52 protein-coding genes (2 of these 52 cut by a window edge) are annotated in these 57671 nt (G+C 45.9%); 19 read left to right on the top strand and 33 right to left on the bottom strand.

Annotated elements, in window-relative coordinates; genetic code table 11:
- From panC to G6R11_RS11660, 8 genes are all read right to left on the bottom strand, one after another.
- Positions 1 to 596: the 5' portion of a pantoate--beta-alanine ligase gene (gene panC / locus G6R11_RS11695; RefSeq protein ID WP_240352459.1), read on the bottom strand. 250 nt of this gene lie to the left of the window's left edge; only the first 596 of its 846 coding nucleotides appear in the window; it begins with the start codon at positions 594 to 596; its stop codon lies beyond the left edge, outside the window.
- Between the two features lie 2 nt (positions 597 to 598).
- On the bottom strand, positions 599 to 1393 hold the full coding sequence (gene panB / locus G6R11_RS11690; protein ID WP_163133246.1) for a 3-methyl-2-oxobutanoate hydroxymethyltransferase: 795 nt from the start codon (positions 1391 to 1393) through the stop codon (positions 599 to 601).
- 55 nt (positions 1394 to 1448) lie between these two features.
- On the bottom strand, positions 1449 to 1949 hold the full coding sequence (gene folK / locus G6R11_RS11685; protein WP_163133245.1) for a 2-amino-4-hydroxy-6-hydroxymethyldihydropteridine diphosphokinase: 501 nt from the start codon (positions 1947 to 1949) through the stop codon (positions 1449 to 1451).
- Between the two features lie 2 nt (positions 1950 to 1951).
- The gene (gene pcnB, locus G6R11_RS11680; RefSeq protein WP_240352458.1) at positions 1952 to 3247 is read right to left on the bottom strand and encodes a polynucleotide adenylyltransferase PcnB; all 1296 of its coding nucleotides are present in this window, start codon (positions 3245 to 3247) and stop codon (positions 1952 to 1954) included.
- Between the two features lie 163 nt (positions 3248 to 3410).
- Complete coding sequence (gene gluQRS, locus G6R11_RS11675; protein WP_163133243.1) at positions 3411 to 4286, bottom strand: tRNA glutamyl-Q(34) synthetase GluQRS; 876 nt, start codon at positions 4284 to 4286, stop codon at positions 3411 to 3413.
- A 69-nt stretch (positions 4287 to 4355) separates the two neighbouring features.
- A complete protein-coding gene (dksA, locus tag G6R11_RS11670; RefSeq protein ID WP_016403587.1) occupies positions 4356 to 4799 on the bottom strand; it encodes an RNA polymerase-binding protein DksA in 444 nt (147 codons plus the stop codon).
- A 329-nt stretch (positions 4800 to 5128) separates the two neighbouring features.
- The gene (gene sfsA / locus G6R11_RS11665; protein WP_163133242.1) at positions 5129 to 5830 is read right to left on the bottom strand and encodes a DNA/RNA nuclease SfsA; all 702 of its coding nucleotides are present in this window, start codon (positions 5828 to 5830) and stop codon (positions 5129 to 5131) included.
- Between the two features lie 140 nt (positions 5831 to 5970).
- Complete coding sequence (locus G6R11_RS11660) at positions 5971 to 6747, bottom strand: ABC transporter substrate-binding protein (RefSeq protein ID WP_163133241.1); 777 nt, start codon at positions 6745 to 6747, stop codon at positions 5971 to 5973.
- 450 nt (positions 6748 to 7197) lie between these two features.
- Here G6R11_RS11660 and hrpB point away from each other — a divergent pair, with 450 nt between their 5' ends.
- The 6 genes from hrpB (at position 7198) to G6R11_RS11630 (ending at position 15790) form a co-directional block, all read left to right on the top strand.
- Positions 7198 to 9681, top strand: coding sequence for an ATP-dependent helicase HrpB (gene hrpB, locus G6R11_RS11655; RefSeq protein WP_163133240.1), 2484 nt, complete (start codon positions 7198 to 7200; stop codon positions 9679 to 9681).
- A 226-nt stretch (positions 9682 to 9907) separates the two neighbouring features.
- Complete coding sequence (locus G6R11_RS11650; protein WP_163133239.1) at positions 9908 to 10414, top strand: porin family protein; 507 nt, start codon at positions 9908 to 9910, stop codon at positions 10412 to 10414.
- A gap of 15 nt (positions 10415 to 10429) precedes the next feature.
- The gene (locus G6R11_RS11645; protein ID WP_240352452.1) at positions 10430 to 11707 is read left to right on the top strand and encodes a patatin-like phospholipase family protein; all 1278 of its coding nucleotides are present in this window, start codon (positions 10430 to 10432) and stop codon (positions 11705 to 11707) included.
- A 204-nt stretch (positions 11708 to 11911) separates the two neighbouring features.
- Entirely contained in the window at positions 11912 to 14311 is a 2400-nt protein-coding gene (mrcB, locus tag G6R11_RS11640; protein WP_240352451.1) for a penicillin-binding protein 1B, read from the top strand.
- A 9-nt stretch (positions 14312 to 14320) separates the two neighbouring features.
- Positions 14321 to 14974: a dUTP diphosphatase gene (locus G6R11_RS11635; RefSeq protein ID WP_163133238.1), complete on the top strand. Its 654-nt coding sequence runs from the start codon at positions 14321 to 14323 to the stop codon at positions 14972 to 14974.
- Between the two features lie 621 nt (positions 14975 to 15595).
- Positions 15596 to 15790 carry a hypothetical protein gene (locus tag G6R11_RS11630; RefSeq protein WP_163133237.1) on the top strand — a complete coding sequence of 65 codons (195 nt, stop codon included), beginning with the start codon at positions 15596 to 15598 and terminating at the stop codon, positions 15788 to 15790.
- Here G6R11_RS11630 and G6R11_RS11625 read toward each other — a convergent pair.
- Positions 15787 to 15975, bottom strand: coding sequence for a hypothetical protein (locus G6R11_RS11625; protein WP_163133236.1), 189 nt, complete (start codon positions 15973 to 15975; stop codon positions 15787 to 15789). The two genes, G6R11_RS11630 and G6R11_RS11625, sit on opposite strands and share 4 nt — an antisense overlap.
- Before the next feature lie 209 nt (positions 15976 to 16184).
- Between G6R11_RS11625 and G6R11_RS11620 the strand changes: the two genes are divergently transcribed.
- Together G6R11_RS11620 and G6R11_RS11615 are read left to right on the top strand one after the other, a co-directional pair.
- Positions 16185 to 16556, top strand: a complete 372-nt coding sequence (locus G6R11_RS11620) for a YbaN family protein (RefSeq protein WP_163133235.1) — start codon at positions 16185 to 16187, stop codon at positions 16554 to 16556.
- Positions 16557 to 16611: 55 nt separating this feature from the next.
- Positions 16612 to 16890 (top strand): hypothetical protein, encoded by a 279-nt coding sequence (locus tag G6R11_RS11615; RefSeq protein ID WP_163133234.1) that lies wholly within the window; start codon positions 16612 to 16614, stop codon positions 16888 to 16890.
- 32 nt (positions 16891 to 16922) lie between these two features.
- Here the strand turns inward: G6R11_RS11615 and hemL are convergent, their stop codons facing one another.
- On the bottom strand, positions 16923 to 18206 hold the full coding sequence (hemL, locus tag G6R11_RS11610) for a glutamate-1-semialdehyde 2,1-aminomutase (protein ID WP_163133233.1): 1284 nt from the start codon (positions 18204 to 18206) through the stop codon (positions 16923 to 16925).
- A gap of 287 nt (positions 18207 to 18493) precedes the next feature.
- Here hemL and G6R11_RS11605 point away from each other — a divergent pair, with 287 nt between their 5' ends.
- The 4 genes from G6R11_RS11605 (at position 18494) to G6R11_RS11590 (ending at position 24047) form a co-directional block, all read left to right on the top strand.
- Positions 18494 to 19156, top strand: a complete 663-nt coding sequence (locus G6R11_RS11605; RefSeq protein WP_163133232.1) for a DUF6776 family protein — start codon at positions 18494 to 18496, stop codon at positions 19154 to 19156.
- A 109-nt stretch (positions 19157 to 19265) separates the two neighbouring features.
- Positions 19266 to 19625, top strand: coding sequence for an iron-sulfur cluster insertion protein ErpA (gene erpA / locus G6R11_RS11600; RefSeq protein WP_137673979.1), 360 nt, complete (start codon positions 19266 to 19268; stop codon positions 19623 to 19625).
- A 187-nt stretch (positions 19626 to 19812) separates the two neighbouring features.
- On the top strand, positions 19813 to 20919 hold the full coding sequence (locus G6R11_RS11595; protein ID WP_163133231.1) for an efflux RND transporter periplasmic adaptor subunit: 1107 nt from the start codon (positions 19813 to 19815) through the stop codon (positions 20917 to 20919).
- Entirely contained in the window at positions 20919 to 24047 is a 3129-nt protein-coding gene (locus G6R11_RS11590; RefSeq protein ID WP_163133230.1) for an efflux RND transporter permease subunit, read from the top strand. The genes G6R11_RS11595 and G6R11_RS11590 overlap by 1 nt, the downstream gene beginning before the upstream one ends.
- A gap of 55 nt (positions 24048 to 24102) precedes the next feature.
- Here the strand turns inward: G6R11_RS11590 and G6R11_RS11585 are convergent, their stop codons facing one another.
- The 11 genes from G6R11_RS11585 to G6R11_RS11535 all read right to left on the bottom strand — a co-directional run bounded on the left by G6R11_RS11585 (position 24103) and on the right by G6R11_RS11535 (position 36401).
- Positions 24103 to 25209 (bottom strand): anhydro-N-acetylmuramic acid kinase, encoded by a 1107-nt coding sequence (locus G6R11_RS11585; protein WP_163133229.1) that lies wholly within the window; start codon positions 25207 to 25209, stop codon positions 24103 to 24105.
- A gap of 8 nt (positions 25210 to 25217) precedes the next feature.
- Complete coding sequence (locus G6R11_RS11580; protein ID WP_163133228.1) at positions 25218 to 26846, bottom strand: peptidoglycan DD-metalloendopeptidase family protein; 1629 nt, start codon at positions 26844 to 26846, stop codon at positions 25218 to 25220.
- 341 nt (positions 26847 to 27187) lie between these two features.
- Complete coding sequence (locus G6R11_RS11575) at positions 27188 to 28093, bottom strand: cobalamin-binding protein (RefSeq protein ID WP_163133227.1); 906 nt, start codon at positions 28091 to 28093, stop codon at positions 27188 to 27190.
- On the bottom strand, positions 28071 to 29018 hold the full coding sequence (locus tag G6R11_RS11570) for a cobalamin biosynthesis protein (RefSeq protein ID WP_163133226.1): 948 nt from the start codon (positions 29016 to 29018) through the stop codon (positions 28071 to 28073). Before G6R11_RS11570 ends, G6R11_RS11575 begins: the two co-directional genes overlap by 23 nt.
- A complete protein-coding gene (gene mtnN, locus G6R11_RS11565; RefSeq protein WP_163133225.1) occupies positions 29018 to 29716 on the bottom strand; it encodes a 5'-methylthioadenosine/S-adenosylhomocysteine nucleosidase in 699 nt (232 codons plus the stop codon). Before mtnN ends, G6R11_RS11570 begins: the two co-directional genes overlap by 1 nt.
- 63 nt (positions 29717 to 29779) lie before the next feature.
- Complete coding sequence (locus tag G6R11_RS11560) at positions 29780 to 30208, bottom strand: GNAT family N-acetyltransferase (protein ID WP_163133224.1); 429 nt, start codon at positions 30206 to 30208, stop codon at positions 29780 to 29782.
- A 181-nt stretch (positions 30209 to 30389) separates the two neighbouring features.
- The gene (locus G6R11_RS11555; RefSeq protein ID WP_163133223.1) at positions 30390 to 31136 is read right to left on the bottom strand and encodes a hypothetical protein; all 747 of its coding nucleotides are present in this window, start codon (positions 31134 to 31136) and stop codon (positions 30390 to 30392) included.
- Positions 31137 to 31537: 401 nt separating this feature from the next.
- A complete protein-coding gene (gene aldA / locus G6R11_RS11550) occupies positions 31538 to 32983 on the bottom strand; it encodes an aldehyde dehydrogenase (protein WP_163133222.1) in 1446 nt (481 codons plus the stop codon).
- Positions 32984 to 33044: 61 nt separating this feature from the next.
- On the bottom strand, positions 33045 to 34373 hold the full coding sequence (locus G6R11_RS11545; protein WP_163133221.1) for an RICIN domain-containing protein: 1329 nt from the start codon (positions 34371 to 34373) through the stop codon (positions 33045 to 33047).
- Positions 34374 to 34611: 238 nt separating this feature from the next.
- Complete coding sequence (gene tyrS / locus G6R11_RS11540; protein ID WP_163133220.1) at positions 34612 to 35898, bottom strand: tyrosine--tRNA ligase; 1287 nt, start codon at positions 35896 to 35898, stop codon at positions 34612 to 34614.
- A gap of 125 nt (positions 35899 to 36023) precedes the next feature.
- Entirely contained in the window at positions 36024 to 36401 is a 378-nt protein-coding gene (locus tag G6R11_RS11535; protein ID WP_163133219.1) for a DUF2750 domain-containing protein, read from the bottom strand.
- 277 nt (positions 36402 to 36678) lie between these two features.
- Between G6R11_RS11535 and G6R11_RS11530 the strand changes: the two genes are divergently transcribed.
- A complete protein-coding gene (locus tag G6R11_RS11530; RefSeq protein ID WP_163133218.1) occupies positions 36679 to 37593 on the top strand; it encodes a TIGR01212 family radical SAM protein in 915 nt (304 codons plus the stop codon).
- Between the two features lie 101 nt (positions 37594 to 37694).
- Positions 37695 to 39512, top strand: coding sequence for a diguanylate cyclase domain-containing protein (locus G6R11_RS11525; RefSeq protein WP_163133217.1), 1818 nt, complete (start codon positions 37695 to 37697; stop codon positions 39510 to 39512).
- On the opposite strand, the gene folE2 is transcribed toward G6R11_RS11525, so the two are convergent.
- Positions 39509 to 40435: a GTP cyclohydrolase FolE2 gene (folE2, locus tag G6R11_RS11520; RefSeq protein WP_163133216.1), complete on the bottom strand. Its 927-nt coding sequence runs from the start codon at positions 40433 to 40435 to the stop codon at positions 39509 to 39511. The two genes, G6R11_RS11525 and folE2, sit on opposite strands and share 4 nt — an antisense overlap.
- Before the next feature lie 170 nt (positions 40436 to 40605).
- Here folE2 and arcB point away from each other — a divergent pair, with 170 nt between their 5' ends.
- Positions 40606 to 42948 (top strand): aerobic respiration two-component sensor histidine kinase ArcB, encoded by a 2343-nt coding sequence (gene arcB / locus G6R11_RS11515; protein WP_163133215.1) that lies wholly within the window; start codon positions 40606 to 40608, stop codon positions 42946 to 42948.
- 4 nt (positions 42949 to 42952) lie between these two features.
- On the opposite strand, the gene G6R11_RS11510 is transcribed toward arcB, so the two are convergent.
- Complete coding sequence (locus tag G6R11_RS11510) at positions 42953 to 43861, bottom strand: lysine exporter LysO family protein (protein WP_205472771.1); 909 nt, start codon at positions 43859 to 43861, stop codon at positions 42953 to 42955.
- Between the two features lie 149 nt (positions 43862 to 44010).
- Complete coding sequence (locus G6R11_RS11505; RefSeq protein ID WP_240352450.1) at positions 44011 to 44751, bottom strand: sterol desaturase family protein; 741 nt, start codon at positions 44749 to 44751, stop codon at positions 44011 to 44013.
- 157 nt (positions 44752 to 44908) lie between these two features.
- Here G6R11_RS11505 and G6R11_RS11500 point away from each other — a divergent pair, with 157 nt between their 5' ends.
- Both G6R11_RS11500 and G6R11_RS11495 read left to right on the top strand, forming a co-directional pair.
- Positions 44909 to 45331, top strand: a complete 423-nt coding sequence (locus G6R11_RS11500; RefSeq protein WP_163133213.1) for a GAF domain-containing protein — start codon at positions 44909 to 44911, stop codon at positions 45329 to 45331.
- A gap of 152 nt (positions 45332 to 45483) precedes the next feature.
- Entirely contained in the window at positions 45484 to 46677 is a 1194-nt protein-coding gene (locus G6R11_RS11495; RefSeq protein ID WP_163133212.1) for an HD-GYP domain-containing protein, read from the top strand.
- A 54-nt stretch (positions 46678 to 46731) separates the two neighbouring features.
- Here the strand turns inward: G6R11_RS11495 and G6R11_RS11490 are convergent, their stop codons facing one another.
- The 3 genes from G6R11_RS11490 to G6R11_RS11480 are packed head-to-tail and all read right to left on the bottom strand — an operon-like array spanning position 46732 to position 48250.
- Positions 46732 to 47178, bottom strand: a complete 447-nt coding sequence (locus G6R11_RS11490; protein WP_163133211.1) for a copper chaperone PCu(A)C — start codon at positions 47176 to 47178, stop codon at positions 46732 to 46734.
- A gap of 14 nt (positions 47179 to 47192) precedes the next feature.
- A complete protein-coding gene (locus G6R11_RS11485) occupies positions 47193 to 47798 on the bottom strand; it encodes an SCO family protein (protein ID WP_163133210.1) in 606 nt (201 codons plus the stop codon).
- Entirely contained in the window at positions 47795 to 48250 is a 456-nt protein-coding gene (locus G6R11_RS11480; protein ID WP_163133209.1) for a hypothetical protein, read from the bottom strand. The genes G6R11_RS11485 and G6R11_RS11480 overlap by 4 nt, the downstream gene beginning before the upstream one ends.
- Before the next feature lie 152 nt (positions 48251 to 48402).
- Here G6R11_RS11480 and G6R11_RS11475 point away from each other — a divergent pair, with 152 nt between their 5' ends.
- Positions 48403 to 49353 (top strand): DUF6279 family lipoprotein, encoded by a 951-nt coding sequence (locus G6R11_RS11475; RefSeq protein WP_163133208.1) that lies wholly within the window; start codon positions 48403 to 48405, stop codon positions 49351 to 49353.
- On the opposite strand, the gene G6R11_RS11470 is transcribed toward G6R11_RS11475, so the two are convergent.
- Complete coding sequence (locus G6R11_RS11470) at positions 49286 to 49948, bottom strand: acetate uptake transporter (RefSeq protein WP_329776214.1); 663 nt, start codon at positions 49946 to 49948, stop codon at positions 49286 to 49288. The two genes, G6R11_RS11475 and G6R11_RS11470, sit on opposite strands and share 68 nt — an antisense overlap.
- A gap of 297 nt (positions 49949 to 50245) precedes the next feature.
- On the opposite strand from G6R11_RS11470, the gene G6R11_RS11465 reads away from it, so the two are divergent.
- Entirely contained in the window at positions 50246 to 50587 is a 342-nt protein-coding gene (locus tag G6R11_RS11465; protein WP_163133206.1) for a 5-carboxymethyl-2-hydroxymuconate Delta-isomerase, read from the top strand.
- A gap of 4 nt (positions 50588 to 50591) precedes the next feature.
- On the opposite strand, the gene G6R11_RS11460 is transcribed toward G6R11_RS11465, so the two are convergent.
- The 5 genes from G6R11_RS11460 to G6R11_RS11440 all read right to left on the bottom strand — a co-directional run.
- Positions 50592 to 51578 carry an alpha/beta hydrolase-fold protein gene (locus tag G6R11_RS11460; RefSeq protein WP_163133205.1) on the bottom strand — a complete coding sequence of 329 codons (987 nt, stop codon included), beginning with the start codon at positions 51576 to 51578 and terminating at the stop codon, positions 50592 to 50594.
- Between the two features lie 54 nt (positions 51579 to 51632).
- A complete protein-coding gene (locus G6R11_RS11455) occupies positions 51633 to 52313 on the bottom strand; it encodes a MaoC family dehydratase (protein ID WP_163133204.1) in 681 nt (226 codons plus the stop codon).
- A gap of 169 nt (positions 52314 to 52482) precedes the next feature.
- A complete protein-coding gene (locus tag G6R11_RS11450) occupies positions 52483 to 53697 on the bottom strand; it encodes a phosphoenolpyruvate carboxylase (RefSeq protein WP_163133203.1) in 1215 nt (404 codons plus the stop codon).
- Complete coding sequence (locus G6R11_RS11445) at positions 53694 to 54353, bottom strand: hypothetical protein (RefSeq protein ID WP_152784175.1); 660 nt, start codon at positions 54351 to 54353, stop codon at positions 53694 to 53696. Before G6R11_RS11445 ends, G6R11_RS11450 begins: the two co-directional genes overlap by 4 nt.
- Positions 54350 to 57671: the 3' portion of an ATP-binding protein gene (locus G6R11_RS11440; RefSeq protein WP_163133202.1), read on the bottom strand. Its footprint extends 398 nt past the window's final position; only the last 3322 of its 3720 coding nucleotides appear in the window; its start codon lies beyond the right edge, outside the window — the gene reads right to left on this strand; it ends in the stop codon at positions 54350 to 54352. Before G6R11_RS11440 ends, G6R11_RS11445 begins: the two co-directional genes overlap by 4 nt.

The raw sequence follows: 57671 nt of genomic DNA, 5'->3' as shown, positions 1-57671 counted from the left end.
TGTAACTGCTCGGCACTTAAGCGATTGTTACGTGAGCTCATGGCTAAGCCGCTGGCTTCTCTTACCGTGGGTAGGCCAATAATTTCAATGGGGAGTAACAGATCGGTGGTCATCTTGCGGATTAAAGCCAGCTGCTGATAGTCCTTTTCGCCAAATACCGCCAAATGTGGCTGCACCAGGTTAAACAGCTTACAAACTACTGTTGAAACGCCATCAAAATGACCGGGGCGTAATTCGCCTTCCAGTATGTCTGAAAGGACAGGCACTGTTACTTTAGTCTCCGTTTCTAAACCATTTGGGTAGAGTGCTTCAGCGCTAGGAGTAAACACAAAATCAGCGCCAGCTTGGTTTAGTGCGGCGACATCTTGTTCTAGAGTGCGCGGGTAATTGGCTAAGTCATCGCTGTTGTTAAACTGCAAGGGGTTAACAAATATTGAAACCACCACAACATCACAGTGACTTTGTGCTTCTTTCACTAGGGCAATATGACCGGCATGCAGATTCCCCATGGTGGGAACAAAACCAATCTTTCGACCTTGTAGACGCACGTCATCTAATGCCGAGCGTAATTCACTCGGCTGCTCAACAAGCTTAATCATTAACTAAAGCTCTGTGCGTCACCAGGAAATTCACCCGAAGACACTTGCTCCAAATAAAGGCTAATGGCACCACGAATATCGCCAGTCTCAGCCAAAAAGTTTTTAGAAAACTTAGGAATATGGCCCTTGCTAATGCCAAAGGCATCATGCATCACGAGGATTTGCCCGTCGGTAACATTGCCTGCGCCAATGCCAATTACTGGAATAGTTAAGGCTTCTGTAATTAGTTTAGCCAGGTCAGTAGGAATGCATTCTAATACCAACAACTGAACGCCGGCTGCTTCTAGCTGTTTAGCGTGCTGCAACATCTCTTGCGCTTGTTGTTCGCTGCGCCCCTGTACTTTATAACCGCCAAACAAATGCACTGATTGAGGCGTTAAACCAAGGTGACCACATACTGGAACGCCGCGTTCAACCAAACCCTTAATGGTAGGGCTCAACCATTCACCGCCTTCAACTTTTACCATTTGTGCGCCGGCTTGCATTAGCTTGGCGGCATTTTGGTAAGTTTGCTCAGGAGTGGCGTAAGACATAAAGGGCATGTCGGCTACGATCATGGTTTTTTCGGTGCCACGAGCAACACAGCGAGTATGGTAGGCAATATCATCAATGCTAACCGCTAAGGTATCTTTGTGGCCTTGCAGTACCATGCCTAAGGAATCACCAATTAGCAGCAGGTGCATGCCTAATTCGTCAAATAACGCAGCAAAGCTGGCGTCATAGGCGGTGATACAGGAGAATTTCTCGTTGTTTTGTTTAAACTTTTGTAAGTGAGAAACTGTAAATCTGCTCATAGTTCGTTACCGTTTGCCTCAAACAGCGAGGCAAATTTGTTAGTGAATATTAGCTTTAAGCCCACTCTAGGGGGCGTTTAAAAACTTGTAAGCCGTTGCTGTCGATAGATTCTGCTAAGTATTGCACCAAACTTCCGTCTGGTAAGCATAAATCATTGGCAATTTCAGCGAGCGGTAATAATACAAACTCTCGCTGTTTCATTCCATAGTGCGGCACGGTTAGTCGTGGGCTATCGATGACTTGTTTGCCATAGAGCAATATATCTAAGTCTATGGTTCTGGGCCCCCAACGTTCATCTTTGCGCTCACGCCCTTGCTCTTGTTCAATTTTCTGACAAAGGTCAAGCAAGGCGAGAGGGCCTAAGTCTGTCTCCAGCTGGATTACCGCATTTAAGTAATCGGGTTGATCCTGCGGCCCCATTGGGCGACTGCGATACAGTGAAGAGTTAGAGATAAGCGTGAGTTCAGTCGAAGCAGCTAGGGCACGCCTAGCTGCAATGGCTTGATGGAGCGGATTGACTAAATTACTGCCTAAGGCCAGGTAGCAAGTGGTCATTATTAACTGTCAGTCTTTTTCGGCTTACGAGTGCGACGACGGCTTTTGCTGCGGCCCGAGTTTTTATTTAACTCGCGCACCATAGTATTGCGGCCTTGCTCGTTGCTACGTTGCCACTGTTGCCACCACTGAGCAAGCTCACCAAGGTGTTTATCTTGGGTGGCTTTAGCACGTAACTCTAAAAAGTCGAAAGCGGCTCTAAAACGTGGGTGACCAAAGGTTTGGAAAGCTCGTTTGCCAAAGCGACGGTCAAGGCGAGACTGAAGCTGCCAAATTTCACGAACGCCGGTAGTGAAACGTTTAGGGATGGCAACGCTTTTACACTGCTGGTCGAGTAACCAGTTCATTGCCATCGCTGATGCGTCATGCTCGCCCAGAGAAAGCTCTATTAGCAATTCGTCTTTCTTTATTTCTAACAGTGGCCACAATAGCGCAGCAAATACAAAAGCAGGCGTTACTTTTTGGTCGCCACGTACCCGTTTGTCTGTGCTAGCCAGTGCCATTAGCATAAAGCGTAGTTCTGGAGAGTCTTCATCCCATTGCTGCAATAAAGGCTTTAACAGCGGAAATAGCGGGTAAAGTAGCTGAGTATCGGCCAGCATCTTAAAAGTAGATTTACCGTCACCGCCCAAGAACAGTTTTAAGCATTCTTCGAATAAGCGCGCGGCAGGAATGTCTTTAAGCAAGTGGCCATAGTGAGCAATAGGATCACGGCTTTCCGGCGCAATGCTAAAGTCCAATTTAACCGCAAAGCGCACAGCGCGAAGCATTCGAACTGGGTCTTCACGATAACGTGTTTCTGGGTCACCAATGAGTTGTAAGCGGCGCTCGGCGATATCGTTAATGCCACCGGCAAAATCAACCACTGAAAAATCAGCAATGTTGTAATAAAGAGCATTTACTGTGAAGTCGCGACGCTCGGCATCTTCATCTATGCTGCCGTAAACATTGTCGCGCAGTAACATGCCTTCTTCACTGCGTTTAGATTCAGTGTTGGCGTTTTCGCTGTCATGATGACCACGGAAGGTGGCAACCTCAATAATCTCGCGGCCAAATAAAATATGGGCTAAGCGAAAACGACGGCCTACTAAACGACAGTTGCGGAATAAACCTTTTATCTGCTCAGGGGTAGCATTGGTTGCAATGTCAAAGTCTTTAGGTTGCTTGCCAAGTAGTAAGTCACGCACACCTCCGCCCACTAAGTAAGCGTTGTAGCCCGACTTATGCAAACGATATAAGACCTTAAGGGCATTTTCGCTAATGTCTTGGCGAGAAATATTGTGCTCAGCACGTGGGATCACCTGTTGCTCCAAGCCTACTGGCTCAGCGCTATTTGGCTTAATGATCCGCTTATATACTTTGGCGAGTTTGCGTAAAATGGGTGCCCCCTTGAGCGCGCATTATCTACATGGTGAAAAATAAGGCGCTAATATAGCTTTTTTACAAAGAAATACAACTAATTCACTGGCTGTCTAGTGAGATTTTTGGTACCGAAGAAAGCCGCCAATTGGCTAGAGCCTTGTTTAGTATTTGCTCACAGCTTAGTTCAAGCCAGTCGGCTTCGCTCGTTTGCCCCAAATATCTTAAGGCTTGCAGCAGCAATTGCTGATTTTGCTTGCCCGAAATCGAAGGTGCATGGTTTTGCTTACTGAGTTTATTGCCACTTTCGTCAAGCACTAAGGGTAGGTGCAAATATTTTGGAGCGGGTTTGGCTAAGAGCTCGAATATCGCCAGTTGCCGGCCAGTGGTTAGAATTAAATCAGCACCTCTCACTACTTCGGTAATACCCTGTTCGGCGTCGTCTAAACTCACCGCTAGATTGTAGGCATATAAGCCATCGCGGCGTTTTATGATGAAGTCTTCTTCGGCTAAAGCGGCTGGAATGTGCACCGTGCCGTAAGCTAGATCTTCAAATTGCTCAATTGCTCTCTTGCTTTGTAATCGCACTGCGTGGTCCAAGCCACTGAGCTGCAGATTGCGACAGGTTGCTAAGTAGTAGCCGCCAGAGGCTTTAACTTGCTTACGGGTGCATTGGCAAAAATAGGCACTGTGTTGCTGTAACCAGCTATCGATTTGTGCTTGGTAAGCCTCAAGGCGTTGGCTTTGATATAAAACCTCACCATCCCAATGCAGGCCAAATTGTTCCAGCTGTTGCAGTATAAGTTTACTCGCACCTGCTTGTTCTCTTGGGGGATCGATGTCTTCAATACGAACTAGCCATTGGCCGTGGTGATGACGAGCTTGCAGGTAGCTGCCTACAGCGGCAACTAACGAGCCTAAGTGCAATGGGCCTGAAGGGGAGGGGGCAAAACGGCCTACGTAGGGCTTAGCGCTCATAGTAAAATTCTTACAATATAAAGCTAGGCAGATAGAGGGTTAGCTCATCTGCCTTGGCTTTAACAAAAACTAGCCGACGAGTTGCTTCTCTTTAATCTCAGCTAAGGTTTTGCAGTCGATACACAGATCCGCTGTTGGTCTGGCTTCTAAGCGGCGAATGCCGATTTCCACACCACAGGCATCGCAAAAACCGAAGTCATCTTCAATTTTAAGCAAGGTCTTCTCGATTTTTTTGATCAGCTTGCGTTCGCGGTCGCGAGTACGAAGTTCAAGGCTGAATTCTTCCTCTTGCGCTGCGCGGTCAACTGGATCAGGGAAGTTAGCCGCTTCGTCTTTCATGTGCGTTACTGTGCGATCAACTTCTTCGCGAAGTTGGTTACGCCACGCTTCAAGAATGGTGCGGAAGTGGTCTAACTGAGCATCGTTCATGTACTCTTCGCCAGGCTGAGCTTGATATGGTTCAACCCCTGCGATAGAGAGCACACCTAGTGTTTTCTTTTTGCCGTCTGGCATACTTCTCTCCCAAATTCCGTACGACTTTTTTCGTTAAACAGTCGAGGATGTAAATTAGGCGGGTATCTATAGCAGAAAGGCTAACGTACCGCAAATGAATTGCCATGAATTTGCCAATTCTGCCTAAGCTCGGTAAAAGAATGTAGACTGTTTGCCGCTTTTTTGACCACCCTCTAAAGTAGTAAATGTTTTACTGATGTTGTCATAAAAATGTCACTGACATCCCTATCATCTAGTTGCCTTTTGCAAAATGTTCCAGTTTACGGTGATTCAAATCTAGCCCGATTTCATGTAAATAAAGCTGTACAAGTAGAGGCAGAGTGGCGCGATTAGTAAACAGGAACGGCGTGATCTAAGCTGCAATGTTCAGGGCTTAGTTTAGCCTTGTACGCAAGCACTTCCACACCCTGTTGTTTGGCTAAGGCGAGTAACTCTGCATAAGCGGGATCAATGTGGGCAGCGGCTTGAACATTGTTGATTCCGCTATGCAACACCGCAAACAACAATACTGCGCGGTGGCCTTGCTGTTTCATCTCGATAAGTTCGCGTAAGTGTTTTTGCCCGCGGGTACTTACGGCATCGGGAAAGTAGCCCTTACCTTCTTGTAGCAAGGTGCAAGATTTTACTTCGATGTAGCACTTTTCACGTTTAGGGTCTTCCAACAAAAAGTCGATACGGCTATTTTCGCTGCCATATTTTACTTCGCGGCGTAGCTGAGCGTAGCCAGATAATTCGCCAATTAGTGATTGCTGAAGGGCCTGCTCAACCCATTGATTGGCCTTAGCAGTATTCACGCAGATGGTATCGCCCTGTTTGGTTTGGCTTAGCTCCCAGCTAAGTGAGTACTTACGTTTAGGGTTGCTTGATTGGCTGTACCATACGGTATTACCTGGTTCAGCACAGCCTGTCATTGCGCCGGTGTTCGCGCAGTAAATGGTGGTTTCGCTGCCATCTTCTAAAATTACATCGGCGAGAAAGCGTTTATAGCGTTTAACCAGTGTGGCGGGTTTTAGCGGTGATTCAAATGACATACAGTTTTTCTGAATGATTACATCGTGCTCTAATGCTATCACTGATTGATTGCTCTTGTTTAGCCACGCAACAAGCGCTTAGTTTGCCTGAGCTAATAGGCTTGCGGTCAATAGGCGGTGAGCGCTCTTTAGATTCGGGTTTATTGTAGGTATCTATTAATGTACTTATTTTGTATTTCTTTTACTGTGCCATCTTCTTGTAAGGAGTCTAAGGCATGTTGCAAGCGTTGGATTGTTTCATCTGAGGTTTGCAAGTTAAAACCTATGTAGCCAGCTTTGGTTTCAATTGGGTTGAAAGATGGCTCTATCTCCTGCATCGAGGCCCCTAGCTCTTTCATTTGCATCGCTAGGGTTAACTCGCTACCGATTAGTAGGTCGATTCTACCAGCCAACAATTTTTTTAGGTTTTGCTGTGGGTTGGTAACTGCTGCAATGTTCTTACCCTCTTCGAAACCTTGCTTAAGTAAAAACTTATGGTTAGCTACGTTTCTAACCACTCCTACGGTGTATTGTTTCGCGTCTTCCAGCGAACTTATGTTTATCTCCGAGCGACTTCTCAGTTTATAGAAATACATAGGTTGCGCAGGGACGATTGGGCCAACCCATTTGAATAAAGACTCTCTGTCTTCTGTCCGGTACAACATATAAATTAGTGTGTCTTTTTGGGTTAAGGTTATCTGATAAGCTCTTGCCCAAGGGTAGGTATCCAATTCAAGCTCTATGTTGGCTTTTTTGAAAGTGGCCTTAACAATATCTGTTGCTATGCCACTTATGCGGCCATCTTCAAGAAACATATAGGGGGGCCATGAATTTATCGTATTGCCATGCATTGGCTCTTGGGCATTACTGGTGAAGGGCGCTAAAAGTCCAATAATGAGAATGTTCCAAAGCACACAAACTTTTGAAAACACAATCATTTTAACTTCCCTTTGCTAGGCTCTGTTGACCATTCGCGGTTAAATTTTGTTCGAGATAAAATCGTTTCAGGCGCGGCAAGGAGTGCGCAGCCTAGTTATTCTAAGCAAATACCCCTTAACAAGGCGTAAAACGCTTTTAGCCGAACCCTTCGTTCAGCGTTTATGGCTCATTGCTACTGCGTTATCGGCTTCTCAAGCAAGCTAGCTACACATCAAAGCCTCTGTCTTGTATCAATAAGCCACAAACAGCTGAAAAAATCAGCTCTAAAGATTAACAGGCTCTAGCTAGAGCAAGTGTTAGTGCACTAGCTTTAGGCTTTGAGTTTAACCCCATTTCTTATATTAGTCTTCAGAGCGGTCGTAAAACAGTTCATCAAACACTTGCTTGGGTAGTCGCAAGTGTTTGGGTAAACTAGGCGGGTTAAATGGCCCTGCGTTTTAGGAACAGCTTTGAGTGAGTTACCAGTAACCCAAATATTCCCAGATTTATTGGTCGGTTTAGCTACGCGGCAGCAGTTTATTGTGTGCGCGCCTCCGGGGGCGGGAAAATCAACCGCTTTGCCTTTAATGTTGCTGCAACAAGCGGGCTTAGACGGCAAGATTATTTTGCTGGAACCAAGGCGTTTGGCGGCGCGAAACATTGCCGAGTTTTTGGCAAGCCAATTAGGCGAAGCGGTGGGAGAGCGGGTTGGTTATCAAATGCGTGGTGATAATCGCCAATCGGCTAAAACTCAACTGCTGGTGGTAACCGAAGGCATACTCACCCGTTTGATTCAAAGCGATCCCGAACTAAGCGGGGTTGCCATGGTGATATTTGATGAATTTCACGAGCGCAGCATTCATGCCGACTTAGGGTTAGCGCTTAGCCTAGAAGTGCAGCAAGCTTTTAATCCAGAATTAAAGCTAATGATTATGTCGGCCACGCTAGAAAGTGATGCTTTAAGCAAGCTATTGCCCGATGCGCAATTACTAGAAAGCCAAGGTCGCAGCTTTCCTATTACCTATAGCTATCATTCTATTAAGCGAGATTGGCAATGGAGTGAACAACTTGCCCAGTTGGTGACAAAGGCCTTGACCGAGCAAACCGGCAGCGTATTGGTATTTTTGCCGGGTAATGCAGAGATTCGTCAAGTAGAACAACAACTAAGGCCAAACTTATCCGCCGAGCAAGAGTTACACAGCTTGTATGGCAAGCTGGGCTTAGCCGAGCAGCAAGCTGCGATTCGCCCGGCTCTGCCTGGCAAGCGTAAAGTGGTACTTGCGACTAATATCGCCGAGACCAGTTTAACCATTGATGGTATTAGCTGCGTGATTGATAGCGGCCTAGAGCGGCAAGCCAGTTACCATGCCAGCAGCGGCACCACACGTTTGCAAACGAAGATGATTTGCAAAGCATCGGCAATACAACGTGCTGGTCGAGCCGGGCGTTTACAGGCTGGTCATTGTTATCGCGCTTACAGCGAAGAGCAGTTAAATCATCGCCCCTTTGCCGCGAGTCCAGAAATTACCCGCAGCGAGTTAAGTCGCTTGGTAATAGAATTAATGCAGTGGGGAGCCGATGCTGGCGAGCTGCAGTGGTTAGACATGCCACCTAAAGCTCATCTTGGCCAAGCCAAGCAGTTGCTCAGCGAACTACAACTGCTTAAAAATGACCGCTTAAGTGAACGTGCAGAACACCTAAGCAATAGTGGGGTTGGCCCACGTATGTTGGCGATGTTAGACCAAGCACAAACTTGGCAACAGCAAACCAATGTAAACGGTTTGTTGTGGCGAGCTTGCCAGTTGGCTGCATTGCTGGATAACAATAGCTCGCACAAAAGCGATCAAATTAGCCAAGCACAAGCAGAGCTAGCGGGCGCTGCTAAACAGCAATATCAGCAACAGCTTAAGCAATTGGCACAGCGCTTTAAGGTTAAACCTGCCAGCGACATTGATGCTAAGTGGGATGGTTTATTGTTAGCGCAAGCCTTCCCCGATCGCATTGCCCTTAAGCGGCAGGGGCGCAGTTATACCTGCAGTGGTGGCTTTGGTTTGGAGTTACATGAACAGCAGCATCACTTAGCTAAACTAGATGCCATGGTGGTTTGCGATTTGTATTGGCCAGAAGGGCGAAACCAAGGCAAGGTTGCCTTAGCCTGTGAGCTAGACTTGAGCGAGCTTAAAACCTTGCAAACGGAGCGTTTTAGCACTCAATTGCATTGCCAGTGGTCTGAAACCGCCAAGCGAATTGTTGCGGAGAAACAACAGCGGCTAGGCGCGTTAGTATTAAGCGCTCAAGCCGCCGAGCAACTAGAGCCCGAATTAGTTGCCAAGGCTTGGCTGGAACAAATTGAACGTAAAGGTTTTAGTTGGTTGCCGCTTAACGATAAAACCCGTGCTTGGTTAGAGCGCACCCGCTGCGCCCAACAGTGGTTTAGTGAATTGGCGATGGCCGATTTTAGCGATGAAGCGCTGTTAGATGATGCTGAGCAGTGGCTAAGCATGCACTTAAGCACTTGCAGAACTTGGCAGCAGCTAAAAAACATTGATTGGCTTGCAGCCTTAAAGTCTCGTTTAGATTGGCAACAACAGCAGCAAATAGAAAGTTTGGTACCTAGTCATTATTTAGCCCCTTCTGGGAATCGTGCCGCCATTCGCTACCAGTTAGGTAACGCTCCGGTGGTGTCGATAAAATTACAGGAAATGTTTGGTCAGCCGCAGTCGCCGCAATTAGGTAACAAAATTGCGATCACCTTAGAGCTGTTGTCGCCGGGTGGTAAACCTTTGCAGCTTACTCAAGACTTAGCCAGCTTTTGGCAGTCAGCCTATGTAGAAGTGAAAAAAGAAATGAAAGGGCGTTACCCCAAACACCCTTGGCCTGACGATCCTGTTAGTGCTCAAGCTACCCATAAAACCAAACGCCAACTCAATTACGCAAAGCCAAATCAAGGCTAAACAGCGACCGCATTAAAAAGGATATTGTCATGTTTTATATGACAGTTTGTGATGCGGCTGCGCGTTTATCTTCCCCTCCAGTGTCGATATTATTCTCGGGCGGTGGCAAATTCATCCTGTGTTAACAGGGTGTTGTTCCGCCAACTTTTGTTAGTTGAATGCTTACTATCTGCCGACTTATAGAGGTATTTAGCAAGTTTTACTCTAAATCTTAAAGGCTATTGTTATGAATAAAAAGACACTGTTGGCTTCACTAATGGTTTGTACTATGTCTACTGGCGCTATGGCTGCTGATGTAGATTGGTTCGCGGGTGCAGGTTTGGGTTACCAAGCCGACAATGTAAAAGGCATGTATAACGGCGAAGATGATGGCGCAACTTACCAGTTACGTGGTGGTGCGATTATCAATGACAATCATCGTGTAATGGGCACTTACGCCTACATGGACGAGCTAAGCCAAAATAGCTTGATTGCTTCTTACGACTATTTGTACCCGCTTAATGACAACTTTAGTTTGTTCATCGGTGCTTCTATGGGCGCATCGGATAGTGAGATTAATAACCAAAGCTCTACCGAGTTTGTTTGGGGCGGACAAACAGGGGTTATTTACAATATTAATGACAACTGGAGTGCTGAGCTAAGCTACCGTTATTTAGAGCAAGATTATGAAGAAGCGAGCTTTAAACTCAACGACACTCAACAAATCATGCTGTCGGTTGATTACCACTTTTAATTGATAGTTTAACTATTGGCTAAGCACGGATGCTTGCCTAGCTACCATTACTCCCCGCTATTAATTCAAGCTCTTCGTTATCAACTCATTTTTGGAGTGTCTCCCTTGCTTAGCAAACATGCTATTGCTCTGTTTAAAGCTATAACGCTTCTAACTACTGTATGTGTGCTGCTGGCCTGCAGCGCCCCGCCAAGAAATGCTTCTTTATATTCAGAAGTGATGTCGCCTTTAGGTGTTTCTGGTATTCGTTATTGGGATGGCGAAAGCAAAGAAATTACTGGCCATGATCTGGAAGCGGAATATCAACAAATTCTGCTTGGTAGAGAGTCGCGAGGAGAGCAACAGCTTAGTGAAATAAATCATCTCGCCCTATCTGGTGGCGGAATAAACGGCGCGTTTTCTGCTGGAGTCCTTAATGCTTGGAGTGATAACGACACTAGACCTGAATTCGACCTTGTTACTGGAGTCTCCACCGGGGCAATCGTCTCAATTTTTGCCTACTTAGGCAGTGACTACGACCCTGTGCTTAAACGGTACTATACCGAAACCAGCATGAACAGCTTGTTTGAAGTGAATGGTATTTGGAGTTTGTTAGGGGGTAAAACGGTACTAAATACTCAAGGCTTTGAGCGACAAGTGCGCAGTTATGTGAACGCAGATATTGTGCAGAAAATTGCTAGTGAGCGCAGCAAAGGTCGCTTATTGGTTATTGGCACGACCAATTTAGACAACGAAAAAATGTCGATGTGGGACATAGGCAAAATTGCCCAACAAAACAATCAACAAGCGGTAAGTTTGATTCAAGATATCATTATCGCCAGTAGCTCTGTGCCAGGCGCATTTCCAGCTAAAAGCTTAGAAATAAGCGATGGCGAGCAAGCTTATGAGGAGCTACATGTTGATGGCGGCGTTTCCCGACAGGTATTTTTAGTGCCGCAGTGGGCTTACCATAGCGCTTATCTAGAAGATTTACCGCAGCAGGTTTATGTTATTCGTAATGGACCGCTTAAACCTCATTATCGGGTAATCGAAAATAGTCTTACGGAAATAAGCTTACGCTCGCTGTCTACAATGATACGCAACCAAGGCATAGGCGACGTAGAGCATATCTACCACTTCTCGCAACGTCATCACTTGGGCTTTCATTTGGCCTACATTGATAGTGATTTCCCTCTAATTAGTGAAGAAGCATTCACTCAGCAATACATGAATAGCTTGTACCAGTACGGGTATCAAAAAACGCGAGATGCGGCTATTTGGGAAGCGGTGCCCCCAAGCCTAAAAGCCATCTAAAGCAACTATAAATACTATCCTAGGTTTCAAGTTGAGCCTTGCTGGAGCAACTGGCTGCCTTCACAAATTATCTTAGCCATATTGACACTAATTTATGCTTAAAAAACACCGTCAGTGGGAGTATCCTTGTTGCACTTTGGCTTTCGCATTTTCTGCGCGTTTTAGTGAGCCAACCATTAACGTTTGATCAAGCAGTAAGGCAGTATGAGTCCCAAAAAACCCAATCCATCGGCCAAGAAACCCAGCCCTAAAAAAGCCACGGCCAAAAAGCCCGCCAGCAAAAGCAAACGCTCTCCAGCTAGAAAAGCCACTAAACAGCCAGCCAGCAAGAGAAAAGCCGTTAAACCAAGCTGGGGTAAACGCTTGTGGGGTATTACTTGGAAGCTCGCCCTAGTAGGTTTAGTGGTGGTTGTGGCATGGGGGATTGTATTAGATCGGCAAATTCAACAACGTTTTACTGGGGATAAATGGCAATTACCCGCTGCCGTATATGGCCGTGAGCTACAGTTATATCCGGGTTTACGTTTGAGCCGCAAAGAGCTGCAGGATGAATTAGCTTTGCTTAATTACCGAAAGGTAAAGCGAGCTAAACGAGGCGGTGAATACGCGGTATCACAAACTAAAATTGAAGTAGTGCGTCGTCAATTTGAATTTGCCGATGGCATTGAGCCAGAGCTGCCAATGTTGCTCACGTTTAGTCCCTCGCGTTTGGCTAAGATTCAGCATCGCGATACTGGCGAAGAAATTGCCCAAACCCGGCTCGACCCGGTATTGCTGGAACGCTTAAACGTTACAGAGCAAGAAGACCGTTTATTTGTGCCGCTAATCGACATTCCAGATAGCTTAAAGCAAGCTTTAATTTTGACCGAAGATCGTCAGTTTTATCAGCATGATGGGGTATCACCCATGGCGATCGCTCGAGCCTTAGTGGTGAACTTGCGGGCTGGGCGCACGGTGCAAGGCGGTAGCACCATTACTCAACAGCTTGCTAAAAACTTCTTTCTTACCCGTGAGCGAACCTTGTGGCGCAAGTTGCAAGAAGCTTATATGGCGCTGTTGATCGATTTTCGCTACAGCAAAGATGAAATTCTCGAGAGCTACTTTAACGAAGTGTATCTAGGGCAAAACGGCAGTAATGCGGTGCACGGTATTGGCCTAGCGAGTTATTTCTATTTTGGCCGCCCAGTGAATGATTTATCGGTGGAGCAAGTCGCTTTGTTGGTTGCGATTATTAAAGGACCGTCTTACTACGATCCTTGGCGCCATGAACAGCGGGCGGTAAATCGTCGTGACTTAGTCCTGCGCATTTTGGCCGAAGAAGGCGAGCTATCCGCCGAGCGATATCAACTGGCAGTGAAAAAGCCCTTGGGTTTGAGTAAGCGTGGCAGCATGGGTTATCAAAAAACACCGGGCTTTGTATCTTTGGTGCGCCGTGAGCTGAAGCAGCATGCCGATGATTGGCGTAATCATAACGGTGTAAAAGTATTCACAACCCTCGATCCTTTGTCGCAGCGTCATGCTCAAACTGCAGCTCAGAGCGTATTAGAGCAACTTGACCAAGGTGCTACAAAACAGCTGCAAACGGCAATGGTAATTAGTGAACGCCATACTGGGGCGATTCGCGCGCTAATTGGCGGCAGAGAGAAGAACAACCAAGGTTTTAATCGCGCCTTAGATGCACGTCGCCAAATTGGCTCTTTGGTTAAGCCTTTTGTTTATCTTACTGCGCTTGAGCAAGGCCACCAGTTGGGCGAATTACTGGATAATAGCCCTCTAGCGGTACCCTTAGATGATGGTACGCAGTGGCAGCCAAATAACTACGATAAAAGCTTTAGTGAGCCAGTGATGCTAGTGCGCGCATTGGCTGAATCGTTAAATGTGCCAACGGTGCGTTTAGGCTTAGAGGTGGGTGTTGATTCGGTGGTTGATACTTTAAAGCTAGCCGGCTTAGAAGAGAATACTCGCCCTTATCCGTCTATTTTATTGGGCAGCTTGAGTTTATCGCCTTTTCAAATGGCTCAGCTATATCAAACCTTGGGTGGTGATGGTGAATATCGTCCGCTCTATGCGGTGCACCAAGTGAATGATGGCCAAGGTAATGTTTTGTATAAAGCTGATAGTGACGCCGAGCGGCGGTGGTCTGAAATGTCCAATTTCCTCACCCTTTATGGCATGAGCCAGGTCACCCGCAGCGGCACTGCTCGCTCGTTGAAGTGGCGGATCCCTAAGGTGGATTTAGCCGGTAAAACCGGTACCACCAATGATCTACGTGACAGCTGGTATGTGGGCATTGACCAGCGCGAGATTGTTACCGTATGGGTAGGGCGAGACGATAATAAACCTGCTGCGGTAACAGGCTCGTCGGCAGCGCTGCCAGTATATGCTGCATATCTCAAAACCTCGTACCCACAGTCGCTACGCGCCATGCAACCGGATAATCTAAGTTGGGTGCATTTTGCTAAAGCCAATGGACACCCTACATCGGCAGATTGTGGCGAAACTCAACTATTACCCGCACCCAGCAGCCAAGCGGAAGTAGCGGAAGGCTGTGTGCAACAAAGTGCCACCAAGGCGAAAACCTGGTTACAAAGTATATTTAATTAAGGATCTGGAATGTTACAAGCAAACCAAGCGCAAATTATGTTGCAGCTACAAGACAACATGAACGCCAAAGTGAATCCCCAATGGCTAAGCACGCGTTCGCCCTTTTTGCGTGCGGTAGTGATTGAAGGTGCGGAAGCGATTGAACACCATGGTTGGAAGTGGTGGAAAAAACAAGATTGCGACTTAGAACAACTACAAATGGAGCTGGTAGACATTTGGCACTTCGTATTGTCTGAGTTATTGCTGCAATCAGATGGCGAACATACACCGGCCCAAGCTTATATTTTTGACAATATCGACCAGAAAGAGCTGCAGTTTGATGGTAAGCAATGGCAGTTTTCCGAGCTTAATTTATTAGAGAAGCTTGAACTACTGATTGGTCTTGCTGCTGCCAAACGCACCAGCATTGGCTTGTTCTCGGCCTTGCTAGTTGATTGTAAAATGACTTGGCTGGATCTTTACCAGCAATACGTGAGCAAAAACGTGCTTAATTTCTTCCGTCAAGACAATGGTTACAAGCAAGGAACCTATCGTAAAGTGTGGGACGGCAGAGAAGATAACGAGCACTTGGTTGAGCTAATGGCAGATTTAGATGCCTCGGCGTTAAGTTTCCAAGAAGATTTGTACCAAGCCCTACATCAACGCTACGGCCAATCGAAGTAATGTCGCTTTTGCTGCAATGTGGCGCAGCTTTGTGCCACATGTGAGCGCATTCGCATTGTGCAATAAGCGAGACAAACAATAGCTTCCAAATAAAAACCTGCTTAGGGATGTCATAATTGGCTTTTATCACTATTGGTAGGCTTTTCATTAGTTTAATTCTGGAATTTTTACTCTAATCAGAAGATTTTGAAAAACTGGCCTCGTTATTGCTCCTTACTACTTGTGTGGTTAACAGATGAACTTCACATTCACATTTTAAGTAGTAGGGGTAAATATTATGGCTGTTTCAAGTTTTAGAGGTGCTTCAGGTGCGAGTTTTTGTCCAAGTAAATCGAGCGATAAACGAACCCGCAATAGTGCAAAGTAGTAAGCTATTTAGTCATTATTTCATAATCTAAAAGCGCTTAATCTTGTTAAGCGCTTAGTTATTTTGGTAGCTTCCTTCTCCAGCTTTTCTCATCTTTTTTATCTGTTTCTAAGTCTAAGAAATAACAAAACTTTCCAATTATTCTTCACTTTTTTCTAAAAAATTTTAAATTTCTTTGAAATAACCTAGTAGACAGCTAGGTCTTCTTGTTCATGGCTGCGCAGTCAAAAATCAACATTTCTTGGAGAAGTATTATGAAATTTTTTACTACAAGTTTTTTAAGTATTATTTTCAGCTCTGCTCTGTTTGTAAGTGCAGCAAGCCATGCCTTAGAAGTTGATGGTTACAGCTCGCAGCTACAGGTACAAGACAGCATGCAGAGCTCAGATCGAAGAATATGTAATCAAGAAGCAAAACAAGGAGGCGTTAAATCGGCATTTTGTTTTTAAGCTTTGGGCCTGTAACGGTCTTTGAAGTAAGAAAGCTCTGTATATTCATTGAGCTTATGAGATGAAATGAGATCGTTAAGTTCAAGGCAATCTGTTTTGGTTAAACAAGGTTGTTGCCAATGTGGCTTACAACCTTGTTTTTCGTTTGTGAGAATAATGGTTTCTTTTTGGACAGCTTCAAACATGACGAACTCCTAGTAATTAGTTCGCGCCCTTAGGCGCTTTAGCGGTATTTGTTAGCCGCCCGCAAGTTGGCGAGTAAATCGGCGGCAGAGCTAATTTATTATTTGGCCGTCTAGATGTCTAATTTTATTTTGCTACAAGCTATAACTAACAGCTATTTACCCCTATAAAAGAGTAAACTAAGAGCCTGCTGATAAAAGGTGCTTGCTCGATGTTAAAACTGTTTTACCTCTTGGTTGCTTGGCTAGCGGTATTGCTAGGCACGGTAGGTATTTTCTTACCTTTGTTACCAACTACGCCATTCATACTGTTGGCGGTGATTCTATTTTCTAAAAGCTCCCCTCGATTTGCTACATGGTTAGAGCAGCATGGCACTTTCGGACCATTGATTAACGATTGGCAGCGCCACGGTGTAGTCAGCTTAAAAGCAAAGTGTAGCGCTAGCGTCATGGTGGCTATTTCGGCCGGTTTAATGCTGTGGATGGATGTTCCATGGTTTGCCCGGATTGCTGCTGGTACTTGCTTGCTGGCGGTAATGATTTTTCTTTGGACACGCCCTTCAGTAAAAAACTCCTCTTCCTAAGTTATTGCTTACTATAATTATTTACTCAGTTGATTAGTGTTTGTAAGGATAGTGGATGCAAAAGTGTTTATGGCTGATGTTGTTGCTTGTGATAGGCAGCGCGCAAGCCGGTAATGGAACCGAAGTCGCAAATATAAATTGTAACGGCACTTGGATACGCTCTGGTACCGATAAGTTGGAGTTAGTTAGCGCCTGCGGCAAGCCTGAATACGAAGAAGTAGTCAGCGGCGATAACTTCAATAAGTTAGAAGGCGTGCTCTACAACCTCAAAGGCAAAAAATACGTGGTGTATTTGAAGACTGGCCGAGTAGTGAAAATAGAATGGTTAAGGTAAGGCCGCACTTTAAGTAAGTGCGGCCATAGTACTTATTTTAGCTTAGCAAAACAACGCTCAGCCGCTGCAATGGTGGCATCAATGTCAGCTTCGCTATGGGCATAAGAGGTGAATGAAGCCTCAAATGCAGATGGCGCTAGGTAAATGCCTTCTTCCAGCATCAGGTGGAAGAACTTCTTGAAACGCTCAGCGTCACAAGCACAGGCTTGGGCAAAGTTGCTTACACTGCTTTCCTCGGTAAAGAAAAAGCCTAACATGGCACCTACCTGATTAACCGTTAGCGGAATGCCTTGGCGATCGGCTGCGGCTTTTAGGCCTTTTGCTAAGCGTTCGGTGATGGCATTTAAGTGCTGATGAACCGCCGGATCTTTTAGCGCAGTTAGTGCAGCTAGGCCCGCAGCCATAGCGATTGGGTTGCCCGACAAAGTACCTGCTTGGTAAACCGGACCAACTGGGGCTAAGTGATTCATAATCTTTTGGCTGCCACCGAACGCGCCTACTGGCATACCGCCGCCAATCACTTTACCTAAACATGTTAGGTCGGGCTTCACATTGTAGTGAGCTTGGGCGCCGCCTAAGGAAACTCGAAAGCCTGTCATTACTTCATCAATAATGAATACCGCTTGGTATTTGTCACAAATGGCACGTAGCCCTTCTAAAAAGCCATCTAGCGGAGGAATACAGTTCATGTTGCCAGCCACTGGCTCAACGATAATACAGGCAATGTCTTCCGGGTATTCGGCAAACAAAGCTTCTACAGAAGCTAAGTCGTTAAAGGTAGCGGTAAGGGTATGCTGAGCAAAGTCCGCAGGAATGCCTGGCGAACTAGGTTGGCCAAGGGTTAATGCGCCAGAGCCCGCTTTAACCAGCAATGAGTCAGCGTGGCCATGATAACAACCCTCAAACTTAAGAATTTTATTGCGGCCGGTATAGCCGCGAGCAAGGCGAATAGCGCTCATGGTGGCTTCGGTGCCCGAGTTAACCATGCGCACTTGGTCCATCGACGGCACCAATTCGCAGACTAGGTTGGCCATGTCAATTTCGGCAGCGGTAGGTGCGCCAAAACTCAAGCCTTTAGCAGCAGCATCTACCACTGCTTGGTGAATAGCAGGGTGGTTATGGCCCAAAATCATTGGTCCCCATGATCCCACGTAATCAATGTAGCTGTTGCCATCGGCATCAAAAATGCGCGCACCGTCGGCTCGTTCAATAAAAACCGGTGTTCCACCCACACCATTAAAGGCGCGTACTGGAGAGTTAACGCCGCCAGGAATAGTTTGCTGGGCTTGGCTAAAAAGTTGTTCTGAACGAGACATAAAGCATCCTTTAAAATCTGAATCACGGGCCGTTAAGGCAGTAAATTGCGCTCACTATAACAAATAATCCATAGCCAAGTAATATTACCAATGGTGATGAGAATGGCCGTGAATATAGGCTTTGATGCAGCTTGCTGAATGGAACTGAGTAAGCAAGAAAAGCGCTGATATTCAAGCAGTGTTATTGGCAGTAAAAAGCCAATTAACGAGTAGGGCAATAAGGGTAATTTGTTGCTGGCAGTAAATCTGGGTAAACTGTCGTCTTTTCGCGACAGGTAAGAGCAAAAGTGGCAAAGCCAAAGTTATTAGTTGTAAGTTTAGTCGGTGCCTTGGCCTTAACCAGTGTGTATGGCTTGTCGGTGGTTGTTGAAGAAAAAGATCAATTAATTAGCCAACTAAAACAGCAGCTTAGTTCTTCGTTAGATAGCCAGTCTGTGCTGCAGCAGCGCTTGTCTATGGTGCGCTTAGAACAAGATACAAGCTTGGCCGAGCTTGCCCAGCTAAAACAAAACATTAACCAGCTTACTGAGCAAAAGCATGCGCTAAGTGAAGAACTGCTGGTTTACCGCAAAATTATGGCGCCAGAAAAACAAGCTGGCGGCATGAAGATTGAACAGTTTCATATCGAAGCCATGTTAAGCCCCAACTACTATCGAATGCAGGTATTGTTGATGCAAGTTGCGCGCAACAAGCGTTGGTTAAGTGGAGAATTGCAGCTGGTAGTGGTGGGCAGTCAAGATCAAGAGCCTGCGCAATACAGTTTGGCTGAGCTGCAAAACCAAGCGGCGCCATTAGCCTTTAAGTTCCGTTATTTCCAAGAAGTGAATACCGATATCAAATTGCCGGAAGGTTTTAAAGCAGAGCGCATAGAGCTAACAGCCAAGGTTAAAGGCAATAAATGGAATAAAAAAGCCGAGATCATTTACAAGCAAAGTTGGCCCAAAAAATAAGCTGCTCGCTCTGCTTTAAGGCCAAGCGTAAAGCCTCTAGGATAATACTTGAACAAATTACTCGGGTATTAGATAATCCGCGTCAGTTAACATTTTTAAGGAATAGATTGTGTCAGAACAAGCTGTAACTGAACAAGCCGCATTTCCAATTCAATTTACCGACGCCGCTGCGTCGCGAGTAAAAGAGCTAGTTGCTGAAGAAGAAAACCCAGCGCTAATGTTGCGTGTCTATGTCACTGGCGGTGGTTGTTCTGGTTTCTCTTACGGATTCACCTTCGACGAAAAAGTAAATGAAGGCGATACCCTAGTAGAAAAACAAGGTGTTTCTATGGTGGTCGATTCAATGAGCCTGCAATATTTAGTGGGTGGCATTGTTGATTTTACCTCTGGCTTAGAGGGTTCACGCTTCTTGGTGAACAACCCAAATGCTAATACAACATGTGGTTGTGGATCGTCATTTAGCATCTAAAGTATCCCCAAAACATCACGCAATTGTATCTTTTTGTAAGCCACCGCCCGGTGGCTTCGTTATTTTTCATACTTAGCTAACGCTTTGTAGCAAATTTGTCAGTAGTCTTCGGCAAAGCATATAGATTGTTTGCACTAACTTGTATACTGATTTGCTTAATTGAATCATCGACAGGGAGTGTTTGATTGTGTCTGTTTCCGTAAAACAGTTTTTTGCTGCTCGCCCATATATCCTTTCTATTTTTATTGTTGCTGTAGTGGTGTTTTGGATGCTTTCGGGTCAAATGACTAATGCCGATGAAGCTAAACCAGAGCCTGAGAAAGCTGCTCACAAACTAACGCGCGTGCAAGTAAAAACCTACACTGCTGAGACGATTGAACGTAGCTTGCATTTATACGGGCAAACCGAAGCGCGTCGTCAAAGTGTTATTTCAGCAGAGGTATCGGGTCGCCTACAGGAGTTTTTAGTCGCCGAAGGCCGGCCCATTAAAAAAGGCCAAGCTTTAGCTCGCCTCGATATTCAAGACAGGCGCTCGCAGCTACTGCGTGCAGAAGCCTTATTGGAGCAGCGCACCATTGAATACGCCGGGGTAAAAGCGCTAAGCAAACAGGGCTTCCAAGGCAAAGCGCGTTTGGCCGAAGCCAAAGCCTCTCTAGTAGAAGCTGAATCGATGGTGAAAACACTCAATCTAGCGATTGATAATACGTTGGTACTGGCACCTTACACCGGTATTTTTGAAGAAAACATTGTTGAAGCTGGTGCCTATTTAGGTATTGGTGATCCTATCTTAAGGCTGGCCGATACCCAGCAATTATTGGTACGCACTGATGTTTCAGAGCGCGATATTTCGCAGCTTTCTCTTGGTGAAAAAGCCCACGTAAGTTTAGTCACTGGAGAAGAAGTAGAAGGCACCATCGATTTCATCGCCACCTTATCCGATCCCAATACCCGTACCTTCAAAGTAGAAGTATTGCTAGATAACAAACAGCAAAAACTAATGGCTGGCGTGAGTGCTGGGGTGCGCTTTCCTCTTGAGGAGGTTGAAGCGATTAAAGTAAGCCCGGCGGTATTAGCCCTTGATGAACAAGGCAATCTTGGGGTGAAAACCGTAGTAGATGACATTGTTAAATTTGTACCAGCAAGTTTGGTGCGCTCAGATCCTGACGGCGCTTGGCTGTCGGGCTTTAGTGGTGACAATGATGTGATTGTTTTGGGCCAAGGTTTTGTGCGTGAAGGCGACAAGGTTGAAGCGGTCACCAAAGCGGAGTTGTTAGCTCAAGAGAGGGCTGAATAATGCACGCTTTTATTGAAGCGGTTTTGTCGCGAACCCGAACCGTACTGTCTATTCTGCTGTTCTTGTTTGTTGCTGGCATCATTACCTACAACAATATTCCCAAAGAGTCTGATCCCGATGTAGAGATCCCGGTTATCTATGTGTCGATTCCTCACGATGGTATTTCGCCGCAAGATGCCGAACGCTTGTTATTGCGCCCTATGGAGCAAGAACTACAGGGTTTAGAAGGCATTAAAGAGATGACCGCTACCGCCAGCGAAGGCCATGGCTCGGTGGTATTGGAATTTATTGTTGGGGTAGACATCGACCAAGCTTTGTCAGATGTTCGCGCCAAGGTTGATCAAGCTAAACCTAAATTGCCAGCAGGTGGTGATGAACCAGAGGTGCATCAAGTGACTTTAGCTACCGAGCAACCGGCCATTACGGTGTTGTTATCGGGCGACTTACCACAACGCGCCTTGCTTACTATTGCTCGTGATTTGCAAGACCAAATGGAAACCATGAAGCAGGTATTGGAAGTTAATATTGGTGGTGACCGTGAAGACTTCTTAGAGATTACGGTAAACCCCCTCTTGATGGAATCTTATGGTTTAGATCAAGCGGATATTTATAACTTAGTTAGCCGTAATAACCGTTTGGTAACGGCCGGTACCTTGGATACGGGCAATGGCCGTTTTGCGGTAAAAGTACCGGCGGTATTTGAGAACGTAAAAGATGTGATTGATCTGCCGATTAAGGTGGATGGCGACCGCATCGTTACCTTTGGCGATGTAGCCTCGGCTAGGCGAACTTTTAAAGATGCCAGCACCTATGCTCGAGTAAATGGTAAACCAACCATTTCTTTGGAAGTGAGTAAGCGCCCAGGTGAAAACCTGATCGAAACCATTGAGCAGGTAAAAACACTGATTGCTGAAGAGCGCAAGTTTTGGCCCGATTCGGTGATTATCGATTACGCCGGTGATAAATCTAAAGATATTCGCACCATGCTCTCAGAGCTGCAAAACAACATTCTGTCGGCAGTATTGCTGGTAGTGGTGGTGATTATTGCAGTTATGGGCGTGCGCTCATCACTGTTAGTGGGCATTGCCATTCCGGGTTCCTTCTTAGCCGGTATTTTAATGCTGTCTTTGGGCGGGCTTACCATCAACATGGTGGTGTTGTTCTCACTGATTATGGCAGTGGGAATGCTGGTGGATGGGGCCATTGTGGTCACGGAATTTGCCGATAGGCAAATGAGTGAAGGCGTGCCTAGGCATCAGGCTTACTCGTTAGCCTCACAGCGTATGTCATGGCCAATTATTGCCTCTACTGCCACCACCTTAGCGGCTTTTGCTCCGCTGCTGGCTTGGCCAGGCATGGTAGGGCAGTTTATGGGTTACTTGCCTTTAACTTTAATTGCGACCTTGAGTGCCTCTCTGGTGATGGCGCTAATCTTTGTGCCTTCTTTGGGTAACATTTTTGGTCGTCCGCGTAAGTTAAGCGCCAAGCAACAGCAAGCCTTAATTAAGGCAGACAAAGGCGAGTGGCAAGGCTTACAAGGCTTTACCGGCTTTTATCTGCGGGTATTGCACAAAGCGGTAAACGCGCCCTTACGGGTATTAGCTTTGGGCATTGTTATCGCTATTGCAGTGATTATGGCTTATGGCAGTGCTGGTAAAGGCGTAGAGTTTTTCCCTGAAGTAGAGCCTGTGGGTTATAACATTATTGTTCGCTCCCACGGTGATTACTCCACCGATGAAAAGCTGCAAATAATGTTAGAGGTTGAGCGCCGTATTATTGAGTTGGAAGACTACGATACGCTTTATACCAAAGTGGGTGGCGATCAACTGGGCGATATTCGAGTTAACCTTAAAGACTGGAACGAGCGCCGCCCTGCTAATGAAATCATCGAAGATATGCGTTCTCGCTTAGCGCCTATCGCAGGTTTAGAAATCGAGTTTCGCAAAGACAAAGCCGGTCCGCCAGCGGGTAAAGATTTGCAATTGGAGCTAAGCTCGCGCTTTCCTGAGCGTTTAGAGCCAATGGCCAAGAAAATCCGCCAGTTGGTTGATGATAATCCTCACTTTGTGAATGCCGAAGACTCTACCACCAAGCCGGGCATTGAATGGCAGCTTAAGGTAGATCGAGCTAAAGCCGCCCGCTTTGGGGCCGATGTGACCTTGTTGGGCAACACTGTTCAGTTTGTCACCAATGGTTTGAACATTGGCGATTACCGCCCCGATGATGTGGATGATGAATTAGAAATTCGGGTGCGTTTCCCAGAAGAGAATCGCAGCATTAGCCGACTCAGTGAGTTGCGGGTTAAAACTGCCTACGGCTTGGTACCAATCACTAACTTCGTATCTTTAGAGGCTAAGCCAAAACAAGATGTGATCAATAAAGTGGATGGTCGCCAAGTACTTACGGTGAGTGCTGACGTTGCTGCCGGGCAAAACCTCAGCATTGAGCTACCTAAAGTTCAGGAACAGCTTAAGCAGTTAGAGCTCGATCCTTTGGTTGATATTAAGCTGCGCGGCCAGAATGAAGACCAACAAGAGAGCATGGCGTTTTTAGGAAGAGCCTTCTTAGTGGCCTTGTTTGTGATGGGCTTAATTCTTATCACCCAGTTCAATAGCTTCTACCAAGCCTTGTTAATCCTCTCGGCGGTGTTGTTCTCTACTATTGGCGTGCTACTGGGCTTGTTAATAGCCGGACAAGCCTTCGGTATTATTATGAGTGGTTTAGGCGTGATTACCTTAGCGGGGATCGTGGTGAACAATAACATTGTATTGATTGATACTTACAATGTGCTGCGCCGCCAAGGCATTGCGGCTCAAGAAGCGATTATGCGCACTGGGGCTCAGCGTTTACGCCCGGTGATGCTAACCACCATCACTACCATTCTAGGTTTAATGCCAATGGTGTTAGAGCTTAATATTGATGTGTTTGAACGTAGTTTCGAGGTAGGCGCGCCATCGTCACAATGGTGGTCTCAGTTGGCTACTGCAGTTGCTGGCGGCTTAAGCTTTGCTACCTTGCTAACCCTAATTCTAACCCCATGTTTGTTAATGCTGGGTGCTAAGTTTAGCCGCAAAGATAAACAAGCTGCGATAGAAGAAGCAAAAGAGCAAGAGCTGTTGGGGGCGTAAACTTCTTCAGCTTAAGCTTGTATTAATAAATGAAGGAGGGTAGTAGCCCTCCTTTCTATTGGGCGGGATATAGCGCGCCAAGAATGGCTGTGCGACTTGCCCCGGTTACCGAGCTGGCATTGCCCGCTTGCTTGAGCTTAAAGCAGCGCGCTAACCAGGCAAAAGCCATGGCTTCTAAGGCTTGTTCAGGAATGCCTAGCTTGGAGGTGCGGCTAAGGGAGAGTTTGGGCAGTGCCTCGGCTAGCAATTCCAATAAAAAGCCGTTGTTGTCACCGCCACCACATAAATAGATAGTGCCCTTTTCTGCATCTAGTAACTCTTGAGCAATGCTTTGACAGCTTAGGTGGTGCAAGGTGCACTGTACATCTACAGGCGCTAATTGAGCGAACTCAGGCTGTTCAAGAAAACGGTCTAACCAAGCTAAATGAAAGTACTCTCGACCAGTACTTTTGGGCGCTGCTAAAGCAAAGTACTCATCGGCCAGCATCTGCTTCAAAAGCGCTTGTTGGCAGGTACCGCTTCTTCCCCATTGACCATTATCGTCATAATCTAAGCCATGCGGATGGTGGCGTTTAAAGTGTTGATCTAACAAAGTATTGCCTGGGCCAGTGTCGTAGCCCAGCAATGTTTGCTCGGGCAGTAGGCGAGTGAGGTTAGCAATACCGCCAATGTTTACAATAAAACGTGCTTCATCTCGGCTGCTAAACATAGCTTGATGAAAGGCGGGTACCAAAGGAGCGCCTTGGCCGCCTAGCGCCATGTCTTTATTACGAAAATCGGCAATCACATCAACATTGCTTTGCACAGCGATATGGCTGGGGCTGCCAATTTGTAGGCTGAAATTGAGTTCGGGGAAATGGCGTATGGTTTGCCCATGGCTGCCAATGGCAGATATATCTTGGCTATTCAGCCCTGCTTGCTGAATAGCTTGATTAGCGCTTGATGCAAATAGCTCGGCTACGGCAACACTGGCCTCGGCCATGGCCGCTATTTCATTGTTTGCCGGGCTACATAAACCATGTAGCTGTTCTAGCAAATGTGCTGGAATGGCTTGCTGATGGTGAGCCAGAAGTTTGGGCTTTGCTTGGCTAAAATCCACCACTACAGCATCAACGCCATCCATGCTGGTGCCAGACATTAAGCCGACATATATGTCAGTCATTTAATCACCTAGTTCATCGCTAGCAATACGCGTTTGGTATTGTCTAGCTGCTTGATTCTGACCTTGGCAATCGGCATGAAAATGTCTTTTTGTTTGCCTTTTAAGGGGGTTGAGGTTGGCAGTTTTACCGTACGTGGGTTTTTATGTACCCCGTGTACTAAAAACTCGTAATGTAAGTGTGGGCCGGTAACTCGGCCGGTCGCACCAACCGTGCCGATTTTTTTGCCCTGTTTAACGCGCTGGCCGGTTTTTACGTAGCGTTTATGTAGGTGCAAGTATTTGGTGACATAGGCGCTGCTGTGTTGAATAAATATATAGTTGCCGTTGTACTTACTGTAACCGGATTTAGTCACTCTACCATCGCCGGCAGCTTGCACTGGGGTGCCAACTTTAGCCGCATAATCAATGCCGTTATGTGCGCGTACTCTGCCTGTTACTGGGTGTAGTCGACGTGGATTGAAGTTAGAGCTGATGTATTTGAAGTTAACCGGTGCGCGTAAAAAGGCTTTGCGCATTGGTCTGCCTTCAGGTGTGTAATAGTTTCCGTCTTTGTGGCGAACTGCACGAAATACATCACCTTGGTTAATAAACTCAGCGGCGATAATGTCGCCATTGCCAGCGAATTGACCATCAACAAAATGCTCTTCAAATAGCACCATAAAACTGTCGTTTTTGCGAATGTCTAAGGCGAAATCGATGTCCCAGCCAAAGATGGCTGCCAGCGCCATTATCTGCCCTTGGCTAAGCTGGGCACTAATGCCTGCATTCCAAAAGCTCGAGTTAATGGTGCCTTGGGCAAAGTTAGTCCTTACCTCAAGTTCTTGAGTATCCACCTTAACCGCAAATCTGTCTTGCTCATCGCGCTCAATAATGAGGGTTTGAAACTTGGATTGCGGGTAATGCAACTCCATCAAGCGATCTTGCTCATCCAAGTAAAAGTCGAGCGTATCGCCGGGGTGAACGGTGCGCAGCTTTCTGGCTTCTCCACCCAATTGGTCAATGTCGTATAAGGTGCGGGCACTTAAGCCGACCCGAGAAAAGATTAAGGCCATGCTATCGCCAGATTTTACAGTTTGGCGCTTAAGGGTGTAAAAGTTCTCGGGCTCTTCTGGGGCTTGTTGTGGCTCAATGGTCAGTTGCAATGGGTAACGAACGCCAAGGTTGAGCTCTTTACCTTGTTGTAGCTGAGCGATTAACTCTGCTGCATCGCTCACTTTAACGCTGTTGTCTGCTGCACTACCTGCTTGGGTTAGCGGGCTTGGCTGATCGCTGGTTTTTGCTATTTCACTGCTTTGCTCTGGTTTTACTTCTTGTTGTTCTGCGGAGGTGACCGCTACTGGTGTATCAGCAAATGCTTCCGCTGGTGCGACTGGTTGCGTTTTGTTTTCTTGAACTTGGGGAGTTGCAACCCGCGGTGTTTCTGTGAGTTGCAGTTTTTCTAAGCTGGGTTCGCTAGTGTTTGGCGCTGCGATTGGCGTTGCTTGCTGTGTGTTAGAGGCTTTTGCTGAAAGGTCGATGTTTTGACGTTGGCTTGCCTTAACTGCTTTATCTTCACTGGGTATCAGTAGTGCCGCTATTACTAAAATAATGGCAACAAACAACAGCCGACGATGACGTTTAGGTAATAAGCTTAGCAATCTACTTCCAACATACAAACACAGAGATTATCGCGATTGTAGCCAGATGCCCGTAAGAATGCCAGATTCGAGGCGGTAAGCCGTGAGCTAAGCAGCTTAGCGAGCACTTGCTGACCAAATTGGCGCAGGCTGATTTAATCTAGTGCAGGCGCTTAAATAGCGCAGTTTTTGCTGCAGAATTTATCGTCTGAACCTTAAAGCATATTTGTTGGTTTGATCGAAAACTGTATACAGAATCACCACATAAAACTCCGGACACCTCTTTAGGGGTGGTTTTGTCTGTTGAAAAATCCAGAGAGCCATTTGCTTGCTTAAAATTGGCACAACACTTTCATTAGTTACTACGAAGATTTTTCTTCACTCGTATATGCTCTCGTCCCACTCAGTTTATCTGGGTGGGTTTTTTTTCGGCTTTTTTCGAGCATGCTGCAAAGTTGCTTAAGGCTCTCGAGGGTTCGAAGTGTAAGGCGATGAGCTTTGTCAGGGTCGAGGTGGTAAATATTATGCTGTTGCACGGCCTGAAGTTGTGGCCATTGTTGCCAAGAGTGTTCAAACTGCCACTGGGCAATGATAATAGCCTGTGGATCGGCTTGCAGCACCCACTCTTCCGAGAGCAAAGGGTAGGGCGCCACTGATTCAGCCATAATGTTCTCCCCGCCACATAAGCGAATGCCGTCATTAATCCAACTTTTTGCCGAAATGCTGCGCAGCGGTGTATGCCACATTTGGTAAAACACGCTCACTTTGTCTTTAGACTGATATTGCTCAGCCATTTCGGAAAGCTGTTGTTCGGCAAACTGACTTAAACGCTGACCGGTTTCAGCCTCCCCTAAGATGTTACCGAGTTCAGCAAGCTGTTTAGGCAGGCTGTTTAAGCGCTTGGGCTTGGAAACAAATACCTCGATGTTTAGTGCTCGCAGCTTCTGGGCGAGGCTTTGCTGATTGCCTTGTTGCCACACTAAAACCAAATCGGGCTTTAACGAAATAATGCTCTCGAGGCTAATGTATTGATAGTTGCCAATGCGTGGCAGCGACTTTGCTGCTTCGGGGTAATCGGCATAGTCTACGGTGGCAATCAGTTTGTCACCGGCACCTAGGGCATACACTTGCTCGGTTAAATGAGGGGCTAAGGAAATAATGCGTTGTGGTTTAGCATGAACTGCCGCGCTAGCAAGTACCGCTAGTAAGGCAAGTATCAGTTGATGGCTGGCAGCTTTAGCAGCCTTACAAGTAAATAACGCGGGCAAGGTAAACGGGACAAAGAATAACTAAATACAGCAAGGCGCTCATATTCAGTTTTAGGGCCAGTCTATCTAGCTCTGCTGCTTCTGGATATTGCTGATTTGGGCCAAAGCGGGCTTGTTCAACCTTTTGCTGTTGATAGTGGCGCGGCCCGCCCAGTTCACTTTGTAAGCTACTGGCGCTAACACTAATTAACTTTCCGCTGCCAATATAAGGCCAACGAAATCCTTCGCTAAGGGCCGCTTTATTGCGAGACAGTTTGCCATAACAGCAAATGATAAGAGCCAGCAGCTGAAAGGGAAGGTAACTAAATAACTGATAGAAGCGGCTAGCAATGTGGCCAAACTGGCGATACTGCACCAGCTTTGGGTTCCAAGCAAAGTGTAACTCGGTGATGATGCGGTAGATTAAGGCAGGAACAATGCCGCCCAACATAAACCAAAAAATTACTCCAAACCAATTGGCCGCTAACCTCAGCAATAGCATTTCTGCGGAAGCTTTAGCCACACCAACAGCCGTTAAACTATCGCAATCTCGTAATACCCAGGGGCGTAATATAGTTCGAGCCGGTTTGTGTTGCTGCTTGTTGAGTAAGCGGGTGATGCGATGATAACTGTGCATTGGCGCTTGCCATTGCAGTAAACAAAGCAATAGTAAACTATCGACGACAACGCTGATTGGAGTGAGGTGATTAAACAGCGCCAGACCAAGGCTCAGAGGCAACAAAATAGCCAGTAAAGCCATTCCACCGGCCAAGCGTTGTTGCCGGGGACCGTTGCCGCTGCGATTTACCTTGTTGGCAAGTTGTTCGGCAAACCAGCGCACTAAAAGCATTACCTGGCCAAATCCACGACCAGGTATTAAACGTTCTAAAGCAATGCCCAGTAAAGGCAGGCTGAGGCTAAGCCACAGCCAAGAGCTTTCGTCCATTAGTCGCTAAGCTTCTCTAACATGGCAAGCACTAAGGCAGTTGAATGCTTGGCTGCAGTTTCTAAAAATTCATCAAATGATGATGGCGACTCTTTGCCAGCGATGTCTGACAGTGAACGAATCACTACAAAAGGAATATCAGCTAAGTGACAAACTTGGGCTATTGCAGCACCTTCCATCTCCACTGCAGCCATATTTGGGAAATCTGCGCGGGCTTTTGCTACTCGCTCAGGGTCAGCCATAAAGATATCGCCAGTACAAATTTGGCCACGCACAATTTGGTGACCACTTAGCTGAGTGGCAGCCTGCTCTGCAATCTCGATAAGTTTGGCATCGGCTTTATAGGCGGCTGGGTTAGCTGGGAGTTGGCCCATTTCATAACTAAAGGCAGTAAGGTCTACATCGTGGTATCGCAGTTCGTTAGAGATAACCACATCACCCACTTTAAGGGCCGGGTCAAAACCACCTGCAGAGCCGGTATTAATCACCTGAGTAGGCTGGTAGCGTTGTAGTAAAACGGTGGTGGCAATGGCAGCGGCTACTTTGCCGATACCGGAACGCGTTACAACCACGGGATGCTGGTTTATTTCACCACTGTAGAATTCACAACCAGCAAAGCTATAGGTATCACAATTGTCGATCAACTCGCGAAGTGCAACCACTTCCTGTTCCATAGCGCCAATAATTGCTGTAGTCATAACCGTCTCTTTATCAAAAGGAAAAATCAGCGGAATATTACCACAAGCAAAGTGAAGGAACAGCTACAGATCGCGCACAAATACCCGTTGTGTTTTACGCTGTTTAAATTTGATGTGCTGGTAGAATTGATTGGCTTGTTCGCGAGTACTATCGCAGCGAACTCTTATTTCACCTACGCCGCGGCTAGTGGCCCAATGGCGGCATTGTTTAACCAGCGCGCGGCCAATACCTTGATTTTGCGAGTCTTGATCCACCACCATACCGCTAATTTCGGCAAAGGGTAATGAGCCTAAACGTAGGGCGATAAATACATGAACCCAACCCACTATTTGTTCTTGCTCGTTAAGGTAAACAAAAGCCTGATGAGCTGGGTTTTCTAATATAGCGTGAATATTCGGTAGCACTGTTTGTGCCGTTGGGTTGTAGCCTAGCTGCTTTGCTAGCATGGCCACGTCAACCGCGTCTTCTTCATGAATAGGGCGAATTTGCATAGCATTCCTTAAAATCTGTTAAAACCAAACACTGGTTTGTTAAACCATAGTTACCGTCTTAGGCAGTGAACTGCAAGCAGCTTAGGTAAGATTTATGACTTTTTTAAGACAAAGGTAGGGATTATATTAAGCAAGTGGTCAAAATAGGCCTTGTTTCATAAATCAACAAATAGTCTGCGAGCTAGGCTAGGCTGTCTAACAAGGCCTGAGCTTGGCAATATACTTCGCATAAAGCTTGTTGGGTGAGGCTAAGATCTTCGAACTCCCATTCGGCATAAGGCTGCAGTACATGGGGATGCTGCAGACCAAATTGCGCCAACCAAGCGCTAAGTGTTTGCTCAAGTGCTAGCTTAAGCTGCGCTTGACTAAGTGGAGCGAGCAACAAAGCCTTAGCGCAGGCATTAAGCTGTTGCAAAATATAAGGCAGCGGTGGTTCTACATCCCAAGTAATTGGGCTGCTAAACCAAATGCCAAAGCGCTGATTTGGGCTACACTTGCCTACTTTTATTTGCCAGTTATCGGCGAACTCAAACTGACAATAGTGGCTTCGTATATTTGCTGGCTGCGGTGTAGCTGGGGCTAGCTCATTACTGTCGCCTCGCGCTCGAGCCAGTGAACTTAAATGCTGATGAAGGCGATTTGATAGTTGCTGAGCGATGCTGGCGTCGTTAGCATTTAACTGCCCACTTTGCTGCCAAAACACAATGGCACCGAGTATGGCGAGAAGCATATATTCTTGGCTAAATTTACTACTCAGCGAGCCCTCTAAATATCCCTCCATTAAAGCTGCAAGCTGATGCGGCTGTTCGATAGAAACGAGTTGTTGAATTGAGAAATAGGAGTGACCAAGTTCTACCACTTGATAGCCAAATTGCAGCTGAATATGTGGCGGTATCACCGGGAAGGCCTTGGTATCTATCACGTTCATTCAGCAATTTTTCCGTGGTAATGCTAGCGAATTAAAGCATCGCATATCATGGGCTTAGAGTAAATTGGCGAGAACTTAACTTGCGGCTTACTCATTTTTGGGAATGAGCTGAGCTTGATGTCGCCTACCAAGGAGGCGTAGTTGTATACATAGCCTGGTTGGCTAAGATCTCAGAATAGTTCGTGAGTCATTATTGGTGTTGGCGTCGCCACTGTATAACTTCGAGCATGCCCAAATAAATCATCACTAAGCTTAAAAAGAATCCGATGTAGAACATGGTGCCACCCTTATCATTTGCGTTTAGTTATTGTTGCTTTTTTGTTTTTCTCCGATTTCTAAACTGCGGGTAGCCAAGCACTTGGTGCTAATAAGTGCTTGGCTCACTTCCTAAGAAAACCGTGTTATTTAGAGAAATCTACGTAAAAGGTCTTTTTCTCTAGGTATTGCTCAAAACCATACTTACCATCTTCGCCACCAGAGCCACTAAGCTTGTAGCCATTGTGGAAGCCCTGATGTTGTTCGCCATGGCCGCGGTTTACATAAATCTCTCCGCATTCAAGGTCGTTTACCAAATCCATGACTAACTTGATTCTGTTGGTGAAAATCATCGCTGACAAACCATACTCAGAATCGTTGGCATAGTTAATCACTTCATCAAACTCAGCAAATTTAACTACGGGCAAAATAGGGCCAAAGATCTCTTCGTGAACGAGGCTCATGTCTTGGGTTACGTCAGTAAAAACTGTTGGCTCAAACCAATAGCCTTTTTCAAACCCTGGACCACTTAGTCTCTTACCACCACAGGCCAACTTCGCCCCTTCTTCAAGGGCTTTTGCAACCATGGCTTCCATATTGGCTAGCTCTTTAGCGCTTACTTTGGGCCCCATGTCGCTATCTTCGTTCATTGGGTCGCCCACTTTTAGCGCGGTGACTTTAGCCAGTAGCTTTTCCATGAATTCTGAGTAAATGGCTTGATGAACATATAAACGCTCATTACAGGTACATACCTGACCACAATTATCAAACTTGGAGCTCAGTGCTGCATCCACCGCAGCATCTATATTGGCGTCTTCCAGCACAATGAAAGGTGCTTTACCGCCCAACTCTAATTGCACATGAGCCAAGTTGTCTGAAGTAGCGCGCACAATGGCTTGACCAGCAGGAGTACTACCGGTCATTGAGATCATACTGGTGCTCGGATGGCGCACTAGTGCATCGCCAAGGGTTCTGCCTGGGCCGGTGACCACGTTGAGTAAACCTTTAGGTAAACCGACTTTGTCGGCTAGCTTGGCTAGCTCTAAAGTGGCTAACGGGGTCTCGGTAGTGGGTTTTACAATAATGGCATTGCCGGCAACTAAGGCTGGGCCAATTTTTCGACCAGCCAAGGCGAGCGGAAAGTTCCAAGCCGTAATCGCTACTACCACACCGCGTGGTACTTTGTGGATCCAAATGTGCTCGTCAGGGTTATCTGATTCAACAATGTCACCTTCAATATGGCGTGCCCATTCACAGGCGTATTCAATAAATGAGCAGGTTACGTCTACTTCCATACGCGCAACTTTAAGCAGCTTTCCTTGCTCTTGAACCAGCAATTTAGCTAAGAAGTCACGGTTAGCTTTTATCTCTGCCACCAGTTCATAGAGTTTTTCTGCGCGTTTACGGGCGGGTAGTTTACGCCACTGTTTTTGTGCCGCTAATGCGGCGCTCATTGCTAACTCGGCATCTGTTTCATCGCCGTTTGCAACGGTGGCTATCACTTCCTCGGTTGAAGGGTTAAGCACCTCGGCTGTTGCGCCAGATTTTGCGTCAATCCAGCTACCATTGATGTACATCTGATAATTTTTCATGAATAACCTATCGTGATAATAAACTTGGGCTTAGGCTGTACAGTTCTGCCTAAGCGGTAAATTACTGAACAAATTTGAAACTTTGGTGCTCGGCTGTTTCGCAGCTTCCTAAAGACAATTGCTTGCCATTTTTTTTAGAACCTTTCGCCATTTCTAAACACTCTCCAGTGGCGAGGTTTTGCAGACTGAACCAATTTTGGCCTTGGTTTAATAATACCCAAGACTGAGCTGTTGCGTTTGCGTCGCACTTTTGCTGACGCAAGTCTTGCTTACCTTCACGGGCAACGACACAAAACTCATTGGCGGCGTTTTTAATGCTAATTTGCTGGCCTTGACTACTTGTTTGCTCACTAAATAAAAACTTTTGTTGTTGGCTACGGTGGTCGCAGTAGTTTTGGCGATAACGGCCACCTTTTTCTGAGCGTGGGTTTCTAATCTCAAAGCACTTAGTGCTGTGGCGCAAACTTAGGCCGGCGGCTCCATTGGGTAGTTGAATCGCTGCTAACTCTTGCTCACCTTCTTTTGCTTCAACGGGTGTGTACACTCGAACCCAGTCCACCAACATTTTATTTCTGCTTTCGTCGGCTAAGTCTGCATCGTTGGCAATATGGCCAACACTTGAACGCCAGTCATGGTCTTCCATGTCGATAATCATGAACATTTCGCGGTCTAAACCAAGGTTTTCTGGATCTTTTAGTGACGTTTTAGTTAAGCGACGCACCAAGCGTCCATCAATATAAAACTCAACATTCCACGGATCTATCCAGTAAGCGCCAAAGCGATGAAAGTTATCGCGGTAGGGGGCTTCGTTAGCTAGAAAGTGGTGTTGCTGAGAGCCAATGTCTTTGATTATCTCGTTACTCTCTTCGTCGCGGATGAATACATGGTAATTGGTATTGGCATGGCGTGAATGCTTGTGGTGGTTGGCGCGGTCGCTACCGTAAATCTCTAGAATATCTAACTCGCGTTTATCATCAGCACTCAATAACCAAAAGTTTGATGACAATACTTGGTTAGCAACTTTAATTTTTGCTTCCATGTATACCGGATAAACAATTGGTGTTTTAGACGTGACAACACCTAAGTGGACTTTGTCTGATTCAGGTTTTCTAGCCGCTTTAATGACTAGCTTTCCATCTACAATATCGGAATGTGCAGAACTCCATTCAGTTAAACCTGGGCCGGTCCACGCGTTGTGGTAGTGGTCATTCCATTTTTCGCTGAACTGCTGGTTTTTTCCTTGGTAGTTAAAATCATCTGAGAATGCTTCAACTAATTCCCAAGTATTACCAAAGCCGGGGTCGGCTGGTACGGTGTAATCTTCCCAATCTTTGGCTTGTGCATTAAAGGCTAGGCTGGCTGCAGCCAGTAATAAAGTGTTTCTTAACAAGGTATTGACTCATACAAATTAAATAAGTGAACCAATTCTGCCATGTTGTTGGCCGGTAATCTGTAAACTGGTTAACATTTATTTATATTGGTTGAACAATTTGTTTGGGACGAGTGAGGGCTTTGAGGGAAGCTAAATATTGCGCAGGTTATAGTGCAGAGGCCTGTTGTTTTAGGCAAAAAAAAAGAGTAAGCAGTTAGCACTACTTACTCTTATCGATGGCTTGGTAATTTGCGGCTTAGCTGGCCCAAATCACTAAGCTGAATAGTTTTTTACCGCGCTTAACCACTGAGTACTTGCCGTATAAGGCATCGCAGGCTTGCAGAGTCAGTTGTGGGTCGTTGAGTTTCTCACCGTTTACTGACACTGCGCCGTTACCAATAAACTCACGGGCCATTTTATTCGATTTTGCTAACTCGCTAGCGGTAAGAACTTCAACCAAACCGGCTTCGCTTTGCTCAAGTTGAGTGGTTGGTAAACCATCTTGGGCTAGCTGCTCTAAGTCCGACTCGCTAAGAGAGGCTAAATCACCAGAGAATAGCGCTTGAGTAATGCGCATGGCAGAGGCTAAACCTTCTTCGCCATGTACTAAGCGGGTGACTTCTTTAGCTAAAATCCCCTGTGCTTCTGGGCGGCCTTGAGCGGCTTTGTCACGCTCTTCAATGGCAGCAATTTCTGCAACATCGATAAAGGTGAAGTAACGTAAGAACGAATATACGTCGGCGTCTGCGGTATTAATCCAGAACTGGTAGAAGGCGTAAGGTGAGGTACGTTTAGGGTCTAACCAAATGGTGCCTGTTTCAGTTTTACCAAACTTGGTGCCATCTGCTTTAGTTACTAGCGGCATGGTTAAGCCGTACACTTTGTTGCTGTACATGCGGCGCGCTAAGTCAATACCACCAGTGATATTGCCCCACTGATCTGAACCACCAATTTGTAGGGTGGTGTTTTCTTTATCGCTTAGCTCTGCAAAGTCGTAAGATTGCAGCAGCATATAGCTAAATTCGGTGAATGAAATGCCAGATTCATCGCGGTCGATACGCTGTTTCACTGACTCTTTCTTGATCATCGCGTTAACACTAAAGTGCTTGCCCACATTACGCATGAAATCAATCACGTTAACTTGACCAATCCAATCAAGGTTATTAATTACCTTGGCGGCGTTGTCTTGTTCGCCAAATGCGATAAATTGGCTGACTTGCTTTTGCAGTTTGCCAACCCAGCCGGTCACTACTTCATCGCTGTTAAGTTTGCGCTCGGCGGCTTTAAAGCTTGGGTCACCAATTAAGCCAGTAGCTCCACCCACTAGGGCTAAAGGTTTGTGGCCAGCCTGTTGAAAGCGCTTAAGCATAAGTAGCGGTACTAGGCTGCCAATGTGCAGGCTGTCGGCTGTAGGGTCGAAACCACAATACAGGGTGCGGGCTCCACTAGAAAGGTGTTCGGCCAGTTCTTCATCGGCAGTGCATTGAGCAACTAGGCCGCGCGCCTTCAAATCTTCTAATAATGGATTAACCGTTGTCGTCATAATTTAACCTGTTTGTATTTCTGTACCCGTTTGGGCGCTATGAACAATTTTCGAGCCGAAGATTCTACACTTAAGTCCTTGCTAAAAAAACTGCTTAGTGGACTTAAGCGCGCTAAATACTCGGCTTACTTAATTTTTCCGCTGCTAAGCTCGTCGGCTAGGTCTAACGGGGAAACAATAGTACCTTCACCTGCAAAACTCGGGGCAACTGCTAGGTCGAAGCCATCGTTTGCCATGCCTGGTAGCCATTTATCTGTTAAATCACTCAAGCTAATGGCAAGTGCTTTAAAGTTGCTGTGATCTTTGCTGCCCCAGTGCTCTGCTAGCGCTTGCTCGCTCCAAAGCAGTAATACTTTTTCGTCACCAGTTTCAATAATCAAACAGCCTTGCTCGTCACTTAAGGTCCAAACCTGTTGGCTCTTGCGAGTTTGCTCGATAAAACTTTGATAACGCTGCTTGGTAGTGAGTCGGTCGTTTGCTTCGATTAATGCTTGAGTGCTCATGTTGGTTCCTGGGTGCGACTAGTGGGCGGCGCGTAGTATAGCAGCTTCATTAGGCGCTGTTGATCTTTGCTAAAGCCTTTGGCTGCGTTTGTGGCTCATTTCTACTGCTTTACGCGAATTAGCCATAACTGCTGCTAAAAGCAGCTCCAAAGGTCAACACGAGTTGATGATTAAAATTTAACTTCTCTTGATCTACAACTAAGCGGCCAGCTTGGCTATTGGCTAAACTGCTGGCCGTTTTAGGCTCGGCCTAAGTTTTCAGTATTGAGTGGTTGTTGTGCAGTTAGATTTATACGTAAATACTTTAGGTCGTCATCTTAAGCAACAGTTTGGCGGCAAGGTTCGTAAGCTTAGTGTAGATGGTGATTTTACCTGCCCTAATCGTGACGGTAGTATTGGTAAAGGTGGCTGCACTTTTTGCAACGTAGATGCCTTTGTTAAGCCGCAGCAGCAAATGATGCCAATAGGTGAGCAGCTCGATGCCCGCAAAGCTGAGTTAAAGCACAAAAACATTCGTTATTTGGCCTATTTTCAAGCTTATACCAGCACCTATGCGGAAGTTGAATATCTGCGCGGAATGTACCAACAAGCCCTAGCTGACGACTCGGTAGTAGGCTTGTGTATTGGCACTCGCCCAGACTGTGTACCCGATGCGGTGTTAGAAATGCTGGCCGAATACCAAACTCAAGGTAAGGAAGTTTGGTTAGAACTTGGCGTACAAACGGCCCATGATGAGACTTTAAAGAAGATTAATCGCGGCCACGACTTTGCCGCCTTTCAACAGGCGGTCGCACGTGCTCACCAACATGGTTTAAAAGTATGTGCCCATCTTATTTTGGGTTTGCCTGGCGAACAGCCTGAGCACTATATGCAGTCGCTTAATGCGGTTCTGGCCGAAGATATTGCCGGCATTAAGCTGCACCCCTTACACGTGGTTGAGGGAAGCACCATGGCTAAAGCGTGGCAAGCTGGCCGTTTGCAGACCATGACTCAGCAGCATTATGTTGAGCAAGCGGTAAAGCTGATTCGCCATACCCCTGCTCATGTGGTTTATCATCGGGTGAGTGCACATGCTCGGCCACCGGTTTTACTGGCGCCAAATTGGTGCCAAAACAAATGGTTAGCCCTAACCGATATCGCTAAAAAACTGGCCGCCGAGGGGCCACAAGGCAGCGCATTAGCCACTAAATAAGTGGACTAAATGTGAGCTAATTGCTTGTTTAGTAAATGATTATTTTCTTATGTCATATAATCAGGTAAAGTAGCATCGGTTGCAGAAAAAATGGACAATCGATGCACGAAAGTTTTTATCCTACAGTCTGGATGCAGGCTACCATTGCACTACTCAGCATACTGCTAGTAGTGGTCATTATTATGTGGGCCGTGGCTCGCAGCAAAGTGCGCGCGCAGCGTGCCGCAATGGTGAAGTCTCCCGCTGCCCAGCTGATGATCGATATAGAAGCCAAACAGGTTATTTTTGCTAACCCTCGTGTATGTGAATTACTGCAATTGGCTAACAATGGTAAACATTGGCAGTTCTCAGATTCTGCTCACTTCGAGCAATTGTTAGAGCTACTTAAATCACATCAGTCTTCGGCTAAAATTGAAGGTGTTCACTGGTTGGTAAGTTTCCCTCAGCAAACCCGGGTTTTGCTGCTTTACGCCAGTCTCACTGCGCATAATGGCCGTGAAGTATGGTTTATAAATGCCTATGAAAATGCTCAAGGGTATTCTTATTTAAATCGAATAGAGCAAGAGCAAAAATTGTTTGCTAACGTGCTTAATTCCATTCCAGAATTTATTTATTTTAAAGATGCTAATGAGCGCTTACTGGGCTGTAACCAGGCATGGGCGGGTTTTCATGGCTTAAAGCCAGGTGAACTTACTGGTAAGAAGCTTAGCGACTTTTTGACCCGTAACGAGTTAGAACGCAGCCAAACTTACGATGACCAGGTGTTGGCGGGCGAGCCTTGCCAGCATACCGAATGGTTTAGTGCCCCAGATAGCCGACAAATTCTGCTGCAAAATAATGTTTATCCACTCAAAAACCAGCAAGACGAAGTAACCGGTGTGCTTAATGTGTCTTACGACGTGACTAAATGGCACGAGCTTAACCGTAAACTTGAGCACGAAAACCAAAATCGAATCAGCTCTGAAAAAGAACTGGGGCGGCAAAATAACCTTATCCGAACGGTGTTTAATTCAACCCCCGATCCGCTGGGCTTTATTGACGATAAGGGTAACTTTGTTGGTGGCAACGAACCCTTCGCAAAAATGTTTGGCTATACCAGCGATGAGCTGTTAGGTAAGCACCTTACTGAAGTCTTGAGCGAAGAACAGCTCGAGCAACATCAACTGCAAAATCGACAGATTCTTGAAGATGGCAAGCCGCTTCGTTATGAAGAACTGGTGTATTTAGATGATGGCCATCAAATTTGGTATGAGGTGATTAAAGGTCCGTATTTTGATGATGTAAGCGGCGAGCGCGGCATTATCTTTATCACTCGTGATGTTACCGAGCGTAAAGCGACTGAACAACAATTGGCTGACGCGATTATGCAGCTACAAGAGCTGAGCTTTATCGACAGTCTAACCCAAGTGGCCAACCGTCGTAGCTTTGATGAGAAACTACTGCAGCTGTGGTTAACTCATCGTCGTGAAGGGGTGGAGCTAAGTTTGCTACTGCTCGATATCGACTGCTTCAAGCAATATAACGACAATTACGGCCATCAACAAGGCGACGAAGCTCTGCGCCAAGTGGCTAAGTTAATCAGCCGCTCGGTGAAGCGTGGTTCTGATTTAGTGGCTCGTTATGGCGGCGAAGAATTTGCTATATTGTTGCCTAATACCGGCAGCGAAGGTGCTAAGCAGATAGCTGAAACCGTGTTAAACAATATGAACCAAGCCACCATTCCACACGAGTTTTCTGATGTTAGTGACTTTGTGTCGGTGAGTATTGGTGTGGCCAGTGTTATTCCGCAACAAGGGGTGGATTACGGCGAGCTGGTACGGGTGGCTGATTTACAGCTTTATCGTGCTAAACATCAAGGTAAAGCACGTTATTGCAGTGCTGGCGATAGCGCTATTGAAGACGTAAAAGCAGCGCCCTAATAGGCGCTGTAACCTTGCTTAATGCCTTTGGTGACTACACTCACTGCGTCATGTGCGTGTAGGCTTTCTAAGTGATTCACTCTTAGCCAAAAATCCGCTAAATCGTCACGACCATTCAAGCTATGTTGTAGGCGGCGAGCAGCGTCTTCACAAAACATTAAGTTTTGACCATTGAGGCGGGCAAACTCTTGCTCATCTTCGCGTTTAACCGCTGCTTGCACCGGCGTTTTTAAGCTGCCTTCTACTTCATCAATTAAGCTAATAATCGGAATGTCTTGCTGCTCTTGGCTAACTTTCACTTTTAGCTGAGCAATACTGCGTTGGCTGTGTGGCGTAGCTACGATGCCGTCATTGCTGCCAAGCCATTGATTCACCGCTTCACTGGAAACTTGCTCATCGGCAAATTGTTGTTTAAAAGCTTGCTGAATAAGTTGTCGTGATAGTGCGGCTGAGCAAGGGCAGGTAGACGAGTACGGAACTTCCACTTCTAGCTCAATGGTGGTTTGTTGTTGATGGCGTGTAGCGGTGATTGAAACCGGGTAAGCCTTCCAACCTGTTTTGCCCGATAACAAGGATTTACGGCGTAAATGATAGTCAAAACTAAAGCGAACCTGCGCTTGGTCACTTAAATCTTGATGACTTTCAATAAACTGATCCAAAATGCGGTGTAATCCCGCATAATCCAACACACCTTCGCTAGATAATTGATCCAATATCAAATACAAGCGAGACATGTGAATGCCTTTGGCCTGTGGGTCATCTAAGCTAACAAAGGCTTCAATTTTAGCACTTACGCGGCTAGCTACTTGGGCTTCAAATGCCAGCATAATTGGCATTTCAATTTGGCTCATACCTACCCAATCGAGTTTTCCTTCGGTTTGGGCGCGGCTTGAGTTTGCTACGTCAGGCATTGCTGTAGACATGCACTTAGTACTCCCCTAGGGTATGCGTGAGCTAGGCTCATTGCATTTAGATGACATCAAAAAGATGGGCTGTTATACCATAAAAGCTAGGTTAATATTAACCATCTTTATTTTATGGATTAGCTAACATTTGCTTAGCTTGCTTCGCGCTATAAAAGGAATCGGGCTTAATGACGCCACTGAAGAATCTTGCCACTTATTACGTTCATTTATTATCTCGATTGGGCGTTGTTAAATTCACTATTAGCTTAGCCAGCGCCATTATATTGGTGGCCTTAGCGATACAGATGAGCGTGACTTTAGCGCTTACCGGAAAGGTATCTTCTGTGGATTTGGTTCGCTCAGTATTCTTTGGTTTAATTATTACCCCATGGGCGGTATTTTTTATGTCGGTGGTGGTAGAGCAAATAGAAGACTCACGCCAGCGTTTAAGCAAGATGATCCGCAAATTGGAGAAGATGCGTTCTCGCGATCTTCAGCTCACCACTAAACTTCAAGCTAACATTAGCCAGCTTAACAACGAAATTGACGAGCGTGAAAAAGCCGAGGCGGCGCGTAGTCAGGCGATGACCAATCTAGAGCAAGAAATAAAACAGCGCCAGCAAGCTCAACAAGAGCTAGAAGAGCACTCTGCTTTGCTACGTAGTTTTATTGATAGCTCGCCCGACTTAGTTTATTACCGCAATGAGCAAGGGCAATTTTCGGGGTGTAACTTGGCCTTAGAGCAATTGGTGGGGCGCTCCGAAAAACAACTTATTGGTTTAACGCCTTATGATGTTTACCCAGAAGACATCGCCGATAAAATCGTTGAAACCGATCATCAAGTATTCGATAACGATGAGCAGCTAACCTACGAGCAATGGCTAGAGTATCCGGATGGGCGTAAAGCCTTTTTTGAACTGCGAAAAGTGCCGTTTTACGGACGTAATGGCAACCGCTTAGGTTTGTTAGGTTTTGGCCGTGATATTACCGAGAGAATGCGCCAGCAAGCTAGCATAGAGAAAGCGAACCGCGATAAGACCCAGTTTATCTCTACCCTTAGCCACGAACTGCGCACACCGCTCAATGGGGTGGTGGGTTTAAGCCAAATGCTGCTAGATACCCCGCTTAACGATAACCAGCGTAAGCATGTTAATACCATCTTATTAAGCGCCACTACCTTAGGTAATATCTTTAATGACATCATTGACCTAGATAAGTTAGACAGACGCCGATTTGCGGTGTCGCTTGAGCCAATGGACTTTAAAGCGCTGGTGACCGACATTGAAACCCTCACCGAGATGCAGCTACAAAGCAAAGGTTTAGATTTTCGTTTTGAGCAAATAGGCCCTATTCCCAATAGCATCATGGGCGACCCAACTCGCTTACGCCAAGTGCTATGGAATTTGACCCACAATGCGGTCAAGTTTACCGAGCAGGGCGAAGTGGCCTTAACGGTAAAAGCCGAGCCTTTGTCTGAGCAAGAAGTTCAACTGGAGTTAATCATTGAGGATACTGGCCCAGGCATTCCGCAAGATCAGTTAGAAGAAATCTTCGCCATGTACTATCAAGTTGAAGGCAGTAAATCAGCAACCGGTACTGGCATTGGTTTGTCGGTGTCTCGGCAGTTGGTTAGGGCAATGGGCGGTGATATTCAGGTAAGCAGCGCAGAGGGCGAAGGCTCATGTTTTAGCGTTAAGCTAAAGGTGACCTTAGATGCCATTCCTGATGAAGCAGAACAAATTGACCATCCTCCGCTAGACATACTATTAGTTGAAGACGTAGAACTAAATGTCACCATTGCTAAAGCCTTACTCGAAAAACTGGGCCACTACGTTGAGGTGGCCATGAGCGGTGAACAGGCTATTGAGGTGTTTGACCCTGATAACTTTGATTTGGTGTTGTTAGATATCCAACTGCCAGATATGAGTGGTTTTGATATTGCCAAGCGCTGGCACGAGCAGTTTGCCCAGCAACACTTGCCACCTTTGGTGGCGCTTACCGCCAATGTGGTAAACAGCAAAAACGAGTTCGCCCAAGCCGGCATGGTTGATGTTATCCATAAACCGATTAATCGCAATGCGGTAGTGCATTGCTTTAACAGTGTATTTGCGATTGGTCAAGAGCCAGAAGCTGAGCCCGTGGTAAGCCCCAAGCAAGCACTAAGTCGCAGCTCCATGCCCATCTTGGATTTAGATTTGGTGGAGCAATTCTGTGAAACTATTGGGGTAAAAGTACTTAACGACAGCATTAATTTGTTCAAGCAAGTGATGCCTGATTATATGAAAGTACTCGAAAGTAACTTGTTTGCAAAAGACCAAGACGGCATTGCTTCTGAGGCCCACAAGATTAAGGGCGCAGCGGGCTCGATTGGTTTGGCTAGGATCCAACGCTTGGCCAATAAAATCCAATCACCTGAGCTACCTGCTTGGTGGGATAACGTGGAAGATTGGATTCACCAACTCAGCCACGATTACCCAGAAGACTTGAAACTACTAGATAAGGCTATCGCCGACTTTAACAAGCCTGATTAATGCCTTAAGCAAAGTTAACCAGCAATAAAATCATAAGCGGGCAGAGTAGGCTAAGAATAAAGCCACTAGCGATGGCAACTGGCACTAATTGGTTGCCGCCCGCCCGTTGCAACATCGGCAAGGAGAAGTCCATTGCGGTAGCCCCTGCATAACCAATAGTGGCAGCGGGTGAGCGTTGCATTAAAAAAGGAATTAATAGCAGGGTAATTAGCTCGCGGCTTAAATCGGCAAAAAAGGCAGTACTGCCAATTAGCGGGGTGGCTGCTTTACTCAGCAAGGCGCCCGATAATGAATACCAGCCAAAGCCGCTGCTCATGGCTAAACCTAGGTTTAATGGTAGGTCGAACAAGTACGCAGTAATAGCACCTGCAGGTAAGGAGCTAAGCACCATCACCACCGCAATGATTAAGCCGCGTCGATTAAGTAGCATTTGGCGAACACTAATCCCAGCACTGCGTAGCTCGATACCAATGCAGAAAATCAGCAAAATAAGCGCGTATTCGGCCAATACTGACTGAGCGGGTAATTGCTGTTGGTAAACCAGACCCGAAACCAAACCAAATAGCAGCAGAGCAATAAGTAAAGCCGGTTCTTTAAACATGGCGAGTTTGTTATTGCTTTTTTTGTGTATCGGTTCAGCGGCGGGCATTGCCAAATAGCGGCCGACAAAGTACAGCGCACTCAGGTTAAAAATAAGCAATAAACCCACTAATACAGCACTTTGGCTAAATAGCTGAATAATGTTTTGGCCAAGGTTATCAATAAAGGCCAAACCATAACCCATTAAAAATAGAATCAAATAGAGCATCCAGCTACTTAGTCGGCGAATGGCAACTAAGGCCGAGGGATGTTTTACGGGAATCAGGTAACCGACAACTAATGCCCCTAAAATCATCAATAAGCTGCTATACATCTCTATTTCCTTATGCGCGCGGAGCTGAAATATAGCAAGGAAGTGAGCGACTCTCCAAGTGGAGTTTTGTAAAACCGTTTATGCAGAAATTTGAAGTAATTCAGCCAATCAATTTAAGGCTGGTTAATCTATTGCTGCTTGGCTTTAGTTTATTTCTTAGCAGAGCGAAACGGCAGGCTTAACAAGCCTTTAAGTTGGCGGTTATCTTTAGCATTGGGCCAATGGCTTAAGCCAAATTTTAGCTTATCGTGGCCATCTTTTGGCTGAGCGACATATGTGCGAAAAAATCGGTCCCACACTGCCAAATTAAAACCGTAGTTAGCGTTATGTTCTTGATAGTGTTGAGAGTGATGTACTCGGTGCATATCAGGAGTCACCACAAGCTTTCTTAATAAAGCGTCCAGCTTTAAAGGAAGTTTAAGGTTGCTGTGATTAAACATGGCCATTGCGTTGAGTACTACCTCAAACAGAAATACTGCCAATACCGGTACGCCTACCAGTATGATTAAACCAAGCTTAATCAGCATAGATAGCACTATTTCAATGGGATGAAAACGCAGCCCTAGACTTACATCGTAATCGGGATCTACATGGTGCATCCGGTGAACTCGCCACAGCCAAGGGAGGGCGTGAAATAGCCTATGCTGCCAGTAAATGGCTAAATCTAGCAGCACCACACAAACAGGAACTAGCAGCCACGCACTTACTTGTAGTTGATTAAACAAGCCCCATTGTTGGTGCTTAACCCAACTTGCTAGCGCCAAAGTGGTAATCGGAAAGAGCAGCTTTACACACAGGCTATTAAGTAAAATTAAGCCTAGGTTTGCTGGCCAGCGCTGACTGCGGGGAATGCTGCGCGGGTGCCTTGGCCAAGCTAGTTCTAGCAGCATAAAAAGGGCCAGTAGCCCAACAAAAATTCCTAAACGCCAAAGCTCGAGTGTTTGCATGGACCAAAGTATACTAAGCATCTTTAAAACAACAAACGAATCTAAGCTAAGATTAGTTTATTGTTAATAAGCTTTTTTTCGATATTGTTTGGAGTTAGCCATGGACGTGCAACAGTGGTTGAAGGATGCAGCTCAAGCTTTTGGCATGCAACTGGGCATTGTTAGTAATATTCAAGATAACCGTTACGTGGTGCTGGCAGCATACTCTAGCCTTGATTTAGTGCGCGCCGGGGATGAGTTCCCAGTAGACATGACCTACTGCGCAGATGTTGTCAGCCAAGAAAAGGTATTGGCTTATCACCAAGTGGGCGCAATGACCGATATGTGCTTGCACCCCTGTTATCAGGCGATGCATTTAGAAAGCTACATAGGGATTCCCCTAGTCAAGCGCGGTGAAATTATTGGAACACTCAATTTCTCCTCTTTAGAACCAAAGAAACAAGGGTTCTCAGATAAAGATATGGATAAAATACAAGTTTTAGCGAAAGAATACTTAAAGCTGGTAGATTTAGCAGTTGATTAAACTTGTTAATAAATTTACATTTCGTTTCCCTTTTTTGATAGCGATAACAATCTACACTTCTAAGGAAAGCAATTTTTTGTGATTGCTTTAGTATTCATTAAGCAGTGTTTTCTACATTAAGCAGTATTTTGGATGAGTGATTGCCAAGCCGTATGACAAGCCCTAAAGCCGATATAAGAACCATCAACATTGATGCCCTAAAAGAAGGTATGTTTGTTGTATCCATTACCAGCCAAACTGGCAAAACCAGCGTTGCTCAATCTGGACGTATTACCCAAGCTCAGCAAGTGAGTGTGTTAAAAAACAAAGGGGTTAAGGTTGTTAATGTAGATTGGTCGAGAAGTGTATTTGCTGATCAAGGCGCAGAGCAAAAGTCTCAAGAGATCACCAGTTCAAGTAGCAAGCCTAAAAAACGCAGCGAAGAAAGCGAAAAGCAAGCCGCTAAGAAGCTATTTAATGAGGCCAAAAGCTTACAGTCAAAGTACTTTAAGCAGCTACAACAAGGCGAGCCCATTGATATTGAGCCAATGGAGAAAGCTGCCGAAGGCTTAATTGATTCGCTAGAAAACCAAAGTAACGCCATGCTGTGTTTGGCAAAAATTCGTGCCAAAGACAAATATCTCATGGAGCACTCTCTAAATGTAGGTATGTTGCTGGCCTATTTTGGGCGCTCTCTGGGCATGGGAAGATCTAAGCAAAAACACTTACTCATGGGCGGAATGCTGCACGATATCGGCAAAATCAATACACCCGACGAAATCTTGCATAAACCCGGTCGTCTCACCGACGATGAGTTTGTGATCATGCGAGAGCATGTGGTGCATAGCCATAATATTCTAAAGGCTCAAGAAGGCATTAGTAATATCATGCTAGAGATTGCCAGCAATCACCATGAGCGTTTAGACGGCTTAGGTTATCCCAACCAATTAAAGGGCGATGAGCTGTCTGCCTATACGCGTATGGCCAACATTGTAGATTGTTACGACGCGCTTACCGCCGACCGAGTCTATAAAAGTGGCATGCCACCTACGGCTGCCTTCCGAATTTTGCTTTCAGGTGTCGGCACCCAGTTTGATAAAGCCTTGGTTGAAAAATTCATCCGCTGTATGGGCGTTTACCCGGTTGGTACTTTAGTGAAGCTAAAGTCTGGGAAGCTGGGTGTGGTGGTTGAGCGTAACGAGCTTAAACCCTTACAGCCAGTAATTAAGCAAGTGTTTAATACTCGCACTAATACTCATACCGAAGTGAAAATCATCGATTTAAGTAAGTACACCCATGAGGAAATCGAAGGTGCGGTCTCGGCGCGTGACTACGGTATTTCTCTCGATAGACATTTAGCTGAGTAAAAGTATCGAATTGCTGGGACTAAGCGCGAGCTTAATCCCAAGAAGAAGTGTTTATTAGTGGTGATGCTTCATTTTGTGCATTACTTTTTTAATCGGCGCAGTAAGTTGTTGCTGGCTACCATCAGAAAATTCCAAGTTTAATTCTACTTCTTCACCTTCCGCGAACTTAGTTTGTAGGTCAAATAGCATTAGGTGCAAACCGCCAGGCTTTAACTCTACAACTTCTCCCGAAGCGACCTCTATCTCGTTAACCTTACGCATCTGCATAACATCGCCGTCCATCAACATGGTATGCAATTCCACACGCCCAGCTGCAGGTGTGCTGGCTGATACCAAGCTTACCTTTTGTTCACTAGTGTTGCTCATTTTCAGAAAGATAGCGCTGGTGGGCGCATTAGGTGGGGTGGCTCGCGCATAGGCGTCGCTTACTGTTATGGCTGCTTCATTGGCGAGCAAATTAAAGCTAAATAAAAGACTGAGAGCGAGCAAGATTGAGCGCATTGTTAATCCTTATTTTATTGGGGAAGTAATTGTTGGATTTTGTCTACTAAAGGCTGTGGGTCTAGGGTGTGAGGCACCTTCGCCAGTAACTCGCCTTTAGCATTTAAGAAGTAGAAAAATGAGTTGTGGTCAACGCTGTATTCCAGTTGAGAATCGGGGAGCTCAACATATTTATAATACACGCCCAAACTTTGGGTTAAGCCTAACAGCTGACCTTCTTGAGGGCTTAAACCGACAATATCAGGATGAAAATAGCCGGCATAGGTGCTGACTGTTTCTGGGTCATCACGCTTTGGGTCAACACTTACAAATAAGCTTTGCAGCTGCTGGCGTTGTGGCTCAGTTATTCCTTGTAAAGCGGCGCTAAGCACGGCTAAGGAGGTTGGGCAAACATCTGGGCAGTGGGTAAAGCCAAAGTAAGCAATGTAAAGCTGCTTGTTCTGGTTTAACTCGGTAAAGCGCCCATCACTGCTAGTTATTTTGAACAAGTTGGCCGGTACAGTAGTAATCACTTTATTGCTTGCGGCAATTTGGCTTTGCTCTGGAGACAACCATTGGAAGCTCATCACTCCGGCTAATCCACTAACAATAATCAAAGCAATCCATGCTAGGTATTTCATTGGCTATCTACCTCAAAACTAAGAGCAAGGGCTTGGCTGGGATCTAAAGAAACAATTTCTGCTCGCCAGCGCATTTTTCCAGTGTTACAAATCGGCAGTAAAATATCTGTTTGATAGTGCCCATTTTCGCTGGGTTCGAGCTGCAGTTTGATTTCACCCATGTACATCTCTATCCCTTGTAAACGCAGCTCCAAGGGAGGAGGGTTATCCAGGTTGGTGCTTAACTCAAGCGCTTGGCTTAACATGGCAGGAAGCTGGTTGCTGGGTAAACTTAGTTGCCAAGTTTGTTCAGCAATTTGCCATTCACAGCTGCCTTTTTCTAGCTGTTCACAGTGAGTAAAGTCTAGGGTTTCAAGTTGCTGTTGCTGCCAGTAACTTAAGCCAATACCAAGACCAAAAGCGCCAGCAATAACTGCTAATACCATTAATAATTTCTGAGTTAAACCAATCAATTAACCATCCGTTGCGTGCTTGGTTTCACGCCACTACTGCAAGTAGGGCTAATCTACTCCGCTTGAATTAATCTCACAAGCCTTAATAATTAAATAGCTGTAGAGTGAGAACTATTTCCGGTTCTTTGGGTCTGTTTAGTAAAGGAGGTGTTATGCAAACGAAGCCTTATCGTTGGATACTGATATTGATACTCAGCGGCTTGCTGAGCGCCTGTGGTATGCGCTTTGTGTATAACAACCTTAATTGGCTGGCTTATTGGTACATCGATGATTACATCGAAATGAACAGTGAACAAAAAGCGGTCTTTAAACCCATGCTTAAAAGCTGGCTAACTTGGCATAGGCACGAACAGTTGCCGGTGTATTTGGCCCAGCTACAGCTGTTTCATGCGCAAATTAATGGTGGTATTAGCCAACAGCAGTTGTTAGAGCAAGTTGCTGCTTGGCAAGAGCATTATCGAGTATTGGCGGGTCATGTATATTTAGATGTCGCGCAGCTGGCGCAAACCGCTTCCTCGCAACAGCTATCTGATTTTATGGCTAAGCTAGCCGAACAGCGCGAAGATAGCGACCGCCAACAAAGTCATTATGATTATCGTATTGAACATATTTCTAACAGCGTTGAGCGCTGGCTTGGCGATGTATCACCGCAACAACAACAGGTGATAGAACAGCTGGCGAATCAGCTTATTGATACTCGCGCCGATTGGCACAATGTACAAAGTCGCTGGCAGCAATATCTTGCTTATTCCCTTAGTGGGCAGAGTAAGTCAGAAAACTTTGAGCAAGAATTTTATGTATTAATGGTTAATTCAGAATCTTTGTGGCCGCCGGGTTTGGCTGAACGCTTCTATCGTAATCGGCAATTGTGGGCACAAGGCATGAGCGAGGTATTAGCCTTGGCCAATAAACAACAAAAGCGTCATATCTTAGCTAAGATAGACGCTTATATTGAAGATCTTCAATCACTTATTGAAGATAACCCACAGCCAGAAAATCCGGCCGTGGTAGCACAGTTGTTAAAGCAGGTATCGCTTACGCAGCCACTTTTAGTGGCGCACTGTTGTCTTCAAATTTCACTGGGCGACCAACAGGTAAAATAGTGCGGCCATATTCAGCGTTAAGTACTTGAGCCATTGCAAAGTAAATAGCCGATAGACCACAGAAAATACCTTCGTAGCCAGCAATTGTTCCAATCAACTCACTGCCGGTAAAATCACGAAGTGCTAGCAGAGCGAACAATATGGTTAAGCTGCCAAATACCACTTGCTTAGCGGTTGGGTAGCGTAAAGAACCAACAAACATAAATGCGGTGAACAAGCCCCAAAGTGCTAAGTACCAACCCATAAATGCGTGTGGGCTTGGTTCTGCTAAGCCCATTTTAGGCAATACCAGCAAACCAACTAGGGTTAACCAGAACAATCCGTAAGAGGTAAAGGCAGTGGTACCAAAAGTATCACCACGTTTGAAACACATAATCCCTACAATAACTTGAGATAAACCACCGTAGAAAATGCCCATAGCCAAAATCATTGCATCAATTGGAAAAAAGCCAGCATTGTGGATGTTTAATAACACGGTAGTCATACCGAAACCCATCAATCCAAGTGGGGCTGGGTTAGCGGTAGTAGTATTGCTCATAGTTGATGATTCCAAGTCAAAGGTTAAAAAAAGCACAGTGCTCAAACGGGCGTGCATTATCTGAGCGAGCATACTTGAAAGGCGTGATCTAGATCAACAAATCCTTAGTTTTTATAAATTGTATTACAAAATAATATTTTCTATCGTAAAAGTTAAATTTTTAACAAGTTTTTACTAGGCTTTATTGATGTTTTTGCGGTTGAATATTGTTTGAGGAAAAATCGTTTTAGGCGCGGCATGGGGCGAGTTGCCTGGTTATTCTAGGCTAGCTACACATTAAAGCTTCTGTCTTGTATCAATAACCCATAAACTGCTGCAAAAATCAGCGCGAATGATTAACGGATCCTAATTAATATGCCTCATTGTATTGTTGAATACTCTCAAGACTTGAGTGAACAAATTGCTATTAGTGAAGTATTGGCTAAGGCTTTTGATTTACTGAAGAATAGCGGCGAATTTGAGCCTGCGGCAATCAAGCTGCGAGCGTTTGCCTATCAAGATGTATTAAGTGGTTTAGACGATCACAGCTTTGTGCATTTGCGTTTACATATTCTTTCGGGAAGAAGCGCTGAGCAAAAGCTAGCTTTAACTACTGGGCTAGTAGAAGGCTTAGCTGCAGATTTGCCTATGGTAAAAAGCCTTAGCGCTGAAGTGCTAGATATTCAGCGCGAAAGCTACGTAAAACGCATTACTTAGCGGTTTAACTTAAGGCCAATTTATCTAGTAGGGTAAGGCGAGTTAAGGCTAACTGAGTTTGGCTTGCTTGCCCGATAAAGCGTAAGCAGCCTATTTCACAAAATAGTAGATCTTTGGCCACCGGATAAAGACTGAAGCTAAGCTCATTGTCTTGTAAGTCTTTACAGAGCAGCTTAAGCCCCTGCTTTTCGCAATAGCTAATGCTGACATAGTCATGTTGATTACCATAGTCACCGGCAAGGTGACTTAAATCTTGCAGACTTTGTCGCTCACTTTTAGGGCTTGGGTTGGTTTGTTCAAATAGCCAAATCCAAAAGCTACTAGTGGCATAAAAATCATCCCAAATATTATGCTCATGCTGTGGATACCAAGTGCTTTGTAGCGGAGCTTGACGCTCCATTTGACCAAGCTTGCCTGCCAGTTCTACCGAAAATTCTGCAGGTATCACCGAGTCTTTTAAGCCGTGAGCTAACCAAATGGGTAGCTGGTTAAGCCGTTGGTATAGCTCTTCGCAAACAGGGCGAGCCGGTAAGTTTAATGACCACGGGGCTAAGCGATTTGGGTCACCCGCCGCCAATATAGTTAAAGCTGCAAAACGCTGTGGCTGGGCTAAGGCTAAATTGGTCACGCCAAATCCGCCCATGCTTAACCCTGTTAAATATATGCGCTGTTTATCGATAGGAAATTGCTGCTCTAGTTGGTCGAGCAAGCTAATCAGCTCCGCAATAGCCCAGCCATCGCGGCCTTCTGGTACATGCGGGGTAATGCAAATTGCGTCTAGATGATGCTGTTTTAAATAGCTATTAGGGCCAAAATTGAGCAGCGTTTCTATCTCACCGCCAATTTCCCCACGGCCGTGCAAAAACAGCATTAAAGGGTAATCTTTAGCGCTTTCTAGCGTGTTTGGTTGACTCAGTAAATATTGGTAAGAAGGTTTATCTTGATGGGTATGCTGCTGAACAGAGATAGAATGAGAATGCGCTGTGTTCACGTTAAGCTCCTTTAACTAAACCCTAACGTGAACCATCATAGCGAGTTGTGGCGATTAAAAATAGAGACGAACCACCGATTCCACAACACAAGCCGGGCGGCGACAGCCCTCAATTTCTACGGTAATTTCTTTTACCAGCTCTAAGCCTCGCTTAATCGGGATGACTTTGGTTAAGCGGGTGCGCGCTCTAATCCGGTTATTTACTTTAACCGGGTAAGGAAAACGAACTTGGTTGATGCCGTAATTCACCATCATTTTTGCCGATGGATAAAGCGGCTTGTCTGGGTCTACGCTCTCTGTAAGTGCGGGCAATAAAGACAAGGTTAGAAAACCATGGGCAATGGTGGTTTTAAAGGGCGACTCTTCTGCAGCGCGCTGCGGGTCAGTATGTAGCCATTGGTGATCTTTGGTAACATCAGCAAACTGGTTAATTCGTTCTTGGGTAACATTAAGCCAATCACCAATATGAATTTCTTCACCCAGCTGCATCGACAGTTCTTCTAACAAGGCTTCAGCTTTAGGATGTAACTCAATGGTTTCTTTAAAGCTAGCTTGTTGCTCACCATTGGAACTTAATTGATGCTCTCTTACCCAGTTAACTAATTGACTATCATGGGCTTTATTTAGGAATTCAATCCAGTGATCGCGAATAGCTGGAGACAACCAATCTTTAAGTTCGAATGGGTTTTGGGCTAGCATTTCACGCTTTTTCTTAATAAAATCAACTACTTTCATATCTACTCTCTAATGCGTACCGGCCCAACATTTGGCATATTCTAAAATAATGAATTAGTCAGTCAAATATTTCTGTATGTTAAACGTAAGTGCTTGTAATTAAATATAGGCGCAGCTTAATTAGTCGGCAAGAAGGTACTTAGCTTACTAAGTACCTATTGTGGCTTGATTAACGTAACCATACCTGTAAATCGCGAACAATCCGGTTGCCGCTAAAGATTGGGTGTGGGTCTTCGATGGGGTCTAGCGCAAAGTAATCGCGCTGCTCTTCTGGCAGAGCATGGTAGCTGCCCCATACTTGGTATAACCAAGCTTCGGCGTCCCACTCTAGATCCTGTTCTTGATAGTACTCTAAGGCGGTTTGACCCGCTGCACTTTCTATAACGCCTAACAAGTAGTTCTCTACATCTTGCTTTATCTTTTGCTCTTGCAAGGCAAACTCTTCGGCACCTTCTAGGGAAACGGCATGCTCGGTGTCGGTTTCACTGGCTTTAGTTTGGCGATGTAGGTTTAACTGGCTAAGAGATAACAGTAAGTCGTGTTCATGCTCGCTGTTATGAATATCAACACTGGCCTTGGCGAGTAGCGCAGGAGCTTGGTTAAACAAGCTAGCTACGTCGATTTGCTGAGTAGGGTCCTGAGGGCTGAAGTCGGGATGCTGAGCATGAAAGAGCTGCAAGCCTTTGAGCAGTCGCGACTTACCACGCAATTCACGAAAACGCCCCAGCAAGGTGAGCAAGCGCGTTTGCACTACCGCTAGCTCTTGGGTGCAGTCGTAGACCGCTTGGCTTAGGTTTAGTACTAATATCCGGCGCAGCTCGCGAATATCCCCGGCTATTTGGCTCAAGGTATCAAAGTTGAGCAAGGCGAGGCTGTTGAGTAATTCGCTCACTTGTTGTTGGGCTAACTCATTTTCACGAATTTTGGCACTTAAACTCGGTACATAACCAAACTCATTGTTGATGCGGCTCCACAATACCCGCGAGCTATGGCGCAGGCTTTCGGTGAGGCTGTAGCTGTGTTCGCTCAAATCATTGAGGTAAACGTCGGCTGCGGCTAAATCGCCAATATGTAAGGCTTCTTTATAGTGTGCTGCCAAGGTTTTAATGGTTTCTAAACGCGAACCAACATTAGAATCAATTTGCCTATTTCGGGTATCGCTTAGGGCTTCTTCAAGCAAGGAGCGCAGGTTAGAGCTAAGGTGCAAGCCTTCGTCAACCGAAGGTCGCCAGATGACCCCAGCTTTCAGCAGCGAATCGATTTGCTTATTGTCTAACTTACTTTCGTCTAGCTTGCCGTTAACGTAAGCATGCATCAAGCTTTCGCCATGACGCGCAAGCAGCTTAAATAGCTTTAAGCCTGCTTGTTGCAAATGTTGGTTCACAGTAAGGGCTCCTGCTGGCCAATGGCATCCATGGCTTGTTGCTCTAGGCCTAAACCTTCCGCTTCATCAATAAAGCTGATTACTTCAAAAATGTAATCCACTTTAGCGGTGGCTATGTAGATTTGTTTTTCTTGGTTAGGGCGAACCAAGTAGCCTTGTTCACACAGGCGCTTAAATACTTGTTTTAACTGACCATCTACTTGGCTACTGGTTGAGCCAAATAACTTGTACTGAGAAATTTTTGCCAGTTGTTCACGCAGTGCTGGAGTGTCTTCCACCACGGTTTGCAGCTCGCTTAAACGCAGCGCTACACCAGCACTAATTGGGCTATCTTGCCCTTGTGCTTCTTGGCTGAGAATTAGCCACTCGGTGAGCGGCAGCAAGCTGCCGGCTATTTCGCTAAACTGCTGGCTTATCACCTTATGCTCATTGTCACCTAGCTCGCGATAGGCACAAAAATACAATTCGCCTTCACAAGCGCTGGCTAGGCGGCGGTTAAGTACATGCAAGTGGCTGTCGATGCGCTCACGGTTAGCTTCTTCAGCTAAAAAATGAAAACCATCTTCGTCACTCACTTGGCAGATAAATTGGCCACTTAACAGGGCTTCTAAAATCCGACCGGTTTCGCTCATGCCGGTGGCGCTTAATTTACTCATAGCTCAGCCTCCGCTTGTTTAGTACTGGCTTTTGCCGCTTGGGCTGCTTTTAGCTTTTCTTGTAAAGGATTAATCCGTGGCTGCACAACTTGCAGTTGGCGCTTTTCACGGTTGATGATGTAGCGGTGAGTGAACAAGTCCAATACTTCAGATTCTGGGTTAGGGAAGGCACCTAGAATGCGAATTTGGTTATGGTCACAGGCATCAAAGATCTTCTTCACATTGCTTTGGTGCAAGGTACCTAGTTCATCAATGGGCCAATGAATGTAGGTATCAGCATTGCCGCGCAGTAAGCGGGTAAAGGCCAATAAAAACTTACACAAAATTAAGTAGGCCATACCGTGGCTACTGGATTCATTAAGCTGGCGGTCGGTGCGGATCACTAGGTCACTGTTGCCCTCGCGCAGGGTTAGCTCGATCAGCAATAGGCGAGAGACCCCTTCTTTAAGTGCGCTGCGGCCAATAATATCTAGCGCTACCCGCATGCTGGTGGCGTAGTCTTCGTCGGGCAGTTGATTAAAGCCTTGCTGCTGCCAAGCTTGGAAGTTATCAACAAAGGTTTTTAGTTCATCCCAAAACTCTAGTTCGCTAATCTTAGAGCGAATTTTTACTGCTGAATCAGATACGCCATCAAGGCTTAAGTCTTCACCAATTTCGCGGGTTATGCGACGGCTTTGGCTGAGAATTCGTTGGTCAATGTCGCTTAAGTTTTGATAGAAGCTGCTAATGCTCATGCCCAAGTTACGACCGTGGTCGATTAAACCTTGGACTTTTTGCGGCACTAAACCGTTTAACAGTTCAGACAGGTGTGGCACTAATTCACGATAGGCGAGGGTGCTTTCACCTTCCTCGTTGCTGCGCCTACAAGCGGCGCGTGAACGCTCCCAAGTTTCGCTTAAGTCAGAGCCCGCTTGCTGGGCCAATAAGCTGTCAAAGTGGCGAACCGATTCGTTTACTTGCTCAAGCTGCTGGTTACGTTGCTGAATTTGCTGTTCGGCTTGGCGGGCTCGCTCGGCAGCTGTGCCGGCGGCTTCTATTGCTTCGCCGCTATTGCTTTGTTTTGGTAAAGCCAATTGCTTGATTTTACGCAACAGATTTTGAGTTTGACCATATTGTTGCTGCAGCTGTTCTAGCGCTTGCTTAAGCTTGCTTAACTCACCTTGTTGGCTATCGCGCTGCTGTTTGAAGTGCGCTAGTTGCTCGTTAAGTGCTTGTTTGGCGGTGCTCTGAGCTTGGCGAGCATTAGCAAGGGCATCGTTAAGTTGTGGTTTTTGGTTTAGCCACACTTGTTGGTGCCAAATTTTGTATTCGCTTACTTCATCGCGATACTGCTCGGCGTCTTGAATTTGTTGGTTAAGTTGGCGCTTTTGTTTGGCTAAATCAACGATCAGCTGGTCATCTAAGCCTTGAGCTTGCAACTCGCCGCGATACCATTGTTCCGACTGTTTTAGCGCCTCTTTGGCTTGTTTCTGACGATTGCTAATGGCGTCTTGAGCTTGGCTTAGTTGCAAGGCTAAGGCATCAACCTTTTCCTCCCACCAGGCCATTTTTTCTAATTTGGCTTCTTGGTGCTGCTCGCGTAACTCGTCTAAGTATTCTTGATGCTGCGTTTGTGCATTCTCTAAATAGGCTTTTAGCTTAGTTTGCTTTTCCAGCCCCACACTTTGGCGCTGTTTAAGGGCACTAGAAAAGCTTTCTTTAAGTAGTTGTTTTTCTTCTTGCAGACGCTTTAGCTGGTCTTCACTGTTGTGATGAGCGGCAGTGGCTTCGGCAACCGATAAGTCTTGTTGCTGCACCGCTTTGTTAGCATCGCCAAGCGCTAATTCAGCCTGTTTGAGTTGCTTTTGAGCCTCGTTAAAAGCTTGCTGGATTTGCTCAATTTGTTGCTTAATTTGCTCTTCGGTGGCGGCGCACTCGGGGGCGTCGATGGCTTTTAAATCTAAGGCTAAGCCAAATACGCTGTTATGGTTTGTTTCGCTATGTGGCTTTAAATCACGACGGTTGAGCAGCTCAGGATTAATTAGTTTACCAATGCTTTGCTCCCACTGTGGGTGCTCGCTGCGCAAGTGTGCCAGTAGGCTGCCATCGGCCGGTTGTAAGCTGTCTTTTAGTCCACTTAGCTTTTGTTCTAGCTGGCGAGATTGTTGGCTAGCAGTGGCTAAGGCTTGGTCAGCTTGTTGGCGCTGCTGCTTTAAGCTGTGCAATTGTTCGTTGTGTTGGCGTACTTGTGCAGACAGTAATTGTTGCTGTTGGTTGGCCTCGTCGAGGCGATTGTCCATGATATTAAGCTGGCGGCTTTCTTCTTCGGTATAACCCATTTGCAGGGTGCCAGCCTCTAGCTGCGCCAGTTCTAATTGGTTTTTATGTTGCTGCTGTTGGAAGCTCTGCTCAACCTGGCTAATTTGTTTTTGTTGCTGCTGCTGTTCGTTATTTAGCTCGGCTTGTTGTTGCTGCTTTTCTTGGTTGAGCTGCTGCTGCAGCTGATCTTTGTTTTTATGCAGTTTGTTTAGCGCCGAGTTGAGCTGCTCGTTAATTTCACTCTTGCGTTGGTTGAAGTGAGCTTCAATGTCGCTGTGCTGCTCGGTGAGCAACTGGTGGCGCTCACTCACTTCTCTTACTTGCTCACGCCATAGCGGCAGTTGCTCAACCGCGCTAAGTGCGTGTTCGATGTTTTTGTCTTGCCAAGCTTGGTAGTCATCTTCGATATGATTAAGTTGCTTATCGAAACTTGAAACATCGGCATTGGCACTAGAAACCGCTTGGTTTAGCTGCTCACGTTGATTTTGCCATTCCTGTTCTAACTCGCTTAACTTTTGTTTTAACTGGTTAAGTTGACGTTGCGCCTGTTCACTTTGGCTAAATAGCTCTGCTTCATCGTTTTGCAGGTTTTTATCTAGTTGGTGTAATTGAGCTTCGCTGCTGAGCAGTTGTTGGTTAATTTGCTCAAGCTTTACAAATTTAGGGCGAATCGCTTCAAACTGCTGAATTAAGCGGGTTTCTTGGATCCACGCCTGCGCTTTGTTGGCGTCTACCCAAGTGGGTTTTAAAGTAACGCCTTCTTCTTCCAAAATGGCGGCAATCATCGACTTGATGGTTTCCATTTTGCCTTCTTTGGAATGCACTGCTTTGGCGAGCTTTTCAATATGGCGCAGGCCATGTTTTGGATCGCACATAGAAAACTGGCGAGCAAAGGCTTTTAAATCGCTGTCGCCGGCATTTTGTAAACTGCGGTCGTTTTGAATAATTGCCCGAAATTCTCGGGTATTTAGAAATCGGGTAGTGGCTAGCGCGGCGCCATTGTACTCTTGCTTTTTGAGT

This window comes from Agarivorans sp. Alg241-V36, from assembly GCF_900537085.1.
GTDB lineage: Bacteria > Pseudomonadota > Gammaproteobacteria > Enterobacterales > Celerinatantimonadaceae > Agarivorans.
The sequence above is the reverse complement of the archived record's forward strand: the minus strand, read 5'-3'. Positions and strand labels throughout refer to the sequence as shown.

Coding starts and splice junctions, on each gene's coding strand:
- panB (WP_163133246.1), bottom strand. CDS start 1,393: ATGAGCAGATTTACAGTTTCTCACTTACAAAAGTTTAAACAAAACAAC.
- folK (WP_163133245.1), bottom strand. CDS start 1,949: ATGACCACTTGCTACCTGGCCTTAGGCAGTAATTTAGTCAATCCGCTC.
- gluQRS (WP_163133243.1), bottom strand. CDS start 4,286: ATGAGCGCTAAGCCCTACGTAGGCCGTTTTGCCCCCTCCCCTTCAGGC.
- dksA (WP_016403587.1), bottom strand. CDS start 4,799: ATGCCAGACGGCAAAAAGAAAACACTAGGTGTGCTCTCTATCGCAGGG.
- sfsA (WP_163133242.1), bottom strand. CDS start 5,830: ATGTCATTTGAATCACCGCTAAAACCCGCCACACTGGTTAAACGCTAT.
- G6R11_RS11660 (WP_163133241.1), bottom strand. CDS start 6,747: ATGATTGTGTTTTCAAAAGTTTGTGTGCTTTGGAACATTCTCATTATT.
- G6R11_RS11650 (WP_163133239.1), top strand. CDS start 9,908: ATGAATAAAAAGACACTGTTGGCTTCACTAATGGTTTGTACTATGTCT.
- mrcB (WP_240352451.1), top strand. CDS start 11,912: ATGAGTCCCAAAAAACCCAATCCATCGGCCAAGAAACCCAGCCCTAAA.
- G6R11_RS11635 (WP_163133238.1), top strand. CDS start 14,321: ATGTTACAAGCAAACCAAGCGCAAATTATGTTGCAGCTACAAGACAAC.
- G6R11_RS11630 (WP_163133237.1), top strand. CDS start 15,596: ATGAAATTTTTTACTACAAGTTTTTTAAGTATTATTTTCAGCTCTGCT.
- G6R11_RS11625 (WP_163133236.1), bottom strand. CDS start 15,975: ATGTTTGAAGCTGTCCAAAAAGAAACCATTATTCTCACAAACGAAAAA.
- G6R11_RS11620 (WP_163133235.1), top strand. CDS start 16,185: ATGTTAAAACTGTTTTACCTCTTGGTTGCTTGGCTAGCGGTATTGCTA.
- G6R11_RS11615 (WP_163133234.1), top strand. CDS start 16,612: ATGCAAAAGTGTTTATGGCTGATGTTGTTGCTTGTGATAGGCAGCGCG.
- hemL (WP_163133233.1), bottom strand. CDS start 18,206: ATGTCTCGTTCAGAACAACTTTTTAGCCAAGCCCAGCAAACTATTCCT.
- G6R11_RS11590 (WP_163133230.1), top strand. CDS start 20,919: ATGCACGCTTTTATTGAAGCGGTTTTGTCGCGAACCCGAACCGTACTG.
- G6R11_RS11585 (WP_163133229.1), bottom strand. CDS start 25,209: ATGACTGACATATATGTCGGCTTAATGTCTGGCACCAGCATGGATGGC.
- G6R11_RS11570 (WP_163133226.1), bottom strand. CDS start 29,018: ATGGACGAAAGCTCTTGGCTGTGGCTTAGCCTCAGCCTGCCTTTACTG.
- mtnN (WP_163133225.1), bottom strand. CDS start 29,716: ATGACTACAGCAATTATTGGCGCTATGGAACAGGAAGTGGTTGCACTT.
- G6R11_RS11560 (WP_163133224.1), bottom strand. CDS start 30,208: ATGCAAATTCGCCCTATTCATGAAGAAGACGCGGTTGACGTGGCCATG.
- G6R11_RS11555 (WP_163133223.1), bottom strand. CDS start 31,136: ATGAACGTGATAGATACCAAGGCCTTCCCGGTGATACCGCCACATATT.
- aldA (WP_163133222.1), bottom strand. CDS start 32,983: ATGAAAAATTATCAGATGTACATCAATGGTAGCTGGATTGACGCAAAA.
- tyrS (WP_163133220.1), bottom strand. CDS start 35,898: ATGACGACAACGGTTAATCCATTATTAGAAGATTTGAAGGCGCGCGGC.
- G6R11_RS11535 (WP_163133219.1), bottom strand. CDS start 36,401: ATGAGCACTCAAGCATTAATCGAAGCAAACGACCGACTCACTACCAAG.
- G6R11_RS11525 (WP_163133217.1), top strand. CDS start 37,695: ATGCACGAAAGTTTTTATCCTACAGTCTGGATGCAGGCTACCATTGCA.
- folE2 (WP_163133216.1), bottom strand. CDS start 40,435: ATGTCTACAGCAATGCCTGACGTAGCAAACTCAAGCCGCGCCCAAACC.
- arcB (WP_163133215.1), top strand. CDS start 40,606: ATGACGCCACTGAAGAATCTTGCCACTTATTACGTTCATTTATTATCT.
- G6R11_RS11510 (WP_205472771.1), bottom strand. CDS start 43,861: ATGTATAGCAGCTTATTGATGATTTTAGGGGCATTAGTTGTCGGTTAC.
- G6R11_RS11505 (WP_240352450.1), bottom strand. CDS start 44,751: ATGCTGCTAGAACTAGCTTGGCCAAGGCACCCGCGCAGCATTCCCCGC.
- G6R11_RS11500 (WP_163133213.1), top strand. CDS start 44,909: ATGGACGTGCAACAGTGGTTGAAGGATGCAGCTCAAGCTTTTGGCATG.
- G6R11_RS11495 (WP_163133212.1), top strand. CDS start 45,484: ATGACAAGCCCTAAAGCCGATATAAGAACCATCAACATTGATGCCCTA.
- G6R11_RS11490 (WP_163133211.1), bottom strand. CDS start 47,178: ATGCGCTCAATCTTGCTCGCTCTCAGTCTTTTATTTAGCTTTAATTTG.
- G6R11_RS11485 (WP_163133210.1), bottom strand. CDS start 47,798: ATGAAATACCTAGCATGGATTGCTTTGATTATTGTTAGTGGATTAGCC.
- G6R11_RS11475 (WP_163133208.1), top strand. CDS start 48,403: ATGCAAACGAAGCCTTATCGTTGGATACTGATATTGATACTCAGCGGC.
- G6R11_RS11470 (WP_329776214.1), bottom strand. CDS start 49,948: ATGCACGCCCGTTTGAGCACTGTGCTTTTTTTAACCTTTGACTTGGAA.
- G6R11_RS11465 (WP_163133206.1), top strand. CDS start 50,246: ATGCCTCATTGTATTGTTGAATACTCTCAAGACTTGAGTGAACAAATT.
- G6R11_RS11455 (WP_163133204.1), bottom strand. CDS start 52,313: ATGAAAGTAGTTGATTTTATTAAGAAAAAGCGTGAAATGCTAGCCCAA.
- G6R11_RS11445 (WP_152784175.1), bottom strand. CDS start 54,353: ATGAGTAAATTAAGCGCCACCGGCATGAGCGAAACCGGTCGGATTTTA.